The organism is Pseudomonas sp. Irchel s3b5 (genome assembly GCF_900187435.1).
In the GTDB taxonomy this organism is placed as follows: Bacteria; Pseudomonadota; Gammaproteobacteria; order Pseudomonadales; family Pseudomonadaceae; genus Aquipseudomonas.
Genome location: NZ_FYDY01000013.1, coordinates 57,672 through 113,806 on the forward strand (window position 1 = coordinate 57,672; position 56,135 = coordinate 113,806).

Sequence of the window (56,135 nt, forward strand, 5' to 3'; positions counted from 1 at the left end):
AATCGCTTCCCTGGGTCTACGGATCCGCCACGGTTGTTCCTTTCATGGCCTGGCCCTGAACGTGGACATGAACCTGGAACCGTTTCGACGGATTAATCCCTGCGGCTACGCCGGGCTGGCGATGACCCAGCTGAGCGATCACGCAGGATCGATTGAATTTGCCGAGGTAAGTGCCCGGCTGCGTGCGCAGCTCGTCAAACACCTCGACTATGCTGAGCAGACGACCCTGACGGGCGGAATCGACTGATATGACTACTGATGCAGTGCAAACCATGATCCCGACGCTCGATGTCACCGAGCGCCCGGCCCCGCGTCCCAAGGTTGAAGCCGGCGTCAAGCTGCGCGGCGCCGAGAAGGTTGCACGCATCCCGGTAAAGATCATTCCTACCACCGAACTGCCGAAGAAGCCTGACTGGATTCGCGTACGCATTCCGATTTCGCCGGAAGTCGACCGTATCAAAGCGCTGCTGCGCAAACACAAGTTGCACAGTGTCTGCGAAGAGGCTTCCTGCCCGAACCTGGGCGAATGCTTCTCCGGCGGCACCGCGACCTTCATGATCATGGGTGACATCTGCACCCGTCGCTGCCCGTTCTGTGACGTTGGCCACGGCCGTCCGAAGCCACTGGACGTCAACGAGCCGGAAAGCCTGGCCATCGCCATTGCCGACCTGAAACTGAAATACGTGGTGATCACCTCGGTAGACCGCGACGACCTGCGTGACGGCGGTGCCCAGCACTTCGCCGACTGCATCCGCGAAATCCGCAAATTGTCGCCAAACGTGCAGCTCGAGACCCTGGTCCCGGACTACCGTGGCCGCATGGACATCGCCCTGGAAATCACCGCAGCCGAGCCGCCGGATGTGTTCAACCACAACCTGGAAACCGTGCCGCGCCTGTACAAGGCTGCGCGTCCGGGTTCGGACTACCAGTGGTCGCTGACCCTGCTGCAACGCTTCAAGCAGATGATGCCGCACATTCCGACCAAGTCCGGCCTGATGCTGGGTCTGGGCGAAACCGACGAAGAAGTCATCGAAGTCATGAAGCGCATGCGCGAGCACGACATCGACATGCTGACCCTGGGCCAGTACCTGCAGCCATCCCGCAGCCACTTGCCGGTGCAGCGTTTCGTGCACCCGGACACCTTTGCCTGGTTCGCCGAAGAAGGCTACAAGATGGGCTTCAAGAACGTCGCTTCCGGCCCGTTGGTACGTTCTTCGTACCACGCCGACGAGCAGGCGAAGCTGGTCAAGGCTGAGCTGATGTCGTCCTGATCGACTGTGAAACATAAACGCCCGCAAGGTTTCCAAACCTTGCGGGCGTTTTTTTGCCTTGCCTACGGCGATAGCCGCTTTTTCCTGCAACCTGCGGTGTGACTCAGCCTCTTCTGTTTGTCCCCGTTCCTGACTACTGTGTGCTGAAGATTACGCAGGGAGATTCACGGATGACCGTACGACCGACCCATACCCTTTGTCCTCACGTTCCCGTACCGGCGTTGCCTCCGGAAGGTACGATTGGCGTGATTGCGCCCGCCGGTCCCGCGGCGCTGGACACCGATAAAGCCGTGCAATGGATGCGCGCCCGGGGTTACTCGCTGAAAGTGTTTCCCGGTGTCTACGAGAAAGACGGCTACCTGGCTGGTAGCGATGATGTACGACTCAATGACTTGCATGGCGCATTCGCCGACGATGACGTCAATGCGATCATCTGCCTGCGCGGTGGTTATGGCACGCCCCGGCTGCTCGATCGCGTCGATTTCCGGTTGTTGCGTGACAACGCCAAACCGTTCATTGGCTACAGCGACATCACCGCGCTGCATCTGGCGATCAGCCGCTACGCGGGTTTCGTGACGTTTCATGGGCCATTGCTTAATGCGGATCTGTTGGGCAACAAGCAAAAGCCCACCGAGTCCTCCTTCTTCAACATGCTCAGAGGGCAGGTGAAGGCGGGCAGTGTGCTGACGCACCCGGTGGCCTGCCCATTGAGCACAATCGAGCCAGGCATTGCCCATGGGCGCTTGCTGGGCGGAAACCTGTCGATGATTGCCGCGACCATGGGCACGCCCTACGAGATCGATGCCGAGGGCGTCATCCTGTTCATCGAAGACATCAACGAGCCGCTGTATCGCATCGACCGGTTACTGACCCATTTGCGACTGGCGGGCACGTTACACAAGTTGCGCGGTGTTTTGGTCGGGGATATCGCCGGTGTTGATGTGCCGGCGCTGGAGCGGTTGCTCAAGCAGACCTTCGCGCCGTTGCGGATACCGGTGCTGTCCGGCTGGCGCAGCGGGCATTGCGACCCGAACGTGACGTTGCCGATGGGGGCGTTGGTTCGGTTGGATGCGGGGAAGCAGGAATTGGTGTTGGAGCAGGAAGTGGTGATCAGGTAAGAACTTGAGACCGTAAAAAGATCGCAGCCTTCGGCAGCTCCTACAGGGGATTTTAACGCTCGTAGGAGCTGCCGAAGGCTGCGATCTTTTGCTTTTAGCGGTTGCGTAACCCTTCGAGCAACTTGTGCGTCGGGTATCCATCCGCCGGCCAGCCAAACGACTGTTGGGCGCTGCGGATGGCCTTGCGCGTGTTGGCGCCAATGATGCCGTCGGCGGTGCCTGCGTCGTAGTTCTGGGCACTCAACAGGTTTTGCAGTTCGATCCGTTCGGTGCGGCTCAGTGGCAAGTCATCTTTAGGCCATGTACCGCTGATCAAGCCTGCACCATTGAACCGTTCGGACAACAGGCTCACCCCCAGGGCATAGGACGACGAGTTGTTGTACTTGAGAATCGCACGGAAGTTGTCGAGCACCAGGAAGGCCGGGCCGCGATAGCCGGCCGGCAGCAACAGGGCCGCGGACAATTGCTCTGTGCCGGCCGGGACCTGGCCGCCATTGGGCATCATGACGCCCAGTTGGCGCCATTCGGCGACAGTCTTGCGAATCGTGCCATCGGCCAGCACGTAGTTGAAACCGTTCGGCAGTTGGACTTCAAAGCCCCATGGCTGGCCTCTCTGCCAGCCGGAGCTTTGCAGGTAATGCGCGGTCGAGGCCAAGGCATCAGCCGAACTGCCCCAGATATCGCGGCGACCATCGCCATCGAAATCCACGGCGTGGGTGTTGTAGGTGGTCGGGATAAATTGGGTCTGGCCCATCGCACCGGCCCAGGAGCCCAGCATCTTCTCGGGTTCGATGTCGCCTTGCTGCAGGATTTGCAGGGCGGCGATCAATTGCGCATGGGCGAAGCCAGGGCGGCGGCCTTCATAGGCCAGGGTTGCCAGTGAGTTGATCACCGATTTGTTGCCCTGGAACTGGCCGAAGTTGCTCTCCATGCCCCATACCGCCACCAGTGCCTGGCGATCGACGCCATAGCGCTGCTCGATGCTTTGCAGGACGTCGGCGTATTGGTTGACCAGCGCCTGACCTTTGCGCACACGCAAGGGCGACAGGGCGCCGTCGAGGTATTCCCACACCGGTTTTGCGAATTCCGGTTGGCTGCGATCGGCACGGATCACACTGGGGTCGATGCTGACATTGGCGAAAGCGCGATCAAACAGATCGGCGCGGATACCCGCGGCCAGGGCATCCTTGCGGAAACCCGCCTGCCATTCGGCGAAGGTCTGGGTCGGCTGGATGTCGATGTTCTCACCGGTCGGAACCACTGGCGGAACAACCGCCGGGGCCGTGGCAACGGGCGACGTCTGGAGGGGTTGAGCGTCGGCGGCGGTCGGTTTTTCCGCGCAGGCGACAAGCAAAACAAGGCTGGAGGCAGCAATCAATTGGCGCAGGTGCCAGCGATGGGGAAGACAAAAGGGCATGCACAGGTCCAGGGAAAACGATTCAGGTACAGACCTTAACATGTAGAGGGGGTGTTCTGCTTTAAGCAGCCAGAAAGTAAGAAGCCTCCCAGCTATTAGACTGGAAGGCTTCGCGGCGGTAGCTGCCTTTGCCCTTGCCGGCGCGTTCCTGACGGCTGCGGAACAGTGGCTGGGCGACGATGGATTTGGCCTTGTTGGGGCCATGCGTTGATGGCTTTTTGCTCATGATGATTTCTCGCAAGTGAGTGGTTTTTGCGGGGCAAATCATCGGCTGAAGCAGAGGATCTGTCTATAGGGGCGATGGATGTGGATTTTGTAAGAAATAAGATCAAAAAATCGCAGCCTTCGGCAGCTCCTACGCAGGATCGCGTGTCAATCTGTAGGAGCTGCAGAAGGCGGCGATCCCTTGATCTTACTCGGCAGGCAACGCCAATTTTTGCCCAGCCATCAACAACGTCAAACGGCTCAAGCTCATCCATGGCGAACCGGCGGCCTGACCTTTGATCTGGGCGTCAATGCGTTGCGCTTCCAGCAACAACTGCGCCCAGCGTTGCGCCGAGTAGCGTTGCAGGGCTTTGCTCATCAGTGGTTTGCGCTTGTCCCAGACAGGTGGTTTGGCCTGGCTGAAGGCTTTGTCCAGCGGCGTGCCCTGACTGTATTGCAGCGAAATGTTGGCCAGCTGGCGCAGTTCGCGGGCCAGGGCCCAGAGAATCACCGGTGGCTCGACACCCTCACCGCGCAACCCTTCAAGCATGCGCAAGGCATGGGCCGCTTCGCCGTTGAGGATCGCATCGGTCAAGCCGAACACGTCGAAGCGCGCACTGTCGGCCACGGCGGCCTGCACGGTTTCAACGGTGATCTGGCCACCTTCGGCCATCAGCTTGAGTTTCTCGATTTCCTGGGCAGCGGCCAGCAGGTTGCCTTCTACCCGCGCAGCAATCAGCTCAACGGCATCCTGGTTCGCAGAAAGCCCGGCCTGGGACAGGCGCTGACGGATCCAACTCGGTAGCTGGCTGACATCCACCGGCCAGATCTGCACGAACTGGGTTTGCTGGCCTTCGACCAGTGCCTTGCCCCACTTGGTTTTCTGCGCGCTGCCGTCAAGCTTCGGCAAGCTGATCAGCAACAGGGTGTCTTCGGCCGGCCGCGAGCAGTACTCGATAAGTGCTGCTGCACCTTTGTCACCGGGCTTGCCGGAAGGCAGACGCAGTTCCAGCAAACGCTTTTCGGCGAACAGCGACATGCTGGCACCGGCTTGCAGCAACGTACCCCAGTCGAAACTGGCATCGGCGGCAAACACCTGGCGCTCATCAAAGCCTTGTTGGCGAGCGGCCGAGCGAATGGCGTCGGCGGCCTCCTGACACAGCAACGGGTCATCGCCGCTGATGATGTAGACCGGCGCAAGGGCACCTTGCAAGTGTTTGGCGAGTTGGGCGGGGGCGAGTTTCATAATAGAGGGCGAACGGGGCGCCTGAGCGCCCCGTAAGTCTTACTGCTGCGGCAGTTCGATGGGCGACTGACGCGGTGTTTGCGCTTCAGCCTTTTGCGCCGCTTCCAGTGCAGCGGCTTCTGCCTTGGCCTTGGCTTCGGCAGTCTGCTCCAATTGGTCCAGCTGGGCTGGCGTCAATTGTTGCAGGCGCAACATCATGCGCTGAACCAGCTCACGACGGGTTTCCGTTTTGGCGGTTACGGCTTCCTGGTCGGAGCCCGCCAGGTTGTTACCGTCGTGGAGGAAGATTTTTTGCACTTCAAGCTTGTCGCTGATCAACGGCAGGTTGCCCTGACCACGGATGTCGTATTTCAACACCGTGGTGATCTGGTACTCGCCCGTACGGCCAGCCCCGGCGTAGCTGAGGATGCGCTGGCTTTCCTGCTCATCGGTCAACACCAGTTTGTAGGGGGCGCCGGTGTAGACCTTGACGCCGCTGTTTGTCAGCACCTGACGCAGTTGCGTCACGGTCTCGCCGTAGGCGTTACGGGCGCTCAGGTCGAGTTCCTTGATTGCCAGTTCGTTGGTGCCGGTGCCGCGCAGTTGGAAACCGCAGGCGCTCAACAGGACCGCGAGGCCCATCACCAGCAAATTGCGTTTGATCATCTTGTTGCTCCCCTTGAAACCATGTGGGCCGATCGAGCGGCCCGAAAGGTTTTACTCGGCGCCAGGCGTACCTGGCGCCTGCTCCAATTAGCTGGCGACGATATTGACCAGTTTCCCGGGCACTACGATCACTTTACGAATGGTCAGGCCGTCGACAAAACGCAGTACGTTTTCGTTGGCGCGAGCGGCCGCTTCGACCTCTTCGCGGCTGGCGCTGGCCGGCATTTCGATGTGACCACGCAGTTTGCCGTTGACCTGGATCACCAGCTGCAAGCTGTCTTGCACCAGAGCGGTTTCGTCCACCACCGGCCAGCTCGCGTCGATCACCGGCTCAGCGTGACCCAGCTGATGCCACAGCTCATGGCTGATGTGCGGGGTGATCGGAGCCAGCAGCAGCGTGACGGCTTCCAGACCTTCGTGAACCAGCGCTCGATCCTGTTCGGTGCCTTGCGCGGCTTTTTCCAGCACGTTCATCAGCGTCATCACCTGAGCGATGGCGGTGTTGAATTTGTGGTTCTGGCCGACGTCGTGGCTGGCTTGCTTGATGGCCAGGTGGATCGAGCGGCGAACGGCTTTCTGCTCGTCGTTCAGGCCGGCAACGTCCAGTTTGCCCGGCAGGCCCTGAGTGACGTGTGCTTGAGCCAGACGCCAGACGCGCTTGAGGAAACGGTGCGAACCCTCTACGCCGGAGTCGGACCATTCCGCGCTCATGTCAGGCGGCGAGGCGAACATCATGAACAGACGGCAGGTGTCTGCGCCGAACTGATCGATCATCGACTGTGGGTCGACGCCGTTGTTCTTCGACTTGGCCATCTTCTCGGTGCCGCCGATTTCCACCGGCAAGCCATCGGCGATCAGCTTGGCGCTGATGACCTTGGCCTTGCTGTCGCGCTCAAGTTCGACGTCCGCCGGGTTGAACCAGGTGAAGGCGCCGTTGGCTTCACGACGATAGTAAGTCTCGGCGATCACCATGCCCTGGGTCAGCAGGTTCTTGAACGGCTCGTTGGAGCTCACCAGGCCTTCGTCGCGCATCAGCTTGTGGAAGAAGCGCGCGTAGAGCAGGTGCAGGATCGCGTGTTCGATACCGCCGATGTACTGATCCACCGGCAACCAGTGGTCGGCCGCCGATTTTTCTACCAGGCCGCCTTCGAAGTGCGGGGAGGCGTAGCGGGCGTAGTACCACGAGGACTCGACGAAAGTGTCCATGGTGTCGGTTTCACGCTTGGCAGGCTGGCCGCATTTCGGGCAGCTGCACTCGTAGAACTCGGGCATGCGTGCCAGTGGCGAACCGGCGCCATCGGGTACGACGTCTTCCGGCAGCACGACAGGCAGTTGATCTTCCGGTACCGGTACGTCACCGCAGGTTTGGCAGTGGATGATCGGGATCGGGCAGCCCCAGTAGCGCTGGCGGCTGATGCCCCAGTCGCGCAGACGGAATTGGGTGCGCGAGGCGCCCAGTTCTTTCTTGATCAGCGCGACTTCAATGGCGTCGAACGCGCCGGCGAAGTCCAGGCCGTCGAACTCGCCGGAATTGATCAGCGTGCCGTGCTCGCCGTAGGCGTCTTGCCATGGCGTCGGGTTGGTGTCACCGGAACTGGTGCGCACCACCGATTTGACCGGCAGGTTGTACTTGTGGGCGAATTCGAAATCGCGCTCGTCGTGAGCCGGTACAGCCATGACCGCGCCGTCGCCGTAGTGGATCAATACGTAGTTGGCGACCCACACCGGCAACTTTTCACCGGTCAGCGGGTGTTCGACGAACAGGCCGGTCGGCAGGCCTTTTTTCTCCTGGGTAGCGACGTCGGCTTCAGCCACGCTGCCGCTCTTGCATTCAGCGATGAACGCTTGCAGCTCAGGATTGTTCTGCGCAGCCAGGGTGGCCAGGTGGTGCTCGGCGGCCACGGCAACGTAGGTTGCGCCCATCAGGGTGTCCGGACGGGTGGTGAAGACTTTGAGCGCGCCGGTTTCGCCGATGGAATCGACGTTGTACGGGAACTGCACTTCCATGCCGCGGGACTTGCCGATCCAGTTGCGCTGCATGGTCTTGACCTGTTCAGGCCAGCCAGTCAGTTCGTCGAGGCTCTCCAGCAGCTCATCCGCGTACGCGGTGATCTTGAAGTAGTACATCGGGATTTCGCGCTTTTCGATCAGCGCGCCGGAACGCCAGCCGCGACCGTCGATCACCTGTTCGTTGGCCAGAACGGTCTGGTCGACCGGGTCCCAGTTCACGGTGCCGCTTTTTTTGTAGATCACGCCTTTTTCGAACAGGCGGGTGAACAGCCATTGTTCCCAGCGATAGTAATCAGGCTTGCAGGTGGTCACTTCGCGCGACCAGTCCACCGCCAGGCCCAGGCTGCGCAGCTGGGACTTCATGTAGGCGATGTTTTCGTAGGTCCACTTGGCGGGCGCTACGTTGTTCTTCATCGCGGCGTTTTCCGCCGGCATGCCGAACGCGTCCCAACCCATCGGTTGCAGAACGTTTTTGCCTTGCATGCGCTGGTAGCGGGAGATCACGTCGCCGATGGTGTAGTTGCGCACGTGCCCCATGTGTAGCTTGCCGCTGGGGTAAGGGAACATCGACAGGCAGTAGTAGGTCTCCTTGCCTGGCTGTTCACTGACTTCAAAGGACTTTTGCTCGTCCCAGAATGACTGGGCGGCGGCTTCGATTTCACGGGGCTGATATTGTTCGTGCATGGCTACTTTTGAACTGAATAGGGGTGGCCTAATCCTCTTCAATGCAACGTTGGACGGTGAACACGCCTTATTGGCGTTTTCGATGCCCAGCCGAGCTGGAAGTGGAGTTACAGGAAGCGCCGTAGCATACATGACCGCGCTCTACCGAGGGAAACCCTGATTGCTGCCGCGCGTCTCGCAAAAACCGCCGCGAGGGCCGTTGGTCGCGGCGCTCAGCCGGTTTGTTCATGGAAGCTAAGCTCTAACTGGGGAGTAGGTCTTATCTTCCAATGAGGTGAGGGATGGTTGAGTCACAGCAAAAAGCTACGAAACCGGAGCTGTACGAAAGACTGATCGATCGTCTGGGCCTGGCCCTGGAAGCGGCGAAAACCGCAGGTCGGCTGCGCGACGAACGCCCACTTGAACTGGAACTGCGTGGCCTGAGCCCCGCAGAGTTTGCTTTGGTCAAGGCGTATCTGGATCGCAGTGAACGTGAGACACACGGATGCTTGTCAGAAGCGGTAAAGCAACTCGACGCACCACGTTCGGCCAAAATCATCTGGCTCAAGGACAAGGTACCTGGCAGAGACGCGGTAAAGGTCCGGTCTTTGCAGTACAAATAGACACAGAGCCATGCTCCAGCACTTTTTGAAGCATAGTCCTTCCGTATTTATTGTCGCATTGCGCTAACCCACTTAGGCTTCGGGCATCTCAAGGAGATGCTCGATGCCTTTTCGTTATTTCGTGAAACAACTTCTCTTGCCGCCCGGCCTTCTGATGCTGCTGCTTTTGCTTGGCTGGTGGTTACGCCGCTCAAGGCCGAGGCTGGCCGGTGCGTGCTTTGCGCTGGGGCTGGGTGGTTTCTGGCTGATGAGCCTGCCGGTGGTGGTGGAATGGAGTGCCGACCTTCTTGAGCGTGAGCCGCCGCTGGCCCGCGAGGAATGGAGCACGCTGGGGCAGCGCGCCGACGCCATCGTGGTGCTGGGCTCGGGCCGCGAACACGGTGACGTGGCCTGGGGCGCTGATCAGCCAACAGGTATTGGCCTGGAACGTCAACGTTATGCGGCGCGGCTGGCCAAGGCTTCGGGCTTGCCGGTGCTGGCCAGTGGTGGATTGCATTACGGCATACCACCGACTGAAGCGCAGATGATGGCGGAGTCCTTGCGCGACGATTTTGGCGTGACGGTGCGCTGGCAGGAGGGCAAGAGCCGTACCACCTGGGAAAACGCGCAATTCACGGCGCAATTATTGTTGCCGCAAGGCGTCAAGCGTGTGGTGATCGTCACTCACGCTGCGCACATGCCGCGTGCCGTCTGGAGTTTCCGCAAGGCTGGATTCGACGTGGTGGCCGCCCCGATGGGGTTCTTAGGCGGAGACAACGCCCGACCGCTGGGCGGCTGGCTGCCGGAGTCGAAATCGATCTGGCAGAGTGGGCAATTGATGAATGAGGCGGTGGGGCAGGTCGGGTATTCGTTGTTTTACCGCTGAAGATCAAAAGATCGCAGCCTGCGGCAGCTCCTACACTGGGATTGTCTACACCCTGTAGGAGCTGTCGAGTAAAACGAGGCTGCGATCTTTTAACTATCGCCTCAAGTCTTCAGACAGTCTTGGCCATCCGGCTCGCCACCAACGCCCAGCCAAACAGCAGCATGCAGACGATGAGCAACGGCCATGAACGCCATTGCAGATAAGGCGTCAGGTTGTGCATCGGCACCACTTCGCCGTACAGGATGCCGCGTTCGAACTGCGGAATCTGCTCAGTGATCTGGCCGAACGGGTTGATCAGGCCGGTCACGCCGTTGTTGGTGGCGCGAATCATCCAGCGGCCCGCCTCAAGGGCGCGCATCTGCGCCATCTGCAAGTGTTGCAGCGGGCCGATGGACGTGCCGAACCAGGTGTCATTGCTGATGGTCAGCAGCAGGTCGCTGCGAGCGGCGAGGCTGGCGGCGAATTCCGGGTAGACCACTTCGTAGCAGATGAACGGCGCAATCTGATAGCCCTTGGCTTGCAGCAGCGGCTGGTCGGCCGGGCCGCGGGCAAAGTCCGACATCGGCAGGTCAAAGAAGGCGATCAGCCCGCGCAAAACGTCTTGCAGCGGCACATATTCGCCAAACGGCACCAATTTCTGTTTGAGGTAAGTGCCGTCGCCTTCACCGGTCACGGTGATGCCATTGTAGAAGCGCTTCTCTTGATGAACGATCTGCCGGATCGGCACGCCGGTAATCAGTGCCGAATTCCGCTCGGCAGCGAATTTACCCATCACGTCCAGATAGCCCTGGGCAGATTCCTTGAGCACCGGCACCGCGGTTTCCGGCCAGATCAGCAGGTCGACGCGCTTGGAGCTCAAGCTCATGTCACGGTACAGCGCGAGCTGTGCATTGAGCTGCGCCGGGTCCCATTTCATGCTCTGTTCTATGTTGCCCTGGATTGCCGCGACACTCAGTGGTGCGCCTGAAGGGCTGGTCCAGGCGTGATGCTTGAGCGCCATGCCGGCTACCCATGGGCCGACCAACAAGACGATTCCCACGGCGATGAAGCCTTTGCGTCCCGTGCGAGCCAGGCGCAAGCCGTTGTAGATCAGTGCGGCGGTCAAGGCCAGGGTGAAGGAAATCAGCCACATTCCGCCAACTGGTGCGAGCCCGGACAGCGGGCCGTCGAGCTGGCTGTAGCCAGAGTAGAGCCATGGGAAACCGGTCAGGAACCAGCCGCGGAACGCTTCCTGGGCGACCCACAGCGCTGCGAAAGCCAGCGCGTCGGCCAGCGGCGCCTCGTTGCGGCGCAGCCAGCGTGCCCAGAGCCAGGCGGGCAGGGCGAAAAACCAGGCAATCGCCGCCGTGAAAATCAGCATCAGGAAGCCGGCCAGCAGCACCGAAGCGCCGCCGAAATGGTGAATGCTGTAGTAGATCCAACTGGTTCCGGCACCGAACAGGCCGAAGCCGAAGTACCAGCCACGCCCCAGCGCCTGGCGCGGGCTCAGTTCACGTAAGCCGGCATAGAACAGGCCGACGGCGAGCAGTGCCAACGGCCAGATATCGAACGGCGCCAGTGCCAGGGTGGTGATTGCACCGGCCGCCACGGCCAGCAGGTTACCGGGCCAGCCGGGGCGGGTTGTCCAGCGCATTTCAATCCTTAGCGAGCAATGGGCGTCAGGCGAAGCAAGTGAATCCGACGACTGTCGGCGTTCAGGATGCGGAAGCGGTAGGGGCCGATCTCGGTGATTTCGTTGCGCTTGGGCAAGTGCCCGAACGCGCTCATCACCAGGCCGCCGACGGTGTCGAATTCGTCGTCGGAGAATTCGCTGTCGAAGAACTCGTTGAAGTTCTCGATCGGCGTCAAGGCCTTGATCAGGAAGTCACCGCTGGGCAGCGGCTTGATGTAGCTGTCTTCTTCGACGTCGTGTTCATCTTCGATGTCGCCGACGATCTGTTCCAGCACGTCTTCAATCGTTACCAGGCCAGCCACGCCACCGTATTCGTCGATGACGATGGCCATGTGGTTGTGATTGGCGCGGAACTCACGCAGCAACACGTTCAGGCGCTTGGACTCCGGCACGAACGTGGCGGGGCGCAGCAGATCCTTGATGTTGAAGCTGTCGCCGTTCTCCTTGAGGATCAACGGCAGCAAGTCCTTGGCCAGCAACACGCCCATCACGTCATCGTGGCTTTCGCCGATGACCGGGTAGCGGGAGTGGGCCGAGTCGACCACGGCGGGCAGGAACTCGCGAGGTGTCTGGGTCGCCTTGATGCTGACCATCTGCGAGCGCGGGACCATGATGTCCCGGACTTGCAGGTCGGCCACCTGAATGGCGCCTTCGACGATGGCCAGCGCTTCGCTGTCCAGCAACTTGTTCTGGTGTGCATCGCGCAGCAGCTCAAGCAGCTCCTGGCGGTTTTTCGGCTCGTGGGCAAAAGCCTGGGTGAGCTTACCCAACCATGACTTCTGCCCGTTGCTCGATCGATCTTCGCTCATAGCGATTACTCTGAATCCTTTGTTGTTTCGGTAGGGAATGCGTCGGTTTCGTCGTCCGCGTACGGATCGGGAAAGCCCAGTTCTGCAAGCAACGTTCGTTCCAGTGCTTCCATTTCTTCGGCTTCCTCATCCTCTATATGGTCGTAACCAAGCAGATGCAAGCAGCCGTGAATCACCAGATGCGCCCAGTGGGCCTTGAGTGTCTTGCCTTGCTCGGCCGCTTCGCGTTCAACCACGGCGACGCAGATCACCAGGTCGCCTAGCAGCGGGATGTCGAGAAACTCGTCCGGCACATCGGCCGGGAACGACAAGACGTTAGTGGCGTAGTCTTTTTGCCGCCAGGTGTGGTTCAGCTCGCGACCTTCGGCCTCGTCGACCAGACGAATGGTCATTTCCGAGTCGGCGGTGCGCTGGCGCAGGGCCAGTTCGCACCATTGACGGAACTTGGCCTCGCTGGGGGCGGACGCTTCGGTGGCGATTTGCAGGTCAAGCTCAAGCATCGCGGCGGCTATCCTTGGCGGCTGCATCATCGGCCGCTTTGGTTTCGAAGCGCTCATAGGCTTCGACAATGCGCTGTACCAGCGGATGGCGCACGACGTCCTTGGGCTGGAAGTGGGTAAAGGTGATACCCGGTACATCCTTGAGCACTTCGATCACATGGTGCAGGCCGGACTTGGTGCCGCGCGGCAGGTCGACCTGGGTGATGTCGCCGGTGATGACCGCGGTAGAGCCGAAACCGATCCGGGTCAGGAACATCTTCATTTGTTCGACCGTGGTGTTCTGGCTTTCGTCGAGAATAATGAAGCTGTTGTTCAATGTACGGCCACGCATGTAGGCCAGTGGCGCGACTTCGATGACTTGGCGTTCGATCAGCTTGGCGACGTATTCGAAGCCCAGCATTTCGTAAAGCGCGTCATAGAGCGGGCGCAGGTACGGGTCGATTTTTTGCGACAGGTCGCCGGGCAGGAAGCCGAGTTTTTCACCCGCTTCGACCGCCGGACGCACCAGCAGGATGCGGCGAATCTGCTCGCGTTCCAGCGCATCCACCGCGCAGGCAACCGCCAGGTAGGTCTTGCCGGTACCGGCCGGGCCGATGCCGAAATTGATATCGTTACCGAGGATTTCCTTCACGTACCGCACTTGATTCAAGCCGCGGGGGCGAATCATGCCTTTTTTGGTGCGCAGGGCAACGGAGGCTTCGGCGGGCGAGTGGTTGTCCAGCGCTTCGACGGCAGATTCCTGCAGGAACAGGTGAACCATGTCCGGCGACAGCTCGGTACCCTTGGTTTCCCGATACAGGCGGCGCAGGAGGTTTTCCGCGGAGGTGGTGTGTTTGGGCTCGCCGATCAGTTCGAATTGGTTTCCGCGGTTGCGGATCTCGATGGTCAGGCGCTGTTCGATCAAGCGCAGGTGCTCGTCGAATTGCCCGCACAGATTGGCGAAGCGGCGAGCTTCAAAGGGCTCGAGGATGAAACGATGTGGTTCGATGGGTGCGTTCAAGGTCGTATTTAGCCGCCCTGGGGCAATAGTGATGAATGAAGGATAGCGCCAGTGGGCTGGGTGCGAAAGCTTAAATAATTAAGCATCGCACACTGCACTGTAGGAGCCGGCTTGCTGGCGATGGGGGCCCCGCGGTGTATCAGATACACTGGGTTATCGTTCATCGCCAGCAAGCCGGCTCCTACAGGGTTACTGGATCAAAGAGCCCCGCAACGAGTGCGGCTGCGCGGCATCGATATGCACATCGGCGAACTGGCCGATCAAGGTTGGATTATCGCAGCGGAAGTTGACGATACGGTTATTCTCGGTCCGGCCTTGCAACTCGCCGGGGTCCTTTTTCGAATAGTCGGTGACCAAAATACGCTGGATCGAGCCCACCATTTGTCGGCTGATCTCGAAACCTTGCTGGTTCAAGCGATGTTGCAGTGCGTTGAGGCGTTCTTTTTTCAGCTCTTCCGGCGTCTCGTCGGCGAGGTCAGCAGCGGGTGTGCCCGGACGCTGGCTGTAGACGAACGAGTAGGAAAAGTCGAAACCGACGTCCTGAATCAGCTTCATGGTTTGTTCGAAATCTTTCTCGGTCTCGCCCGGGAAGCCGACGATGAAGTCCGAACTGATGCAGATGCCCGGCACGGCAGCCCGCAGCTTGCGCAGTTTGGATTTGTACTCCAGCGCCGTGTGGTTACGTTTCATCGCGGCGAGGATGCGGTCCGAGCCCGATTGCACCGGCAAATGCAGGTGTTTGACCAGTTCCGGCACGTCCGCGTGGGCCTGGATCAGGCTGTCGGAGAATTCCAGCGGGTGCGAAGTGGTGTAGCGGATGCGGTCGATGCCATCGACGGCGGCAACCACGCGGATCAGCTCGGCCAGGTCGGCCAGGCGCCCGTCATGAGTGGTCCCGCGATAGCCGTTGACGTTTTGCCCCAGCAGCGTCACTTCGCGCACGCCGTTTTCGGCCAGGTGAATGATCTCGGCAAGTACGTCGTCGAACGGCCGGCTGACTTCTTCGCCACGGGTGTAGGGCACTACACAGAAGGTGCAGTACTTGCTGCAGCCTTCCATCACCGACACGTACGCACTCGGACCGTCGATACGTGGCTCGGGCAAATGGTCGAATTTTTCGATTTCCGGGAACGAGACGTCCACTTGCGGCAGCTTGGTGATGCGCGCGGCGTCGATCATTTCCGGCAACCGATGCAGGGTCTGCGGACCGAAAACCACGTCCACATAGGGGGCGCGATCGCGGATGGCGGCGCCTTCCTGACTGGCCACGCAACCGCCGACGGCGATCACCATGTCCGGGTTGGCCAGTTTCAGCTCACGCCAGCGACCGAGCTGGGAATACACGCGATCTTGTGCGCGCTCGCGGATCGAGCAGGTGTTGAGCAGGATCACGTCGGCGTCTTCAGCGCGGGCGGTGACTTCCAGGGCCTGATGTTCGCCCAGCAGATCGACCATGCGCGAGCTGTCGTACTCGTTCATCTGGCAACCGTGGGTTTCGATGTAAAGCTTCTTGGCCATGGAATAGAGTCATCACGTGATTCAAAGAACCGCGCATTATAGGGAACATGTCCCCAGGTTCCTACCGCTGCGCGTCCAATGGCTATGCTATAGTTCGCGCCCTCATTTTTATCCCCCGATGTGTTGCCCGCCGCCCATGACCAAACGTGAAGCCCCAATCTACAAGGTGATTTTCCTCAACCAGGGCCAGGTGTTCGAAATGTACGCCAAGCAGATCTATCAAAGTGATCTGTGGGGCTTTCTGGAAGTGGAAGAGTTCGTCTTTGGCGAGCGCACGCAAGTGGTCGTCGACCCGAGCGAAGAAAAGCTCAAGGCTCAGTTCGAAGGCGTGGTGCGCAGTTTTGTGCCGATGCATTCGATCGTGCGCATCGACGAAGTCGAGCGCATGGGCACACCGAAAATCAGCGAAGCGCGCGGTGCGGTCGGCAACGTAATGCCGTTTCCGATGCCGATGCCTGAGAAGTAAGGCATTGCCTGATGGCTGAAGGCGCTTGTTGTGGCGAGGGGGCTTGCTCCCGTTGGGCTGCGTAGCGGCCCTGAAACCTGTCACCGCTTTTTTCAGATAAACCGCATTGCTGAATTTACGACTGCTTCGCAGCCGATCGGGAGCAAGCTCCCTCGCCACAACAAGCCACCTCGCAGTCAGCAGTGCTCAGGGCAGTGGCGAAAACGGCGAGCGCCCGTCAGCGCTCTGCAATTCCATCAAATATTTACGGAATATTTGCCCGAGCACCTGGGTGGCGACTTCGAGTTCTTCGCGGGGCATCTTTTCAGTGACTTCGTCGGCAGTATCCAATGCTTCTTCGGCGCCATTGACGGCCGCCATTTTCAGCAGGATGTACGCCTGGATGTTATTGGCCGGTACGCCTTCGCCATGGAAGAACATGCTGCCGAGTTTGAATTGCGCCTGGGCATGGCCTTGCAGCGAGGCTTTTTCGAAATAGCTCAGGGCTTGATCGAGGTCGCGTGGCGTGTTTTTGCCATCGTAGTAGAACTCACCCAACTCGTATTGCGCTTGGGCATCCCCATCTTCCGACGCTTTCTGGCAGGCGGCGAGGGCCTGTGCCAGGTCTTGCGGCTGAGTATTGAGGGTGCAGCGACCCATCGCTGGGATTAACAACGAGTTGCCGCCTGCTTGTGCGAGCGCGAGCAGGGGCTGAAGGAGCAACAGGCAGCCCAGTGAAAGGGCGCGGCCGGTGCGGTTCATGGGAATCGACTTACCTCTGAAGGGCGCGCGGACCCATCGAGGGATCCAATAAGCGCGCATTATGAAATAAGCAGGACCAACCTTACAAAGTCTTTACTCGTTTTTCTGCTACGCGGGAATTATTTCACCCGCTTTGCGGCAGATTATTAGCAGATGAGCAGGACAAAGTGCAGGAATGTCGGTGAAAGCTGACGCTGGTAATGACCAGCGTCAGTGATTCAGCCTTACTTCAGTGCAGCAAACGCGCGTTCGGCGGCATCCAGGGTCAGTTTCAATTCGGCTTCGCCATGGGCGATCGAGGTGAAACCGGCTTCGAATGCGCTCGGTGCCAGGTACACGCCACCTTCCAGCATCAGGTGGAAGAAGCGCCCGAACAGAGCGGCGTCGCTGGCCATCACGTCTTCGAAGGTGACGATATCGTCAGCGCCGCTGAAATACAGACCGAACATGCCGCCGGCCTGGGTCGTCACGAACGGAATGCCGGCCGCATCGGCACGCTGTTGCAGGCCGTCGAGCAGGCGGGTGGTGTAGTCGGTCAGCTCGGCGTGGAAGCCCGGGCGGCTGATCAGGCGCAGGGTGGTGAGGCCGGCGGCCATCGCCAGCGGGTTACCCGACAACGTACCGGCCTGGTAGACCGGGCCCAGCGGGGCGATACGCTGCATGATTTCGCGCTTGCCACCGAAGCAGCCGACCGGCATGCCGCCACCGATGATCTTGCCGAAGGTGGTCAGGTCCGGCGTTACGCCGTAGTGAGCCTGAGCACCGCCGAGGGCAACACGGAAACCGGTCATCACTTCGTCGAAAATCAATACCACACCGTGCTTGTCGCACAGGGTCCGCAGGCCTTCGAGGAAGCCCGGTGCAGGTGGTACGCAGTTCATATTGCCGGCCACGGGCTCGACAATGATGCAGGCTACTTCCTGGCCCACTTCGGCGAGCATGGCTTCAACGGCATCGATGTCGTTGAACGGCAGGGTCAGGGTGTGTTTGGCAAACGCCGCCGGCACACCGGCAGAGCTCGGCACGCCTTGGGTCAGGGCGCCGGAACCGGCCTTGACCAGCAGGCTGTCGGAATGACCGTGGTAGCAGCCTTCAAACTTGATGATGCTGTCGCGACCGGTGAAACCACGGGCCAGGCGAATGGCACTCATGGTCGCTTCGGTGCCGGAGCTGACCATGCGCACCATTTCCATCGACGGCACGAGGGAGCAAACCAGATCGGCCATCTGGGTTTCCATCTCGGTCGGGGCGCCGTAGGACAGGCCGTGTTCCAGTTGTTTGCGCACCGCGTCCAGCACGTCCGGATGGCTGTGGCCGAGGATCATCGGGCCCCATGAACCGACGTAATCCACATAGCGCTTGTCGTCTTCGTCGGTGACGTAGGCGCCTTCGGCGTGCTTGAAGAACAGCGGCGTGCCGCCGACGCTCTTGAACGCGCGAACCGGCGAGTTCACGCCACCGGGAATGTGTTTCTGGGCATTGGCAAACAGGGTTTCGGAACGAGACATGATCGGGCTCTCAAATCAGATTTAAAGCTTAAATAGAAAACAATTCGTTGAAGGCGCGGGCGCGGCGGGTCACTTCAGCCGTGCTCTCGGCGCCGAACAGGCCATGCACCACCGCCAGCAGATCGACGCCATGGGCCACCAGTGGGGCGGCGTTATCCAGGGTGATGCCGCCGATCGCGCAGATCGGCAGGTGCAGCTGCTTGCGGGCCTGGTCGAGCAGGTCGAGGCTGCAGGTCGGTGCACCGGGCTTGGTGTTCGAATTGAAGAAGCGGCCGAAGGCGACATAGCTGGCGCCTTCCTTGGCAGCTTGTTCGGCCAGTTCAAGTTGCGCGTGGCAGGTCGAGCCAATGATGGCCCTGGAGCCGAGCAATGCCCGGGCCGGGGTCAGCGGGCCGTCGGTCTGGCCCAGGTGCACGCCCACGTTCAGGCGCGCCGCCAACTCGGCGTCGTCGTTGATGATCAACTGCGTCTTGTACCGTTCGCACAGCTCGCGCAATGCTTCGGCCTCACGCAGACGGCGGGCCTCGTCGCTGCTCTTGTCGCGGTATTGCAGCAAGGTGACGCCGCCTTCCAGCGCCGCCTCCACGTACTTGAGCAACTTACCGTCCAGCAGATTGCTGTCGGTAATGGCGTACAGGCCACGTAGTTTCATCGGACAAGCCTCACCGCATACAAATAGAAGTTACGAACAGAAATCCAGTGGCAAGCGACGCGGCACGAACTGGCCTTTGCCCAACTGCTCGGCGTCACGCAGGGTGCGCCACGTGTAGTTAAGCGCGGTCTGTACGGCACTGGCGAGGTTTTCGCCTTGCGCCAGACGACCGGCCAGTGCGCTGGCCAGGGTGCAACCGGAACCGTGATAGCTGCCGGGCAGACGCTGGCAGGTAAAGGTTTCGCGTAGGCCATCGCGGCTGTACAGGCGATTGTGGATTTCGGTTTCATCGCCATGACCGCCGGTGATCAGCAGGTGTTTGACGAACGGCAGGAGTTTTTCAGCGCACTCGTCCGCGGTGCCTTCGGGCAGCTCGGCGAGGATGCGGGCTTCAGGAAGGTTAGGCGTCGCAATGATCGACAGGGGCAGCAGGCGTTCGCGCATGGCGTAGCCGACTTCGTCCTTGCCCAGGCGCCCGCCGCCACCGGCGCGCAGCACCGGGTCGCAGACCACCGGCAGATGCGGGTGCGCTGAAAGCAGTTCGACGACAGTGTCGACCATCTCCAGCGAACCGAGCATGCCCAGTTTGACGGCGGCGACTTCGGAGTCGTTGAGTACGGCATTGGCCTGGGCCAGTACCCACTCACGGTCGAGGACGCGGAAGTCAGTGACATTGACGGTGTCTTGCACGGTCAGGGCGGTGACGGCCGGAGCCGCATGGCAACCCTGAGCGAGCAGGGCTTCGATATCTGCCTGCAAGCCGGCGCCACCACTTGGGTCGTGGCCGGAGAGACAGAGGACAACGGGGCGAGAGCTGTAGATATTCATGGTGCGCGAGCTTACCACCAAACATTCTTTTTCGGGTGCAGCGACATCCCATTGTGGCGAGGGAGCTTGCTCCCGTTGGGCAGGGAAGTGGCCCCTGTTCTTTTTAAAGCCATACCGCGTAACCGGCCTCTACGACTGCTTCGCCGCCGAGCGAGAGCAAGCTCCATCGCCACAGAGGTCGTCGTGTCACTGCTGGCACTGCTGTAAAGCCCGTTCTAGAGCCTTTTCTTTAAATATTTCAATGGTGTTTAAAGGCCACCAACGGCTATGCTAGAGTGGATCCAAACCAATAACAGGTGATACCGGTTTTACGTCTGCTCAAAAGGAATGGGGGGGCTTCCTGACAGGACCGGACAGGCCACGCTGGGGCTTAAATGCGCTATTTGCTGATGTTGCTTTTTTGTTTGCCCCTTTTGGCAAACGCCGTCGAGTTCGACGAGTTCACCCAGAGCCTTCCCTTGGGCCGAACCCTGCAAGTGTTTGAAGACGCGGCAGGTCAGGCGTCCATCGCGGATATTCGCGCGCAAGCGGCGGCGGGCAACTTCAAACCGCACAATAAAGACACGCTCAATGCCGGGTATTCACGTTCGGTGTTCTGGCTGAAAATCGACCTGCATTACCGTCCGTCCAACCCGACGGCACAGCGCACCTGGCTGCTGGAACTGGCCTATCCGCCCCTCGATCACCTTGATCTCTATTTGCCTGATGCCGACGGCAACTACCAATTGGCCCGGCAGACCGGCGACGCCTTGCCGTTCGCCAGCCGCGAAATTCGCCAGAACAACTATCTGTTCGATCTGACGTTCAAGCCTGAACAGGCGCAAACCCTTTACCTGCGCTTGCAGAGTGAAGGTTCGATCCAGGCGCCGGTGACGTTGTGGTCGAGCACGACCTACCTCGAAGAGCAACCTGTTCGGCTGTACGTGCTGGGGCTGATTTACGGCGTGTTGCTGGGGATGCTGGTCTACAACCTGTTCATCTACCTCAGCGTTCGCGACACCAGTTACCTTTATTACATTTTCTACATCGCTTCGTTCGGCTTGTATCAGCTGTCGGTGAACGGGGCTGCGGTGCAATATTTCTGGCCAGACAATCCTTGGTGGGCCAACGCCGCGACACCATTTTTCATTGGCTGCGCAGGGCTGTTCGGCAGTCAGTTTGCCCGCAGCTTTTTGCAGATGGCCACGCACAGCCGCTGGTTCGACCGTTCGCTGTTGGCGTTGGTGGCTTTCAGTGCATTGGTGGTCGGGCTGTCATTGATGACCAGTTACGCCTTGGCCTTGCGTCTGGCGACGGCGCTGGCGCTGACCTTCACCGTGGTGATTTTTGCCGCCGGGATATTTGCCTGGCTGCGCGGCTTGCGGGTGGCGCGGTACTTCATCATTGCCTGGTCGGCGTTTCTGCTGGGCGGCATCGTTAACACGCTGATGGTGCTGGGTTACCTGCCGAATGTGTTCCTGACCATGTATTCCAGCCAGATCGGTTCGGCGATCGAAGTGGCGTTGCTGTCGCTGGCGCTGGCTGACCGAATCAACGCCATGCGTGAGCAACAGGCGCAAACCCTGTTCGATGCCAGTCAAAAACTCGAAGTGCTGAACCAGCAACTGGCGCACAGCAACAAGCTCAAGGACGAATTCCTCGCCACCCTGACCCATGAATTGCGTACGCCGATGAACGGCGTGATCGGTTCGCTGGAACTGATGCAAACCGTCGAGATGGACCCGGAGCTGGAGCAGTATCAGCAAACGGCCGCAGGCTCGGCGCGGGACATGATGCGCATGGTCAACGGCATCCTCACCCTGACCGAATTGCAGGCCGGCAAGCTCAAGGCCTCGGCGGGTACCTTCAGTTTGCGCGCAATGGTCGAAGCGTTGCGTGTGCAGTTCGAAGGCAATGCGTCGGCCAAGTCTCTGGACTTCAAGGTCGACGTTGCGACGGGTTTGCCGGATCGTATGCAGGGGGACAGCGTCAAGATTGCGCAATGCCTGGAATGCCTGTTGGACAACGCCATCAAGTTCACCCGTGTCGGTGGCCTGGCGTTGCGGGTGACCGGCAAGGCGGCCGAGTTCGATCGTCTGGCGCTGAGCTTTGCCGTGATTGATACGGGCATCGGCTTCACCGATCTGGGAGAGGCGACGATGTACCAACGGTTCTTCCAGCTCGACGGCTCGATGACCCGTGAATACGGTGGCCTGGGGGTTGGCCTGGCGATCTGCCGACAACTGGTGGAATTGCTCGGCGGGCGCCTGACTCACCGCTCCGAGCCCGGTCACGGCAGCCGTTTCCAGCTCGATATTGTGGTTGAACTGCCGATGGCGGAACGGCCGGCGATGCCTTTGATGCCTCGGGATTTGCCACCGTTGCGCCTGCCCCAGGATTGCACCGTGCTGCTGGTGGACGACAACAGCATCACTCAACTGGTGATGCGCGGCATGTTGCTCAAGCTTGGTTTTCGTGTGCGAACGGCTGACAGCGACGCCATGGCGCTCGAGCATTTGCAGCAGGAACGTTTCGATGCGGTGTTGATCGATTACCTGCAGCGCTCGCAGGAAGAGGTGTCACTCTGCTGCCAGATTCGCGACATGTCGGGTTATGCCGAAGTGCCGCTGTTCATGATCGCCCTCGGCATGGACCGGGAACGTTGCCCGACCGGTGCTTTGATCGATTACCTGAGCAAACCGGTGAAATTCGAAGACTTGCAGGCAGCGCTCTATCGCCGGGTCCTCTGTATTCAACAGGGTGAAAGTGCCGACAGTTAGGCGGATATGACACTTTTTTCGGTCATGGGGCGGTGCTTAACTGAAGTCCCTTGGCCGACCAAAGGAGCCCTGTCATGAACCTGCATCAGTTCGCCGAAACCCACGAAGTCACCAACCAGCCGCCGTCACTGGACGGCGCCAACCTGTACCGCATCGACTTGCCATTGCAGGAATGGTCGCGGCGGTTCGGTGCCGGCTGGGCCGAATCGCGGATCGACGCCTACGGCGCACTGGCCGGCGGGCCGCTGATGGAAGCGGGGTTCCTGGCCAATCAGAACAAGCCGGTGTTCAGCAGTCATGACCGGTTTGGTCATCGCATCGACCTGGTGGAATTTCATCCGGCCTATCACGAACTGATGCGCACGGCGGTCGAGCACGGCTTGACCTCGCTGCCCTGGGCGCACCCGCAGGACGGCGCCCATGTCGCCCGCGCCGCCATGACGTATCTGCACAGCCAGGCCGAAGCTGGCAGTGGCTGCCCGCTGACCATGACCTTTGCCAGTGTCCCGGCGCTGCGTCTGCAACCGAATCTGGCGAAACAATGGCTGCCGAAAATCCTCGCCACTGAATATGACCCGCGCAACGTTGGTATGGCCCACAAGGCTGGCGTCACCATCGGCATGGCGATGACCGAGAAGCAGGGCGGCACCGATGTGCGTGCCAACACCACCAAGGCGTATCCGGTTGGCGCCAGCGGTCCCGGTCAGGCTTACGAGCTGCTAGGGCACAAATGGTTCTGTTCGGCGCCGATGTGCGATGCCTTCCTGACCCTGGCGCAGACAGACAAAGGCCTGACCTGCTTCCTGCTGCCGCGCCATCGCCCGGACGACACGCGCAATCAGTTCTACATTCAGCGCCTCAAAAACAAACTCGGCAATTGCTCCAACGCTTCCAGCGAAGTGGAGTTCCGGGGGGCGCTGGCATGGATGGTCGGTGAAGAAGGGCGCGGCGTTCCGACGATCATCGAGATGGTCGCCATGACCCGCTTCGATTGCATGGTCGGTTCCAGTTCACTGATGCGCCAGGCGCTGACCCAGGCCAGCCACCACTGCGCTCATCGTTCGGTGGGCGGCAAGTTGCTCAGCGAACAACCCTTGATGCAAAACGTGCTGGCGGATCTGGCGCTGGAAAGTGAAGCGGCTCTGGCGTTGAGCCTGCGCATGGGCAAGGCGCTGGATCATCTGGATGACAGCCATGAAGCCAAATTTGCGCGACTGGTCACGGCAGTGGGCAAGTATTGGATCTGCAAACGCGCACCGGCGATGATCAACGAGGCTGCCGAATGCATGGGGGGCGCCGGTTACGTCGAAGACAGCATCCTGCCGCGTCTTTATCGCGAGGCGCCGGTGAACTCGACGTGGGAAGGCTCCGGCAACGTGCAGTGCCTTGATGTGCTGCGTGCTCTGTCCAAAGAACCGGGCGTTCTCGATGTGCTGTTCAGCGAATTGGGCGATGGCCATGGCGATAAACGGCTGGCGGCGCACATTCATCAATTGCAGGCGGCGTTCAAAGACACCGGTGACATTCAGTACCGGGCGCGACAACTGACCGAAGACATTGCGTTGGGGTTGCAGGCCAAGCTGTTGCTGGAGGCGGGGAATGCGGTGGTCAGTGATGCGTTTATTGCCAGTCGCCTTGGTTCGAACGGTCGGGTTTACGGCGCCTTGCCACGCGGCCTGGATGTGGAGGCGATTGTCGCCCGCTCGACCCCGCAAGGATTCTGAACACTTTAAAAACCTGTGGGAGCCAGCCTGCTGGCGATAACGGTGCCACAGCCAACAGACAGGGTGAATGTAATTGCGCTATCGCCAGCAGGCTGGCTCCCACAGGGGTTTTGCATTCACCGCAATTCTTCTGCATTGCCAATACGCCACTGTTCCCGTGAAGCGACGATGCAGGCAAGATGAAGGTCTGCAAGTCAGAACACAGGATGCTGATCGTGACCGAAGCTTTTATTGTCGTTCAAACCGCCGAGCAAGCCGTGGACCGGCTTGCTCACTTGCACAATCGTGCAACCGTTGCGCTGAGCCAGGCGCTCAAGCGTTACCTCAAGGATCGTGTCGAGCCCGATGCCGAGCAGCGCTCGATGTTCCGCTATCCCGAATTACGCCTGACCTACCTCTGCCAGGGGGAAGTCCCGCAGACCACCCGCGCTTACGCCAAGGTGCAGTTGCCGGGCACTTACAGCGTCACCGTCACCCATCCCGCCGCATTCCGTAAATACCTGTTGGAACAACTCGTGCCGTTGATGCACGACTTCACCGTGACGGTCGAAGTCGGCGTCAGCCAGCAGAACATTCCTTACCCGTACGTGGTTGAGCAGGGCGATGAGCTGGCTGGCTCCGGTGTGACTGCTGCGGTGCTGGCGCGGGTGTTCCCGAGCACGGACCTGTCGGCAGCGACCGACGGTATTGCCGACGGCTTGTACGATTGGGAAAACACCGATCCGCTGCCGCTGGCCTTGTTCGATGCAGCACGGGTGGATTTCTCACTGCGCCGACTGGTGCATTACACCGGCAGCGACTGGCGTCATGTGCAGCCGTGGATTTTGCTGACCAACTATCACCGCTACGTCGACCAGTTCATCGTCCATGGCCTGGAACAATTGCGCAGCGACCCGCGTTTTGTGCGCATGGTCCTGCCGGGCAACGTGATCATCGAAAAGAGCATGGATCACGGCGAAGCGTCGGCGATTGCCGCGGGCGTGGTCTGGCACCGCTACCAGATGCCGGCCTATCACCTGATCGCGAGCGACGGTCATGGCGTCACCCTGGTCAACATCGGCGTTGGCCCGTCCAACGCCAAGAACATCACCGATCACCTGGCCGTGCTGCGTCCGCACTGCTGGCTGATGATCGGCCACTGTGGTGGCTTGCGTCAGTCGCAGACCATTGGCGACTACGTGCTGGCGCACGCTTACATGCGTCGTGACGGGATTCTCGACCGGGTCGTGCCGCCGAACATTCCGATTCCGGCCCTGGCCGAAGTGCAGATGGCGCTTCAGCAGGCGGCAGCCAATGTCACCGGGGAGAAGGGTGATGAACTGAAGAAACGCCTGCGCACCGGCACCGTGCTGACTTACGACGACCGCAACTGGGAGCTGCGCTGGGCCCAGGAACGTCCGCTGATCAACTTGTCTCGCGCCGTGGCGGTGGACATGGAAAGCGGGACCATTGCTGCTCAGGGATATCGTTTGCGGGTGCCGTACGGCACGTTGCTGTGCGTGTCGGACAAGCCTTTGCACAGCGAGATCAAGCTGCCGGGCTCGGCCAACGCGTTCTATGAGCGTGCGGTCAGCCAGCACCTGAAGATCGGCATCGCCGCCGTGGATTTGCTGCGCACCGAGCTCAACTCGTTGCACTCGCGCAAACTGCGCAGCTTCGACGAGCCGCCGTTCCGCTGATTCGCGATGGTCATTTAGCGGTCGGGGCACTAGCATTGTCAGCCCTGATCGCTAGATGTTCTCTTCGCCATGTCCCGTCCTCAACGCCCCGTTTCCCGCCGCCCTGGCGCGAAGCCTTCTGCTGCAGCCCCGCGCCGTGTCGCCAAGGCTCCGCCAGCCGAGCCGAAACTGATCCTGTTCAACAAACCGTTCGATGTGCTGACGCAATTCAGCGACGGCGAAGGGCGGGCGACGCTCAAGGACTTTATCGACATTCCCGGGATCTACCCGGCAGGGCGTCTGGACCGCGACAGCGAAGGCTTGTTGTTGCTGACCAACGACGGCCAGCTTCAGGCGCGCATCGCTGATCCGAAACACAAGCTCGCCAAGACCTATTGGGTTCAGGTCGAAGGCGAGCCGAGCACTGAGCAATTGCAGCGCTTGCGTGACGGGGTCGAATTGAATGACGGCATGACGTTACCTGCCGAAGCGCGACAACTGGATGAGCCTGAATTGTGGCCCCGCAACCCGCCGGTACGGTTCCGCAAAAGCGTGCCAACCAGTTGGCTGGAACTGGTGATTCGCGAAGGGCGTAACCGGCAGGTGCGGCGCATGACGGCGGCGGTCGGGTTGCCGACGTTGCGCCTGGTGCGGGTCAGGATCGGCGACTGGACGATCGAAGGGCTCGATCAGGGCCAGTGGAAGGAAGTACCGGCGCGCTTATAACGTGCCGGATTCGATCAGGCCGATCACCACGCTCTTGATGATGAACGCTGCCACGCCCAGGCCCAGCACGAAGAACAGAATGAACGAGCCAAAGCGCCCGGCCTTGGACTTCTTCGCCAGATCCCAGACGATGAAACCCATGAAAATGATCAGGATGCTGACCAGTCCGGTCATCATCCACTCTTCGAATACTGCAGGATCCATCGAACATCTCCAGCGCGCACGCGGCTAAAAAGGGCGCGGGGAGTATACGCCCGGCAGGCAGCGTGCAGTATTGACCTGCGTCGGTGTGTCGCAGTCATTCGTCGCCTGTGCCGGCCCCATCGCCGGCAAGCCAGCTCCTACAAGGTCTAGCGCCGGTCACAACATTGTGACCGACTCAAAACCTGTAGGAGCTGGCTTGCCAGCGATAGCGTCCTCAACTGCGCAGATGAGTCAACGGCAGTTCGGTGCTGTTCAATACCTGATTGAGCACAAAACTCGAGCGCACACTGGTCACGCCTTCAATCCGGGTCAGGTGTCCCAGCAGCAGCTTCTGATAGTGATCCATGTCCGGCACCACAACCTTGAGCTGGTAGTCGGCGTCCATCCCGGTCACCAGGCTGCATTCGAGCACTTGCGGCAAGGTGCGAATGGCCGCTTCGAAGTTCTCGAAACGCTCCGGCGTGTGACGGTCCATGCCGATCAGCACGTAGGCGGTCAGGCTCAGACCAAGCATTTTGCGGTCGAGCAGGGCGACCTGGCGGGAAATGTAGCCGTCGTCCTCCAGTTGCTTGACCCGTCGCGAGCACGGCGAAGGCGACAGGCCGATGCGCTCGGCCAGCTCCTGGTTGGAGATGCGCGCGTCACGCTGCAATTCCGCCAAAATACTCAGGTCATAACGGTCGAGCTTGCTCATCAATCAGTCCTTTGTCGTAACTATTGCGGTGGATTATCTATCCAGGGTTAAAAATTGCGCAAGTGATGTTTAAATCAGCAATCTTCGCAATCCTCTGCCGGCGCTCCAGGCCTATTCTTATCACCAGAATCACTGCTCGGACAAACAGTCCACTGCAACTCGCCGAATCAGGCCAGCTGCGGCCGCCACCCCCCACCGGGGATGTGCTGGCCCCCGAGCTACACACTGTCCAGAAGACGGCGTGAGGTGAGCCAACGTCAAAAGCGTTGAGCCAGGACGAAGTTCTCAAGGGGAGGCCGACGGGTCTCCCCTTTTTCTTTGCGCAAATAAGCCACCCCGTCCACCGCTGGCCGGTAAGGCTTGGCTTGCCAGCGATTTTTTGATTTTCACTTCCTCGGTCAGTACGACATTCATCAAGGTTTTCACTCATGGAATTGCATCTAGAAATCGTCGCCCTCTTTTCCCTCGAATCGGCTTATTAGTCGAAAGTTCAGAGCCTGATTTTGCGGGATGATCTGGTCATGGGGGGGGGCTGCGGGATGTGTTTGAGTTGTTGGTGCGTCGGGGAGATGTCGAAACGCCCCAGTAAATGAGTGCATGGGTTTGGCGCGGACGCCGTCGGTGGTGTGGACAAGCCGTTGGGGCGGGAGCCGGTGGGATTGGCTGCTGAGTCCAGCAATCAAAAAATGGAGCAGCTTGATGCCCCGCTAATCTCGCTCACCTCGGTAGAAAACGGGTACCCCCTCCCCGGCCATGACGGGGGAGGGTGGATGCGGTCACCCTTTACGTTTGGACGGCTTGAGGGATCACAATGGCAGTTTTTCACCCGAGGCAAATCGATCAGCGCGCACCTCACCAGACTGCTCGGTGTAGATGTAAGCGTATGCGCGAGGGAGAGAAGTGAAGACTCGAGCGACACCATTCTCCCAGAAGATCGCAGCGCCATTGTCACAAGCAACGGCCCTTTCTCCGGAGGAGCCAACAAGATTCAGCAGAGGTTCATGTCTCTGCTCTTTATCGAGGTGAGGGCAGAAAACGCCCGGCAGAAAACCCAGCCCTTCAAGCCGCTTCAGGCTCCAGCTTGAACCTTCAACGGCTGAGAACCGATCCGAGTCGCTAAGCCCTGCTTCATACCAGCAGATCGCTCCAGCACTCAGGCCAGACAGGACTGTGCCATTTTGTCCTGCTTGGCGAAGGGCCAGATCGATTCCGTAGTCTCGCCAGATTTTGAGCATCTTTTGCGTATTTCCGCCGCCCACATACACAAGGTCAGCAGTTAGAATTTTTTGTATCGCATCTTGTTGAGAGAAGTTTGATTTTGTAGTCAGGAGAAAATCAACTTTGCACCCAAGCTGCTTGCCATAGATATGCTGAAAAGTTTTACAGTATCCCTCTGCGTCGCCACTTGCGGTTGGGATAAAGAGGGCTTTCGGCTCGCGTTTGTCTGTCTGACTGCAGATAAAAGAATCCAGTTCTAAAGTTTCGAGCTGTGAAATTTCACCGCCCCCAATTGTTATGATTTTCACGCTCGCCCCTAGTTCAAAGGAGAGACCGGCGATTGCCGGTCTCGAGTGGAGTAAACTTAGTTGCAAGCAAGCGGGTGCGGCTTCATGAACAGCTTGCAAGTAGTCACAGCAACCATATGCCCTGCTTGTTGCTGGGCTAAGGGAGCTGTTTTGGAGGTAGGGTTGGTAACCAAGACTTGCGACAGATCCTTTACAAGATCTTTGTCAAACGAAGCCTGATTTTCTGCCATGGCAGCAGCGTGGGCTGAAAGAAGGAGGGTTGCAGCGAATGTTACCGATTTAACATGCATCTTCTATCTCCTGATAGCGCGTATTTCGTGTCAATGACACGTCATCAGCGAGGCAACCTTGCCTAATTGCGAATGATATCGAGATTCGTTCCCGCATACAGCGGTTTGTCACTAACGTGCGACGTGATGGCGTATCCGGCCAACGGCCAGTCGCCGGAGCAGGTCAATCGGGACGGTTACGAGTGCTACCTATACGCGGTGCAGCAGAGCGGATTTGCCCGCAGACGGCGACCTATCGGCCAGACCCTTGCGTGGTGCAAGGCTACCAGCAGGCCCAAGGCAACTGCCTGAGCAGTCGCGGTTATCAGGTGAACTAGCCAGCCCTGGCGGCGTTAACCACTTCCTTCGGATCGGCGTGCACCAGCACTTCGGCTCGCGGGTAGGCGTTGTGAATGGCTGCCGCGGCCTGGTCGCTGATACCGTGGGCGACTGACAACGTCAGCTCTCCCGGCAACTCCAGATGCAATTGCACAAACCACTGGTTGCCGGAGATTCGGGTGCGCAGATCATGCGCACCCAATACGCCCGGCACGCTGCACGCCAGTTCCAGCATGTGCTGGCTGACATCCGGCGGCAGTTCTTCATCCATCAATACTGCAAAACTCTCCCGGGCGATCTGCACCGCGCTCCAGAGAATGTAGGCGGCGATTCCCAGACCGAACCAGGGGTCGACCTGATGCAGGCCAAACCCGGCCAGCACCAACGCGATCAGAATGCTGCCGTTGAGCAGCAGGTCCGAGCGGTAGTGCAGGGAGTCGGCGCGCACCGCGTTGGAGCCGGTGGCCTTGACCACCCGATGTTGAAACATCAACAACACCACAGTCAGCGCGAGCGAGAACACAATCACCGCGATGCTGATCCACGGCGCGCCCACGGGTTCGGGGTGTTTCAACCGCTCGTAGGCCTGCAATGCAATCAGCACCGCACTGCCACCAATGAACAGCGCCTGGGCCATGCCCGCCAACGACTCGGCCTTGCCGTGCCCGTAGCGATGATCATTGTCGGCGGGGCGCAAGGCGTAATGCACCGCCAGCAGGTTGAGCAAGGACGTGACGCCGTCGAGCGTCGAGTCGGTGAGGCCGGCGAGCATGCTCACCGAACCGCTCAGCCACCAGGCGATGGCTTTGGCGACGATCAGGGTGCACGCCACCGCCACCGAGGCGCGGGTGGCCAGCCGCAGCAGGCGGGCGTGTTCGGCGCTGGAGGTCATAGGGGGAGCATTTCCTTAAAGTGATCCTTCACACGTACGGGTTACGCGGACGGTTGCAGGCCGAGCATCGCCAGCTGCTGGGCGCTGCCCTTGCTCTGGATCAGACGCGGATCGTCCAGCGGGAAGCTGCGGCCCAGTTCACGTTCCAGAATAGTCTGCAATTTGTGGTTATCGACTTTGCCGTCGGCGCCGATGGCTTCCTTGAGTTTTTCCGGTGCAACTTGCGCAGTCTCTCCCGGCGCGTAGTAAATCGCCCCGGTGGCGAAGTCCACGGCAAATGCGATCAAACCGGGAATGATATAGAACAGCAGGCCCACGGCATCGAGCGCGGCAATGGCCGGGTCGATCTTGCCGTCGATCTGGCCACGTCGGTCCGGGTAGAAGATCGAACCGCAAGCGGTCACTTGAGTCAGCAAGGTTGCGACCAGAACACCGCCGATCAGGCGAAAGGGAGCACGCATATGAAATCTCCTGGGTAATCTCAAAACGAAACGTCGTCTGTAAGAGTTAAGACCCTGACGAACGCCTTGCAGTTCGCCGTTATACTCGCGCCTCTGTTTGGGAGCCAGCATGATTTCTTTGCCGATTGATGAAGTTTTACCCGCCCTGCGTGAAGCCCTCGCTGCACGCCACGAAGCCGTGCTCGAAGCACCGCCCGGCGCTGGTAAAACCACCCGCGTGCCGCTGGCCTTGCTGAACGAGCCTTGGCTGGCCGGGCAGACCATCCTGATGCTCGAACCGCGTCGCCTGGCTGCGCGCGCCGCGGCCGAACGGCTGGCCAGCGAGTTGGGCGAGAGGGTCGGCGAAACCGTGGGTTATCGCATTCGACTCGACAGCAAGGTCGGCCCGAACACGCGCATCGAAGTGGTCACCGAAGGCATCCTTACCCGGCGCCTGCAGGATGACCCGGCGCTGGATGGCGTGGGCTTGCTGATCTTCGATGAATTCCACGAGCGCAGCCTCGACGCTGATCTGGCGCTGGCCCTGAGCCTCAATGGCCGGGAATTGTTCCGTGATGACCAGCCGCTGAAAATCCTCTTGATGTCGGCCACGCTCGAAGGCGAGCGCCTCGCCGGGTTGCTCGACGACGCGCCGATCCTGCGCAGCGAAGGGCGCATGTACCCGGTGGCGATGCGTTGGGGGCGGCCGTTCCAGTCCGGTGAATTCATCGAGCCGCGTCTGGTGCAGACCATCCTCGAAGCCTTGAACGACGAGACCGGCAGCGTGCTGGTGTTCCTGCCGGGGCAGGCTGAAATCCGGCGCGTGCATCAACAACTGGCCGATGCGTTGGGCGAAAACACTCAGGTCTTACTTTGCCCGTTGCACGGTGAACTGGACCTGGCCGCGCAGCGTGCGGCGATCGATCCGGCACCCGCGGGCAAGCGCAAAGTGGTGCTGGCCACCAACATCGCCGAAACCAGTTTGACCATCAACGGCGTGCGCGTGGTGATCGATGCCGGGCTGGCGCGGGTGCCGCGTTTCGATCCGGGCAGCGGCATGACCCGCCTCGACACGCAGCGCATTTCCAAGGCCAGTGCCACCCAGCGCGCGGGTCGTGCCGGGCGACTGGAGCCGGGTGTGTGTTATCGCTTGTGGTCGCAGGATCAGCACGAGCAACTGGCCGCTTACGGCAGTGCAGAGATTCTTTCGGCGGACCTCGCGGGGCTGGCCTTGCAACTGGGACGTTGGGGCGTGACACCGGGGCAATTGGTGTGGCTCGACGTGCCGCCTGCGGCCGCTTATGCACAGGCTCAGGATTTGCTGCAGCGCCTCGGTGCGCTGGAGGGGGAAACGCTGACCCGTCACGGTCAGTCCATGGCCGAGCTGCCGGCGCATCCGCGCATCGCCCATTTGCTGTTGCGTGGTCAGGCGCTGGGGTTGGCGGACATGGCTTGCGATGTCGCGGCGCTGCTTGGCGAACGCGATATTTTGCGTGGCGCCGGGGCGGATCTGCACAGTCGGTTGACGCTGTTGTCTGGCGAAGAACGTGCCGCTCGCGGTGCGCAGGGCGGGGTACAACGAGCCCGGCAACTGGCGCGACAATATCGCGGTTATCTGCGCGGTAAAGCCTCGGAGCCGGTCAGCGATCCGGATCATCCGCGCTGGCTCGGCGCATTGCTGGCGCTGGCCTATCCAGACCGCGTGGCCCAACAGCGCCGGGCCGGTGGCGCGGAGTATCGCCTGGCCAACGGTCGCGCCGCGTTGTTCGCCGAAGCCGACAGTTTGATGAAACAACCGTGGCTGGTGATTGCCGATCTGGGCAGTCGTCAGGGGCAGCGTGAAGAACGGATTTATCTGGCGACGGATTTCGATCCGGCGCTGTTCGATTCAGTGCTGGCCGAACAGGTTCGCTGCGTCGATCAACTGGATTGGGACGAACGCGAGGGCGTGCTGCGCGCCGAACGTCAGCGCAAGGTTGGCGAACTGATCCTCAGCCGCGAACCGCTGACCGGCCTCGACGAAAGCGCCCGCAACCAGGCGCTGGTCAATCTGGTGCGACGCAAAGGTCTGGAGCTTTTGCCGTGGACGCCGGAGCTGCGTCAGTGGCAGGCGCGGGTCGCGATGTTGCGGCAACTGGATCTGGCCGCCAAGGGCGAAAGCGAATGGCCGGATGTCAGTGATGCCGCGTTGCTGAAGAGTCTCGAAAACTGGTTGATGCCGTATCTGGGCAAAGTCTCGCGGCTCAGTCATTTTGCCAATCTCGACCTGTCGAGCATCGTGCGCAACCTGCTGCCGTGGCCGCTGCCGCAACACCTCGACGAATTGGCGCCGCACCATTTAAACGTGCCGTCGGGCTCGTCGATCCGGCTGGACTACAGCGAGCAACCGCCGATTCTGGCAGTGCGGTTGCAGGAGTTGTTCGGCCTGGCCGAAACCCCGCGCATCGCCGGTGGCCGGCAAGTGGTGAAACTGCACCTGTTGTCCCCGGCACGGCGACCGGTGCAGGTGACGCAGGATCTGGCGAACTTCTGGCGCAGCACCTACTCCGAGGTGAAGAAGGATTTGAAGGGGCGTTATCCGAAGCATTATTGGCCGGACGATCCACTGGTGGCTGAGGCCACTGCGCGGATCAAACCGCGTAAATAATTCAAACGCCGATAGCACGCTGCGCGCATACCTTGTAGGAGCCGGCTTGCCGGCGAAGAGGCCCTTGAGACTTGCTTCGGCCTGGATGACGCCATCGCTGGCAAGCCAGCTCCTACAGGGGAGGGTGTGAGCTTTCGGATTTGGCGGTGAGTTGTTCGCGGCAATAATCGGCAAACAACTGCGCCGGTTTGGTCAGTTGCCCGCGCTTGAGCCATGCCGCCACCAGCCCTGAACCGGTGACCTCTTCTGCAATGTTCACGCACACCACTTTCTTCCCGTCGTAGGTGCACTCCGAGTGTGGCTTGGTGACCAGGATCGAGAAGCCGAATCCCTGGCCGACCATGCCGCGCACCATCTCAATGGAAGGCGAGCTAAAGGCGATGCGTGGGGTCAGGCCCAGCTCATCGAACAGGCTGACGAAGTAGGTCCGGCTCGGTTGCACGTCCAGCAGAATCATCGGTTCCAGGCACAAATCCCGCAGCGACACCTGCGCCTGCTGGGCAAAGCGGTGATCGGCCGGTAGCAGCGCGTAAGGCCGTTGTGCCGGCATCAATGGTTCGGTCTCGATGGTGCCGTCGAGATCGTGCTCATACAGGATCGCCAGATCGAACGCGCCGGACGTCAGGCCTTGCACCAGCTCTTGCTGCTCGCCGTCGCGGATGCGGATTTCCACCCCCGGGTACAACGCCGAAAACCCGGCAATCAATTGCGGCAGGTACAGCGGCGCGACCGTTTCGAAGCAGCCGATATCGATTTGTCCGGACACCACATCGTTGTCGGCCAAAGCGTTCTGTTCGAACTCCTTGGCCATGCGCAGCAGTTCCTGGGCCTTGCGGTAGAAGCGTGCACCACTGGGGGTCAATGACACGCCCTGTGCATGGTGACGAATCAGCAGTTGCACGCCGAAGCTGTCTTCCAGCCCTTTAATGGCGGTGGAGATCGATGGCTGGGCGATGTACAGCTTGCGCGAGGCCTCGGCGACGCTGCCGCACTCGACGGTGGTGATGAAGTATTTCAGTTGACGCAGATTGTAGGCAGCCACAGCAAACCTCGGGGAAGAGCGGATCAGTCATCCTGGCAATTTGCGCGCCACCCCGATCCGCTCGGGTGGCGATTTGTTGTGTTTGAACAATAACCACATGCTGCGCCAGTGGGGAGATTGGCTAAGCAGTTTTTTGTTGGCCTGCGAACACATATTTACTGGTTTTCCACCGCTTGGGCCTGAGCGACTATCCAATACACAAGAATGTCCACCGGAGCATCTGAACGTGTTCGAGCTTGAGTATTGGCAACGCAAGGCCGCTACGCTGCGGTTTCCCGACCTGGCGGTGATCGACGGTCAGCACCTCCCGGCGCAGTCGGGGCAGACGTTTGCCGCGATCAATCCTGCCACCGGGCAATGCCTGGCCAACGTTGCCGCGTGCGGCGAAGAAGATGTGCATGTGGCAGTGCGCAATGCGCGGCAAGTCTTCGAGGCCGGCACCTGGGCTGCGCGGTCACCGAGCGAACGCAAGCAAGTGCTGTTGCGCCTGGCCGACTTGATCCTGGAAAACCGTGAAGAACTGGCGCTGCTCGATTCGCTGAACATGGGCAAACCGGTCACGGACGCCTACAACATCGACGTGCCGGGTGCCGCCGGGGTGTTCCGCTGGTACGCCGAAAGCCTCGACAAACTCTACGATCAGGTCGCACCCAGTGCGCACAACGTGCTGGCAACCATCACCCGCGAAGCCCTTGGCGTAGTGGCTGCCGTGGTGCCGTGGAATTTTCCGCTGGACATGGCCGCCTGGAAACTTGCCCCGGCCCTGGCCGCTGGCAACTCCGTCATTCTCAAACCTGCCGAGCAGTCGCCGTTTTCCGCTCTGCGCCTGGCTGAGCTGGCGCTAGAGGCGGGGATTCCAGCAGGAGTGCTCAACGTGCTGCCGGGTCTCGGCGAACAAACCGGCAAGGCCCTCGGTCTGCACCCGGACGTCGACTGCCTGGTGTTCACCGGCTCCACTGAAGTCGGCAAATATTTCATGCAGTACTCGGCGCAATCGAACCTCAAGCAGGTGTGGCTGGAGTGCGGCGGCAAGAGCGCGAACCTGGTGTTCGCCGATTGCCAGGACCTCGATCTAGCCGCCGAAAAAGCCGCGTTCGGCATCTTCTTCAATCAGGGCGAAGTGTGCTCGGCGAATTCGCGGTTGCTGGTGCAGCGTTCGATTCATGACGAGTTTGTCGAGCGCCTCAAGGCCCAGGCCGAACGCTGGCTGCCGGGCGACCCGCTGGACCCGTCGAGCGCCGCCGGGGCCATCGTCGACAATCGTCAGACCGCGCGCATCATGAAGTTCATCCAGCAGGCCGAACAGCAAGGCGCGACCAAAGTCTGTGGCGGTCGGCAGTCGATTTTCAACGGCTCCGACAACTTCATTCAGCCGACAATTTTTACCGGCGTGACGCCGGACATGCCGTTGTTTCGCGATGAAGTGTTTGGCCCGGTATTGGCGATCACGCCATTCGACGACGAGGCCCACGCGTTGCAACTGGCCAACGACAGCGTCTACGGTCTGGCGGCTTCGCTGTGGACCGACGACCTCAACCGCGCCCACCGGGTGGCGCGACAATTGCGAGCAGGCACGGTGTCGGTCAACAGCGTCGATGCGCTGGACGTGACCGTACCTTTTGGCGGCGGCAAGCAGTCCGGTTTCGGTCGCGACCTGTCGCTGCACTCATTCGATAAATACACCCAGTTGAAGACCACCTGGTTTCAATTGCGCTGATAACAAAACGGAGAACCGGCGATGACCACACCACGTGAAACCCGCGACTACCAGGCCGCCGACGCTGCGCACCACATCCATGCGTTCGTCGATCAGAAAGCCCTCAACGACGAGGGGCCACGGGTGATGGTCCGTGGCGAACGCCTGCACCTGTGGGACAACGACGGTCGGCGTTACCTCGACGGCATGTCCGGGCTGTGGTGCACCAACCTCGGTTACGGGCGCAAGGACCTGGCCCTCGCGGCGAGCCAGCAACTGGAGCAGTTGCCGTACTACAACATGTTTTTCCACACCACCCACCCGCAGGTGATCGAGCTGTCCGAGCTGCTGTTCAGCCTGCTGCCAGCTCACTACAGCCACGCGATCTACACCAACTCCGGCTCCGAAGCCAACGAGGTGTTGATCCGTACGGTGCGTCGTTATTGGCAGGTGCTCGGCAAGCCCGAGAAGAAAATCATGATCGGCCGCTGGAACGGTTACCACGGTTCGACCCTGGCCGCGACGGCGCTGGGCGGCATGAAGTTCATGCACGAAATGGGCGGCATGATTCCGGATATCGAGCACATCGACGAGCCGTACTTCTTCGCCCACGAAGGCAACCTGACGCCGGCCGAATTTGGCCTTCGCGCAGCACAGCAACTGGAAGCGAAGATTCTTGAACTGGGCGCAGACAAGGTCGCTGGCTTCATCGCCGAGCCGTTTCAGGGCGCTGGCGGGATGATCTTCCCGCCGGAAAGCTACTGGCCGGAAATCCAACGCATCTGCCGCAAGTACGACGTGCTGCTGTGTGCCGATGAAGTGATCGGCGGCTTCGGTCGTACCGGCGAATGGTTCGCCCATGAGTATTTCGGTTTCGAGCCGGACACCCTGTCCATCGCCAAGGGTCTGACCTCGGGCTACATCCCCATGGGTGGCTTGATCCTGTCGAAGAAAATGGCCACGGTACTGGTGGAGCAGGGCGGTGTGTTTGCCCACGGCCTGACCTATTCCGGACACCCGGTGGCGGCGGCGGTGGCGATTGCCAACCTCAAGGCCTTGCGTGATGAAGGCGTGGTGACGCGGGTCAAGGACGACATCGGCCCCTACCTGCAACAGTGCCTGCGCGAAGTGTTCGGCAAGCACCCGTTGGTGGGTGATATCCAGGGCACGGGCATGGTCGCGGCACTGCAACTGGCCGAAGACAAAGACAGCCGCAAACGCTTTGCCAACGAGAACGACATTGCGTGGCGCTGCCGCACGATTGGTTTCGAGGAGGGTGTGATCATTCGTTCGACGTTGGGGCGGATGATCATGGCGCCGGCGTTGATTGCCAGCCGTGAAGAGATTGACGAACTGATCAGCAAGACCCTGAAAGCGATGGATCGCACGGCGCAGGAATACGGCCGGCTCTGATATCGCCTGAAGGTCCTTCGGACCTTGATCGCCGGCAAGCCAGCTCCTACAGGTTTTGCGTCGCCCCTGTTTTTTGGGTGCGACAAAGAACCGTAGGAGCTGGCTTGCCGGCGATCGCTATTGCACATTCAACACATTCTCCAGGTTCTGCACCCACCTCGGGCATCCCCGCCCGCAGCGCTCTTTTCCGGTGCGCGCTAAGCAGTTTTTTCATCGTCCACATCCACATATTTCCTCATTTTCCTAAGCCCTCCCATGGGCCAACATCGATCTCGCCAGCCCACCGAATGCTGCCCATCGAAGGGTCCCTTAGAGACCCCAGGTCGCAGCCGATTCAGGGCTCGCCGTACTGCCCATGACAAAACTAAATCAACAGCTTTGGGAGTGCTCCATGACCAAGTCCTTGCTCACACGCATCACTTATCCACTGGCGGTCACCGCCATCGCCGCGACGGTCGCCACCAGCGTCCAGGCCGGCACCTTGTCTATCGGTCATACCACCTGGGTCGGCTACGGCACCTTGTACCTGGCCCGGGACCTGGGCTACTTCAAGGAAAACGGTTTGACCGTCGAGTTGCCGGTGGTCGAGGAAGCGGCGATGTACATGGCCGCACAAGCGTCCGGCGAGTTGTCGGGCTCGGCGTCGACCATCGACGAAGTGCTCAAGTACCGTCCGCAATTCTGCTTCAAGGCCGTGGCCGCGCTGGATGACAGCCATGGTGGCGACGGCGTGCTGGTGGGCAAGGACGTCAAGAGCCTGCAGGAACTCAAGGGCAAGTCCGTTGCGGTGAACGAAGGTTCGACCTCGCAATTCTGGCTGTCCTATCTGCTGAAGAAACACGGCATGAGCATGAGCGACATCACCGTGCAGAACATGACGGCCGACGACGCGGCCACCGCATTCATCGCCGGCCGCGTACCCGCCGCCGTGACCTGGGAACCGCACCTGTCGATGGTGCGCGACAAGCAGCAAGGCAAGGTGCTGATCGACAGCAGCAGTACCCCAGGCGTGATTGTCGACGTGGTGGCACTGAACTGCTCGATCATCGAAAAACAGCCGGAAGACGTCAAGGCCCTGGTGGCCGGTTTGTACAAAGCCGTGCAGTACACCAAGGATCATCCGCAAGAAGCCTACAAAATCATGGCCAAGGGTGTCGGCGGTTACCTGTCCGATCCGAAAGAGCTGGAAGCCGCCGCCCAAGGCGTACGTTTCTACGATCAGGCGATGAGCGAAAAACTGCTGGGCTCGCCGGGCAAGCCGGGTGACAGCGCACCGCTGATCAAATTGGCCAACGAGACCGCCAGCGAGCTGCAAGGCAAACCGTACAACGTCAGCAATGACGACCTGATCGACAACCGTTTCGTCACCCCGCTCTAGGAGGCTGCATGTTCAAGCGCAATTCATGGCTGAGCCGCTGCATCACGCCCAAGACCGGTTTGCCGGTCTCGGTGATCTGGAGCGCGAGCGGCCTGGCCTGGGTGTTGTTGGTCGGCCTGTGGGCCGGGTTGTCCTACGGCGGCGTGGTGCCGGGCATGTTCCTGCCGACACCGGGCGCGGTGGTCGAAGCCGCCGTGCGGTTAGGCCGCGACGGCACCCTTGGCCAGCATGTGTGGGCCAGTGTCGAAGTGGTGATGGTCGGCTTCATTGTGTCGTCTCTGGTGGCGGTGCCGTTGGGCTTGCTGATGGGCAGCTTTCGCATCGTCCAGGCCTTCCTTGAACCGCTGGTGAATTTCATTCGCTACCTGCCGGTGACCTCGTTCGTGCCGCTGTTCATCCTGTGGATCGGCATCGGTCTGGAGCAGCGGGTGTCGGTGATTATTTTCGGTGTGTTCTTCCAGCAACTGGTGATGATCGCGGACGTGTCCAAAGGTATCTCCAAGGACTTGATCAACGCTTCCTACACCCTCGGTTCGAACCGTCGTGACGCGGTGCTGCACGTGATTGCCCCGGCTTCCCTGCCAGGTGTGCTCGACACCCTGCGTGTGACCATGGGCTGGGCCTGGACTTACCTGGTGGTGGCTGAACTGGTCGCCGCTTCCAGTGGCCTGGGTTACCTGAGCCTCAAGGCCATGCGTGGTTTTCAGGTGGATGTGATTTTCCTCGCCATCGCGATCATCGGCCTGCTGGGTCTGTTCACCGATCAACTGTTCCGTTTCCTTCGCCTGAGGATCACCGCATGGGCTCAGTAACCGCCGCCACTCATCGTTTTGTCGCCCCTCAGGCTGCCCCGGTAAATGCCCCGCGGCTGAAGGTGGACAAGGTCAGCCTGCGTTACAAGAAACCCGATGGCGGCACTTTTACCGCGTTGGAGGAAGTGTCGTTCGAAGTACCAGACCAGCAATTTGCGGTACTGGTGGGGCCTTCGGGTTGCGGCAAGTCGAGCTTGCTGTACCTCACCGCTGGCCTGGCCGAACCGACATCAGGCGAGATCTACGTTGGCGGTCAGCAGGTCGAAGGCCCCGGTGCGGATCGCGGGATGGTGTTCCAGAGCTACACGCTGTTCCCATGGTTGACCGTGCGGCAGAACGTCGAGTTCGGCCTAAAACGTCGCGGCATGCCGGCGGCGCAACGCAAGGACATCGTCGATTACTACGTCAATGAGGTGGGTTTGAGCGGCTTTGCCGACAACTACGCCAAGCAGCTTTCCGGCGGCATGATGCAGCGCGTGGCGATAGCCCGGGCGTTGGCGAACGATCCGCAGATCCTGCTGATGGACGAACCCTTCGGCGCCCTCGACAGCCAGACCCGCCTGCAAATGCAGCAGCTGTTGTTGCGGGTCTGGGGCAACAGCAAGAAGACGGTTTTGTTCGTGACCCACGACATCGACGAGGCGATTCTGCTGGGTGACCGGGTCTACGTCATGGGCGCCAGACCTGGGCGGATCAAGCGGATTCTGGACGTGCCGATCGAGCGTCCGCGCAATCTGGACATGGTCATGGAGCGCTCCTTCATCGAGATGAAGCGCGAGATTTTCGGCCTGCTGCATGATGATCTGGAGGAGGTGCATTAAGCCGCCAACGCACATCCCCTGTAGGAGCTGGCTTGCCAGCGATGGCGATTGATCATTCAACGATGATGTCGACTGACACTACGTCATCGCTGGCAAGCCAGCTCATACAGGTTATGCGTTAAGGCGCAGCCGGTAGAAGGAACCGTGCAATCACCGGCAGGTGATCGGAGATGCGCAACGTATCGTCCTGCCGGACCTGTGCTTCGACCCGTTTGATTCGCGGACTGTAGAACAGGTAGTCGGCGGTCCGGTCCGGGCCGTTCAGTCTCGGATCATTCGGGTAGTGGGTCAGCCAGCGTTCGCGGTCGACGCCACCGGCCTCGTTGTTGTTCGGGATCATCGGGTATTTGTCCCACAACACATGCAAGGCGCTGTCGGCGGAGTAGGGCGTGCGTTGCGTGTCGGGCAGGCGTCGGTATTGGCCCAGCGGCAACAGATTGAAGTCGCCGCCGATCAGCCACGGTGTGCCACGGCTTTCGAGCTTGTCGAGCACCTTGGCCACGGCGCTCACCTGGGTTTGCAGCGTATCGTCGGCCTGGGCCGAGCGCTCCAGATGGGTGTTCAGAACCGCTATTTGCCCGCCGTCACTCAACGGCAAGTAAGCCACCAGCAAGGCGTCTTTCGGTTGGAACTGGTGGCTGATTGGGTTGGTCGAGGCGACCGGCAATTGCAGCCGTTCAGCATGTTCGATCTGGAAGCGGCTCAGGGTTGCCAACTGCCGGCCAACGCTGCCGAAGATATGCGTGTTGGGGACGAAATCGGCCTTCCAGTCGAAGGCGCTGGTGCTGCACGGATACAAGTCGGCGACCCGTTCCTGTAACAGTTTCAGCTGGTTCTGGTAACCGCTGGCCTTGGCGCCGTTGTCGAGTTCCTGCAACAGCACTATGTCCGGTTGCTCGTCTCGAATCACCCGCGCCACTTCGTCGAGGCTGAAGGCCATGTCTTCCGGCGTAGGGCTGTCGTCGGTGCCAGCGGCCAAGTCATTCCAGAACACATACCGCTTGCCGGCCAGGTACTGAACGTTCCAGGTCATCACCTTCAGCGCCTGGCCGGGCGCCAACGTCGGTGCCTGGTCGCTGCAATTGACCGCCAGCACTTCCTTGGCCTCGGGGCGCCAGGTCAGGCTGTAGATCGACAGTGCGATCAGACCGATCAACATCGTCAGGCCCAGCAGGGTGTAGCGCAGTAGACGGGTCATGGCTCGGCTTATTAGCGTTACAAAATTGTTCCCGAGCATACTCGAGAGTGATGACTGCGCCCAAGGTCAGAGCGGTGCGTCATTGTTCTCGGGCAGTGGGCTGATCAGCATGAACAGTCGGAACAGCACCACGCTGGTGAACAGCTGCAGGAAACTGTGGGCGCTGTCGATCAGTATGGAAACCACCGGGTTTTGAGGTTCCGGGTACGCCGCCAGCGTCAGGCCTTTGAGCAGCCACAGCGGCCCCATCACACACAGGATGCACAGCAGGATGCGCATGAAGTGACCTTTAGTCATGCGCAGGCTTTCTTTCATCGCCGCCAGTGGCGCCAGGCCCCGCAGGACCAGCAGGTATTCGCCGAATGCCAAGGTCACCATCAGGTAGATGCCCGGCAGGAAATACAGCGACAGGCCCAGCAGAATCAACACGGTGTTGAGGGCCGTCAGCAGGGCAAAGCGTGGCCACAGATAGGCGGACCGCGACAGCAGCTCGCGGTTGCTCGGCGATTCGCCCCGGCTGCGGGCATCGAGAAACAGGATCAGTGCGGCGGTGTACAACGGGTACACCAGCAGGCCGACGATCACGCTGATGCCGGGGAAACTGTCCGGCTCGGTGGAATGATCAACCACCTGTTGCAGCAACGCTTCAAGGATCACCAGCGGCAGGCACAGCTGCACGATCTGACCCAGATTGCGCTTGAAGAAATACAGGGAGTCACGCAGTACATCTAACGGATTCATCAGTCGGTATCGCTGGTTGTAATCAGGTGCACACTGTAACCGATGATGTGCAGGCGTAAGCAAACGTAAACGTTCGGTAAAGGACATTGAAACATCTTGTTTCAGCCTCCATTAAGGTCGAGCAGCTTATCCTCAATGGATGAAGGCAACGATTTTCCCGGCAATCTACGAGGTCGCCATGAACAGCGAAGAACAAACCCTGATCGATGGACTGTTTTCCCGGCTGCAACAGGCCGAAACGGACGCAGCCCCGCGCGACGCCCAGGCCGAGGCGCGGATCAAGGAACACCTGACGCGCCAGCCGGCGGCAGGTTATTTCATGACCCAGGCGATTCTGGTGCAAGAGGCGGCGATCAAGAGTCTCGATGAACAGAACAAGCAACTGACCCAGCAGGTCCAGCAATTGCAGGCTGAGCTGCAACAGGCCAGGACACAGTCGGCCCCGGCTTCAGCACCGAGCAGCGGTGGCTTTTTGTCGAGCATCTTCGGCGGCGCTTCCCGCGATCCACAGCCCGCGCCAACCCAGAGTGCGCCACCTTCGAACGCGGGCTGGCGTGAACCGGGGCGTTCGTCGTTCGGCTCACAGCAGAACTTCGGAGCAGCGCAGCAGAATTACGCCCCTCAGGCGCCAGCAGCGGCCGGGAGCAGTTTTCTCGGCGGGGCACTGAAAACGGCTGCGGGCGTGGCGGGTGGTGTGATGCTGGCACAAGGCATCAGCAGCCTGTTCCAGCACAATCAGCAACCGCAGGAAGTCGTCGAAGTCATCAAGGAAGAGCCGGCCCAGGTCAACGACCAGAGCAACAACACCTGGGGCGATGACCAGCGCATGGCGGGCAACGATCAGGGCGGCTTCGACGACGCCGATTACAGCGATGAATCATTCTTCAGCGGCGACGACGATTCCTTCGTCTGACACACCTGTGGCGAGGGAGCTTGCTCCCGCTGGACTGCGTAGCAGTCCCCTTGGGTTCTAAAGCAAGTGGGCTGCTTCGCACCCCAACGGGAGCAAGCTCCCTCGCCACATAGCCGATTATTCGCGGAATATTCCTCGACGCTGGCATACTGGGCGCCTTTCGGGCCTGGAGCCTGATTTCAGCCTTGAGGAAAGCCGGTGAAAAAAATCGCAGTGTTCGCCGATGTCCAAAACCTCTACTACACCGTGCGTCAGGCCTATGGTTGTCATTTCAACTACGCTGCGCTGTGGGCTGACATCAGCAAACAGGGTGAAATCGTTGAAGCCTATGCCTACGCCATCGATCGTGGCGACAGCAAGCAGCAGCAGTTCCAGCAGATCCTGCGCAACCTCGGTTTCACCGTGAAGCTCAAACCCTATATCCAACGCAGCGACGGCTCGGCCAAGGGCGACTGGGACGTGGGTATCACCCTCGACATCATGGACGCCGCCGACCATGTCGACGAAGTCGTCCTGGCCTCCGGCGACGGTGATTTCGACATGCTGCTCGAGCGCATCATCAACAAGCACGGCGTGCAAGCGGTGGCCTACGGGGTGCCGGGCCTGACCGCCAACTCGCTGATCCGCGCCGCCAGCCGCTACGTGCCGATCGAAGGCGCATTGCTGCTCAAGAATTGATTTTTACGGAGTTGAAACAGGTTTGGAACGCATCGCAGTCATCGACTTTGAAACCACCGGGATCTCCCCAAGCAGCAGCTGCCGGGCCACGGAAATCGCCGTGGTGATCCTTGAACAGGGGCGCATCGTCGAGCGTTACCAGAGCCTGATGAACGCCGGCGTGCGCGTCCCGGCGTTCATCGAGCAACTCACCGGCATCAGCAACGCCATGCTGCGCACGGCGCCATCGGCGGAGCAGGTGATGAACGAGGTCAACGAGTTCGTGGGCACCACGCCGTTGCTGGCGCACAACGCCGCGTTCGACCAGAAGTTCTGGGACTTCGAACTGGGGCGGATCAAGCGCACGCGGTTGCAGAACTTCGCGTGCTCGTTGCTGTTGGCCCGACGCCTGATGCCTGCGGCGCCGAACCACAAACTCGGCACCCTCACCACGTTTGCCAACCTGCCCAATACCGGCAAGGCCCACCGGGCCATGGCCGATGCCGAGATGGCGGCCAACCTGACCACACACCTCGCCGAAGAGTTGTTGCAGAAGCATGGCTTGCGCGAGCTGTCCCATGATTTGCTGTGCAAGTTGCAGAAAGTACCGGCCGCGAAAGTAACCGAGCATCTCCAGCGCTATCGCTGACCCCGAGTACACCGCACATCCCCTGTAGGAGTCGGCTTGCTGGCGAAAGCGGTGAATCAGCCAGCATTGGGTTTGAATTTGAATCCGTCATCGCTGGCAAGCCAGCGCCTACATGTAACTATTTGCCATTGCCTTCGATATGCCCCAACGGCACGCGCTTCTCTATCGCACTCGACAACACAATCGACGTCTTGCTGAACCCGAACGTGGCAATCCGGTTGATCAGCTCTTCCAGCTCCGGCATCGAGCCCACCGCCGCTTGCATGATCACGCACGGATCACCTGTCACCCGATGGCACTCGGTCAATTGCGGGATTTTGATCAGGTCGTCGTAGGCCTTCTGGTTGCCGTGCTGGTTCAGGCGCAGTTCGATCACGCACTGGATCGGCAGGCCTAGCTTGGCCATGTCGACTTTCGCCTGGTACCCGGTGATCACGCCGCTGGCTTCGAGCTTGGCCACGCGTTCGGCCACCGCCGGGGCGCTCAGGTTGACCTTGCGCGCCAGGTCCGCGTAGGACGCGCGACCGTTTTCCAGCAGGGCGCTGAGCAGCATGCGGTCGTATTTGTCCATGGTGGCGACTCCTGAAAATGACTGACTTTCGAAAGCACGGCTTAGCGCAATAATCTCCGTGGTTTGAAAAGTGTACCGGCCCTATAAACACGTTTTGTAACTTATTTTCCGCCGTTGGCCTTTCTAGAATAGCCGTTCACTTGTCTTGCCTGCGAGCTGCTCCCCATGCCTGGCCTCCGTCGTTTTCCCTTACCGTTGATCGCTGCCTTTTTCGCGTTGTACGTGATTTGGGGTTCGACTTATCTGGTGATTCGCATTGGCGTGGAGTACTGGCCGCCGTTGCTGCTGGCGGGCGTTCGTTTCGTGATTGCCGGGACGCTGATGTACGCCTACCTGCGTTGGCGCGGGGTACCGGCACCGACCTGGGCGCAATGGAAAGCCGCGGGCATCATCGGGATCTTGTTGCTGGCGTGTGGCAATGGCGCGGTCACTGTGGCGGAACACACCGGCGTTGCTTCCGGCGTCGCAGCGCTGGCGGTGGCGACGGTGCCGCTGTTTACCTTGCTCTGCGGATATTTCTGGGGCGCACGTAATACCCGTCTCGAATGGGCCGGGATTGTGCTCGGGATCATCGGCATCGCCATGCTCAACCTGGGGTCCAACCTGCAATCGAGTCCATTGGGGGCGGCGTTGCTGATTTTTGCAGCGGCGACCTGGGCCTTTGGCTCTGTTTGGAGCAAACACCTGCCGTTGCCTCAGGGCGCGATGGCCAGCGCGGTGGAAATGCTGGTGGGCGGCGTCGTGTTGTTGATTGCCAGCGCAGTGAGCGGGGAACACCTGGAAAAAATGCCGCCGATTGAAGGCTGGGCCGCGTTGGCGTACCTGACCGTGTTCGGTTCGATCATCGCTTTCAACGCTTACATGTACTTGTTGAAGCACGTGCGCCCGGCGGCAGCGACCAGCTATGCCTACGTCAACCCGGCGGTGGCGGTGTTGCTGGGCATCGTGTTTGTCGGTGAAACCATCGGCATCGAAGAAGCGCTGGCCATGCTGGTGATCATCAGTGCGGTGGTGTTGATCGGCCTGCCGCAGTGGCGTCGTGCACCGCAACGGCCAGTGGTGACGGCAGTGCCGACAGAATCCCGCGTGAATTAGGGTAAACTGCGCGGCATTGCACACCCGCGCTGATTTTTCCTACGGTACTCCCATGACTTTCGCCACCCTTGGCCTGATCGAACCCTTGCTGCGCTCCCTCGAGACGCTCGGCTACCAGACTCCGACGCCGGTTCAGGCGCAAGCCATTCCGGCGGTGCTGGCCGGTCGCGACCTGATGGCCGCCGCCCAGACCGGCACCGGCAAGACGGCCGGTTTCGCCTTGCCGCTGCTGCAACTGCTGGCCATGGAAGGGCCGAAAGTCACGGCCAACTCGGTGCGTGCGCTGATCCTGGTGCCAACCCGCGAACTGGCGGAACAGGTTCACGAAGCCGTGCGCCAGTACGCCGAAAACCTGCCATTGCGCACTTACGCGGTGTACGGCGGCGTCAGCATCAACCCGCAAATGATGAAGCTGCGCAGCGGCGTTGATCTGCTGGTGGCAACCCCGGGGCGTTTGCTCGACCTGTTCCGCCAGAACGCGCTGAAGTTCAACCAGTTGCAAACCCTGGTGCTGGACGAAGCCGATCGCATGCTCGACTTGGGCTTTTCCGAGGAGCTGGCGAACATTTACCGTGCGCTGCCGAAGAAACGTCAGACGCTGTTGTTCTCCGCGACCTTCTCCGACGACATCCGCCTGCTGGCCGGGCAGATGCTCAACGACCCGCTGACCGTTGAAGTGAGCCCGCGCAACGTCGCGGCCAACACCGTCAAGCAATGGATTGTGACGGTGGACAAGAAGCGCAAGCCGGAACTGTTCGTGCACCTGATGCGCAAGGGCAAGTGGAAGCAAGTGCTGGTGTTCGCCAAGACCCGCAACGGCGTGGACGCGCTGGTGGAAAAACTCCAGGGCCTGGGCATCAACGCCGATGGCATCCACGGCGACAAGCCCCAGGCAACCCGTCAGCGCGCACTGGACCGTTTCAAGGCCAGTGAAGTGCAGATCCTGGTCGCTACCGACGTGGCCGCCCGTGGCCTGGATATCGAAGACTTGCCGCTGGTGGTCAACTTCGACCTGCCGATTGTGGCCGAGGACTACATCCATCGCATCGGTCGTACCGGCCGAGCGGGCGCGACCGGCGAGGCGATTTCGCTGGTGTGTGCTGATGAAGTGAATTTGCTGTCGGCCATCGAGATGCTGACGCGCCAGACCTTGAAGCGTCAGGGCGAGCCTGATTTTGAACCCGAACACCGCGTGCCGGACACCGATGCCAGCGGTCAGGTGGTCAAGAAGCCGAAGAAACCGAAGAAGCCCAAGGCATCCGGTGGCGGCGGTGGTAAGCGCAATCTGGGTAAATGGGTCGATAGCGGGGAAGCGGCGCCAGTGGAACCTTCGATCAAGCCTGTGCGCAAAGTGCCGGTGTTCAACACTGGGCCGCGTAAGCGTAAGCCTTAATTTCGCACTGCGTCCGTTAGGTCGTCATCGCCAGCAGGCTGGCGCCCACAGGTTTTTGTGAACGACACAAATCCCCTGTGGGAGCCAGCCTGCTGGCGATGGGCGCTGCGCGGTCTTCAGCCCTTGCGCTGCAACCACTGCAACATTCCCAATCCGGCCGCCCGGCCACTGGCGAAACACGCGGTCAGCAAATAGCCGCCCGTCGGCGCTTCCCAGTCGAGCATCTCCCCGGCGCAAAACACGCCAGGCATTTGCTTGAGCATCAATCGCTCATCCATTGCTTCGAACAAAACTCCACCCGCGCTGCTGATGGCCTCATCGAGTGGACGGGTTTTCACCAGCGTCAGGGGCAATGCCTTGATCGCGTTGGCCAGCAGGGCCGGGTCAGTGAATATTTCGGCAGGGGTCAGTTCCCGCAGTAGCGCCGCTTTCACGCCATCGATGCCCAACTGACTGTGCAAGTGCTTGGCCATGGAGCGTGAGCCCCGGGGTTTGCTCAATGCCGCCGTCACTTTATCCACAGGCCGGCCCGGTAACAGGTCCAGATGAATCGTTGCCGAACCGTGCTGGTTGATTGCTTCACGAATCGGTGCCGACAGGGCGTAGATCAAACTGCCTTCGATGCCGGTGGCGGTGATCACGCATTCACCCAGCCGTGGCACGTCGTCGTTGAGACCGATGGCGATGTTTTTCAGCGGGGCGCCGGCGAATTTGCTGACCATCAAATCGCTCCATGCCTGCACCTCGAAGCCGCAATTACTTGGCTGCAAGGGCGCGAGTCCTACACCGCGTTGCTCCAATGGCAACATCCACGCACCGTCCGAGCCCAGGCGCGACCAGCTGCCGCCGCCGAGGGCGAGGAGGGTGGCGTCGGCTTGCACGGTTTTTTCGCCTTCCGGGCTGTCGATGCGCAAGTCACCTTGGTCATTCCAGCCCAGCCAACGGTGACGGGTGTGGATAACGACGCCGCTGTCCCGCAGGCGCTTGAGCCAGGCGCGCAGCAAGGGCGCGGCTTTCATGTCGGTCGGAAACACCCGGCCGGAACTGCCGACGAAGGTTTCGATGCCCAGATCATGAATCCATTGGCATAACGCATCGGCACTGAAACCTCGCAGCAACGGCGCGATCTGCGGGGCGCGTTCGGCGTAGCGTGAGAGAAATGCCGGATAGGCTTCGGAATGGGTGATGTTCATGCCGCCGACACCGGCCAGCAGGAATTTTCGACCGACTGAAGGCATGCCGTCGTACAGGTCGACCTTGATCCCGGCCTGGCTCAACACTTCAGCCGCCATCAAACCGGCGGGGCCACCGCCGATGATGGCGACCGTAGAAGGGGAGGTATTTGAAGGCTGGGTCATGGAATGCGCTGCGGTTTGGCTGGATAAGTCGCGCATTCTACCAGCCCGATACCCTGTAGGAGCGAGCGTGCTCGCGATAGCGGTCTGTCAGAAGGTTATGCCTTGAATGTGCCTACGCCATCGCGAGCACGCTCGCTCCCACAGGGGGAGCGGTGTTTTCTAATGCTGGTTAAAAAACAACCACTGTTCTGTAGCCTTTAAGTAGCAAGGGCTGTAGGCCCTTTCACTCAGGTTATCCACAGGCAGTTCCACAGGCATTGTGGGTAAAGCATCCACACGTCAGTGACAACCTGATGACGCCCAGACCCGTTGCGCGCTGTGATGGAGGATGCCGTGCCGACGAGCCAGCGCCAGGCGGTCCTTGCTGTAGCCGCCGCCGATCACCCCGACTACCGGGATGTCCCGGCCCAGGCAATGACGCATGACGCTTTCATCCCGGGCGGCGACGCCTTCGTCTGTCAGCTTCAGATAACCCAGGGCGTCGTCTTTGTGCACATCGACGCCTGCGTCGTACAGCACCAGGTCCGGTTGGTAGAGCGGCAACAGATAATTGAGCGCGTCATCCACCACTTTCAGGTAATCCGCATCGCCCATGCCCTTGGGCAGTGGAATGTCCCAGTCACTTTCGGCCTTGCGTGCGGGAAAGTTCTTCTCGCAGTGCAGGGAAACGGTCACCGCTTCCGGGGTGTTGTGCAGAATTCGTGCAGTCCCGTCGCCTTGGTGCACATCGCAATCGAAGATCAGTACCCGGTTCACACGACCGCTTTGCAGCAGGTAATGGCTGATCACCGCCAGGTCATTGAAGATGCAGAACCCGGCCGGGTAGTCGTAGTGAGCATGGTGGGTGCCGCCCGCCAGGTGACAGGCCAGGCCATGTTCCAGCGCCTGTTCGGCCGCCAGTATCGAACCGCCGACCGCCCGCACCGTTCGCCGCGCCAGCGCTTCGCTCCACGGCAGGCCGAGGCGGCGCTGATCTTCGCGGGACAAATCGCCACTCATGTAGCGTTCGATATACGAAGGGTCATGGGCGAGGGCGAGAATCTCTGCCGGGCACAGCGGCGGGCGCAGCAAATCGGCGTCGCGGGTCAGACCACTGTCTATCAGGTGATCGCGCAGCAGGCGAAATTTGTCCATGGGAAAGCGGTGATCCGCCGGGAATTCAGGACTGTACTCTTCGTGATAAATCAGCGGCAGCGGCATGATGATTTCGTGCGGGAATGAGAGACGGATCCTACCAGCGTTGTAGACTTGCAGCATGCAAACGGAGGGGCGGGGAACGATGGAGCCAATACTGGAACTCGAAAGCGCTCGGCTGCTGTTACGCCAGTGGCGAGACGAGGATTTGCCGGAATTTGCGGCGATGTGTGCCGATCCGCAGGTGATGCGTTACTTTCCGGAGCCTCTGAGCCGACTGGAAAGTGCATCATTGATCGGGCGAATCCGTGGTCATTTTGCCGAGCATGGTTTCGGTCTCTGGGCCCTGGAACGCAAGGACACGGGCCAGTTCATCGGTTTTACCGGGCTGGGCGTGGTCGGTTTCGACGCACCGTTTACCCCAGCGACCGAAATCGGCTGGCGCCTGGCCCGCGAACATTGGGGGCTGGGTTATGCCAGTGAAGCGGCATGGACCGCTCTGCGCTGCGGGTTTGATCGCTTGTGCGTGAATGAAGTCGTGTCGTTCACCGCTGACAACAACCTGCCCTCGCAGAAAGTCATGCAGGCGATCGGCATGCATCATGATCCGGCCGATGACTTCAACCACCCGAAACTCTCCGCGGATCATCCCTTGCGTCACCACGTGCTGTACCGCATCAGCCGTGAACAATGGCTGCAAACCTTGCATGGCTAAGCCGGCACGGACGTTTACAATGGCCACCATGGGCCGGTCCGGAAACTGTATCGACCGCCGCAGCCAAGACTGCGCGGCAATGTGTTGTGTGAGGAGAGTCTGAATGAGCCAAGTGTTGGAAGATCTGGTCGACCTGTTGACCCTGGAACCGATCGAAGAAAACCTGTTCCGTGGTCGCAGCCAGGACCTGGGTTTTCGCCAGTTGTTCGGCGGCCAGGTGCTCGGCCAGTCGCTGTCGGCGGCCAGTCAGACCGTTGAAGAGGCGCGCCATGTGCATTCGATGCACGGCTACTTCCTGCGCCCGGGCGACGCCGGTTTGCCGGTGGTGTACCAGGTTGACCGGGTGCGCGATGGCGGCAGTTTCAGCACGCGCCGGGTGACGGCGATCCAGAAAGGCCACCCGATCTTTACGTGCAGCGCGTCGTTCCAGTACGACGAAGAAGGCTTCCAGCACCAGACTGAAATGCCGAAAGTGGTCGGCCCGGAAAACTTGCCATCGGAGCTGGAAATCACTCAGCAGCGCGCCCATCTGATCCCCGAGACGATGCGTGAAAAGCTGCTGTGCCCCAAGCCGATCGAGTTCCGCCCGGTGACCGAAAAAGATCCCTACAACCCGCTGCCGTCCGACCCGGTCAAGTACGTCTGGTTTCGCGCCGACGGCGCCTTGGCCGACTCCGCGGCACTGCACAAATATCTGCTGGCCTATGCCTCGGACTTCGGCCTGCTGGTGACTTCCATGCAACCTCACGGCAAAACGGTCTGGCACAAGGATATGCAGGTCGCCAGCCTCGACCACGCGCTGTGGTTCCACCAGGATTTGCGCGCGGACGACTGGTTGCTCTACGCGATGGACAGCCCTTGGGCCGGCAACTCGCGGGGCTTCAACCGTGGCAGCGTGTTTAACCGTGCCGGGCAACTGGTGGCGTCGGTGACCCAGGAAGGGCTGATCCGTCATCGCAAGGATTGGGCATGAGCCTGGCCGACGTGCGTCATTGGGTGTTCGACATGGACGGCACCCTGACCGTGGCGGTGCATGACTTCGCGGCGATTCGTGTGGCGTTGGCGATTCCGGCCGAGGACGACATCCTGACCCATCTCGCCGCGTTACCGGCGGATGAAGCGGCGGCCAAACACGCTTGGTTGCTGGAGCACGAACGAGACCTGGCGCTGGGTTCGAAACCCGCGCCGGGTGCCGTGGAACTGGTGCGTGAACTGGCGGGTCGCGGTTATCGCCTGGGCATCCTCACGCGCAACGCCCGCGAGCTGGCGCACGTCACGCTGGAAGCTATCGGTCTGGCCGACTGCTTTGCGGTGGACGATGTACTGGGTCGCGATGAAGCGCCACCGAAGCCACATCCCGGCGGTTTGCTGAAACTGGCCGACGCGTGGAACGTGCCGACGAGCGAGATGGTGATGGTCGGTGACTACCGGTTTGACCTGGATTGCGGCCGCGCAGCGGGTACGCGGACGGTACTGGTGAATCTGCCGGACAATCCGTGGCCGGATTTGACCGATTGGCATGCGGCGGATTGTGTGGCGTTGCGGCAGATGCTTTGCGCTTGATTTCTCTGCATCAAAAGATCGCAGCCTTCGGTAGCGCCTACTGAAGGCTGCGATTTTTTAATCAAACAACGCCTTCTGCCCCTGCGGCGATGTAAACATCCCGTCGCCGTCATGCCCGACCCCGGGCACTTCTATCAGTTGCTGATGCAGTCCTTTGGGTTGCAACCGCTTCAGATAATCAAAATAGAACCGCCCCCGCGCCAACCGATACGGCCCTTGAGCCTTGGCCTCATAGCTTTTATCCAGCGCCGGATGATTCGGGTCGGTGTCCTGCTGGCCCAACAGGTAAACGATGTCACGCTTGAGGTACTTTTCCTGCAACTGCGCGGGCGATTGTCCTTCGCCGTACGCGGGTAAATCAGCCAATCCATATTTCCAGCGATTGAACTGCGGGCAACCGGCGTGGCTGAACGCCACCGGCCGACGCTCATCGAAATAGGCGTAAGACGACGGGTTGGCAATCACATATCGCACCTTCACACCCGCCGCTTCGAGGGCTGGCTGAGCGTGGCCAAGCAGTGCATAGCGCTGAACCACCTGCGCGCCGCCGGAATGCCCGGCAACCACAATCTGCTTCACATCCGCAAACTGCTGGCGGTCACCCAGGCGGGCGATGATGTCGTCCAGCGCCTGGTAGGCGCTCATGCGAAACGGCGCCGTGGATTCGCCGCCGGCCATCCACTCGTTGCCTTGCCAGCGTAAAACGGTGTCCGCCACCGGTTGCAGCGCGACGTCGGTTTCGTTGAGAAACTGCGGGGCGATCACCAGGGTCGTTGCGCTTTGCCCGGCCAGCTCGACCGCGCGTTCACCCGTCTGCAGATAGGTTTGCGCGTTGCGCGAGCGACCGTGGAGGATGATCAGCACCCGCTCGATTTTTTCCGGCGCGGGGCTGATGCCCACCGCTATTTCGCCGGATCTCAAGAGCAGGCGTCCGGGACTGACTTCCTTGACCCCATGCTCGGTGGCCTGGGACGTTGTGCAAGTGAACAGCAAAAACAACAACCACTTCTTCATTTACAGATTTTTCGCCGCAAAGGTATCGCACTGGCCCACCTGGCCCTGGGCGAAACCGGTTTTGAACCAGCGCATTCGTTGCGCCGACGTACCGTGGGTGAACGAGTCCGGCACCACACGGCCCTGACCTTGTTGCTGCAAACGATCGTCACCAATGGCGTTCGCTGCATTCAGTGCTTCTTCGATATCGCCCGGTTCCAGCCAGTTCAGGCGTTTTTGTGCGTTGTTGGCCCAGACCCCGGCCAGGCAATCGGCTTGCAGCTCCTGGCGGACCAGCAAGCCGCCGTCACCTTCCATCTGCCGACCCTGTTGACGTGCTGCCTGAATTTTCGCGGAGACGCCGAGCAAGGTCTGCACATGGTGTCCGACTTCGTGAGCGATCACGTAGGCCTGGGCGAAATCGCCAGCGGCAGAAAATCGTCGGGACATCTCCTCAAAGAACGCCATGTCCAGGTAAACCTTCTGGTCCGCAGGGCAGTAGAACGGGCCGGTTGCGGAGGTGGCCAGGCCACAGGCCGAATTGACGCGGTTGCTGAACAGCACCAGCGTCGGCTCCTTATATTGACGACCGGCCTGCTGGAAGATCTGGCCCCAGGTGTCTTCGGTATCGCCGAGGATCGAGCGTACGAACTCAGCCCCTTGATCGTTGGCCGGTGGTGCCTGACGACTCGGGTTGGTCGCCGGTGCCGATTGCTGATCCATTTGTCCGGTCAACTGCCCGAGGATTTGCAGCGGGTCCTGGCCGGTGATCCAGCCGATGCCGACGATCAGGAGGATCGCCGTCAGGCTCAAACCCTTGCCGCCACCAAAACGCATGCCGCCACCGCCACCGCCGACATCATCACCGCGGGCATCGACCACGTTGTCGCTGCGTCGGCCTTTTTTCCATAGCATGTAGAAATCCTCTGGTTGTCCGTGCGATGAGTGTTGCTGTTGAGTAGGACCGGCGCCAGTCCGGTCGTCAGACTGCTCGTTGTGCTTCTGGTTCCAGATTTCGCTTCATTGGTCTTATCTTCTAGAATCAGCAAAATTTCGTTTTGGAACGTCCCATGGCTGGCAGTCAGATCGAGCGTGTCTTCAGCGTGTTGGAAAGTCTCACGGGGGAGCCTCAGGGGCTGCCGATGCAGACGTTGGCCGAGCAACTGGATATCCCCAAAAGTGCGACTCATCGTCTGCTCGCCGAGCTGATCCGTTTGGGCTACGTACGGCAAAATCCGGAAAACCTGCGCTATCACCTGTCGACCAGACTGGTCGCCATGGGGTTTCGTTATTTGTCGGTCAGCGGCGCGGATATCGTTCAGCCGGTGCTCGATCGTTTGGCCCGGGAAACCGGTGAACTGGTTCGACTGGGCGTCATCCAGGGCGAGCGACAAGTCTGGATCGCCAAATCCCAAGGCGCCCGCTCGGGCCTGCGTTACGACCCGGACATGGGACGCGACGCGCCGTTGTTCTACACCGCTTCCGGGCACGCGTGGCTGGCCAGCATGAGTGATGCCGAGGCATTGTCGCGGGTGGAGCAGCAAGCACAAGAATTGCCTTACGACATCGGGCCGAATGCGCCACGCTCGAACATTGAATTGCTGGAACGTTTGCGTCTGGCTCGGGAGCAGGGTTATGCCTGGGTCGAAGAAAGTTCGGCAGTGGGCACATCGGCGATTGCGGCGGTGATACGCCACCCGCTGGATAACCGTGTGATCGGCGTGCTCAGTGTGGCGGGGCCGAGTGCACGATTGCCTGGTGCGCTATTGCATGAACTGGCACCCACGTTGCTGAAATACACTGAGGAGTTGTCGGAGGCGAGCCAGGCGTCTGAGTTGTTTATTTGAGCGCGTGTCATCTGCTTCACTATGAAGCGTGCGGTGTTCGCCCGTTATTTCGCTTTCCCTGTGTGAAAAAGTGGAACCAGGTTCTAGATTGTTCGAATCGCGCATCAACTTTAAAAGGACTTCGTCTTGACGTCGCTTAACAGCACCCCGCTTTCCGGCGTCAATCAGCCCTTCAAAGGGATCCTGTTGATCGTTGTCGCCACCTTCCTGTTTTCCACTCACGACGCTTTTTCCAAATACCTCTCTGGGTTCTATCCAATCGTCATGGTGGTGTGGGCGCGTTACGTGGTGCACACATTGCTGATGGCCGGGATTTTCCTGCCGCAATCCGGGCTGCGGGTGCTGCGCACCAAACGGCCGTGGCTTCAGCTGATTCGCGCATTGTGCCTGTTGGGCACCAGCCTGTTTTTTACCACGGGGTTGATGTACATACCGCTGGCCGAAGCCACCTCGGTCAACTTTCTCGCGCCGGTGCTCGTTACCGCGCTGTCGGTGCCGCTATTGGGCGAACG

The 56,135-nt window shown here is 60.4% G+C and carries 54 protein-coding genes and 2 pseudogenes (2 of these 56 cut by a window edge); 28 read left to right on the forward strand and 28 right to left on the reverse strand.

Going from position 1 to position 56,135, the window contains the following annotated elements; translation table 11 throughout:
• From lipB to CKW15_RS15570, 3 genes are all read left to right on the forward strand, one after another.
• Positions 1–247: the 3' end of a lipoyl(octanoyl) transferase LipB gene (gene lipB, locus CKW15_RS15560; RefSeq protein ID WP_095057252.1), read on the forward strand. The gene continues 401 nt to the left of window position 1, outside the view; only the last 247 of its 648 coding nucleotides appear in the window; its start codon lies beyond the left edge, outside the window; the stop codon is at positions 245–247.
• A gap of 25 nt (positions 248–272) precedes the next feature.
• Complete coding sequence (gene lipA / locus CKW15_RS15565; RefSeq protein WP_177408787.1) at positions 273–1,271, forward strand: lipoyl synthase; 999 nt, start codon at positions 273–275, stop codon at positions 1,269–1,271.
• 170 nt (positions 1,272–1,441) lie between these two features.
• On the forward strand, positions 1,442–2,389 hold the full coding sequence (locus CKW15_RS15570; protein ID WP_095057250.1) for an LD-carboxypeptidase: 948 nt from the start codon (positions 1,442–1,444) through the stop codon (positions 2,387–2,389).
• 94 nt (positions 2,390–2,483) lie between these two features.
• Here the strand turns inward: CKW15_RS15570 and CKW15_RS15575 are convergent, their stop codons facing one another.
• The 5 genes from CKW15_RS15575 to leuS all read right to left on the reverse strand — a co-directional run bounded on the left by CKW15_RS15575 (position 2,484) and on the right by leuS (position 8,595).
• Positions 2,484–3,806 carry a lytic murein transglycosylase gene (locus tag CKW15_RS15575; protein ID WP_095057249.1) on the reverse strand — a complete coding sequence of 441 codons (1,323 nt, stop codon included), beginning with the start codon at positions 3,804–3,806 and terminating at the stop codon, positions 2,484–2,486.
• A 61-nt stretch (positions 3,807–3,867) separates the two neighbouring features.
• Complete coding sequence (gene arfA, locus CKW15_RS15580) at positions 3,868–4,032, reverse strand: alternative ribosome rescue factor ArfA (protein ID WP_095057248.1); 165 nt, start codon at positions 4,030–4,032, stop codon at positions 3,868–3,870.
• Positions 4,033–4,218: 186 nt separating this feature from the next.
• A complete protein-coding gene (gene holA, locus CKW15_RS15585) occupies positions 4,219–5,256 on the reverse strand; it encodes a DNA polymerase III subunit delta (RefSeq protein WP_095057247.1) in 1,038 nt (345 codons plus the stop codon).
• Positions 5,257–5,295: 39 nt separating this feature from the next.
• Complete coding sequence (gene lptE, locus CKW15_RS15590) at positions 5,296–5,901, reverse strand: LPS assembly lipoprotein LptE (RefSeq protein ID WP_095057246.1); 606 nt, start codon at positions 5,899–5,901, stop codon at positions 5,296–5,298.
• 87 nt (positions 5,902–5,988) lie between these two features.
• Positions 5,989–8,595, reverse strand: coding sequence for a leucine--tRNA ligase (gene leuS, locus CKW15_RS15595; protein ID WP_095057245.1), 2,607 nt, complete (start codon positions 8,593–8,595; stop codon positions 5,989–5,991).
• A 281-nt stretch (positions 8,596–8,876) separates the two neighbouring features.
• Here leuS and CKW15_RS15600 point away from each other — a divergent pair, with 281 nt between their 5' ends.
• Together CKW15_RS15600 and CKW15_RS15605 are read left to right on the forward strand one after the other, a co-directional pair.
• Entirely contained in the window at positions 8,877–9,197 is a 321-nt protein-coding gene (locus CKW15_RS15600; protein WP_095057244.1) for a hypothetical protein, read from the forward strand.
• A 103-nt stretch (positions 9,198–9,300) separates the two neighbouring features.
• Entirely contained in the window at positions 9,301–10,062 is a 762-nt protein-coding gene (locus CKW15_RS15605) for a YdcF family protein (RefSeq protein ID WP_095057243.1), read from the forward strand.
• Between the two features lie 109 nt (positions 10,063–10,171).
• Here CKW15_RS15605 and lnt read toward each other — a convergent pair whose 3' ends face one another.
• The 5 genes from lnt to miaB form a co-directional block, all read right to left on the reverse strand.
• Positions 10,172–11,695 carry an apolipoprotein N-acyltransferase gene (gene lnt, locus CKW15_RS15610; protein WP_095057242.1) on the reverse strand — a complete coding sequence of 508 codons (1,524 nt, stop codon included), beginning with the start codon at positions 11,693–11,695 and terminating at the stop codon, positions 10,172–10,174.
• 8 nt (positions 11,696–11,703) lie between these two features.
• A complete protein-coding gene (locus CKW15_RS15615) occupies positions 11,704–12,543 on the reverse strand; it encodes an HlyC/CorC family transporter (RefSeq protein ID WP_027924283.1) in 840 nt (279 codons plus the stop codon).
• A 5-nt stretch (positions 12,544–12,548) separates the two neighbouring features.
• A complete protein-coding gene (gene ybeY / locus CKW15_RS15620) occupies positions 12,549–13,043 on the reverse strand; it encodes an rRNA maturation RNase YbeY (protein WP_095057241.1) in 495 nt (164 codons plus the stop codon).
• Positions 13,036–14,043 (reverse strand): PhoH family protein, encoded by a 1,008-nt coding sequence (locus CKW15_RS15625; protein WP_095057240.1) that lies wholly within the window; start codon positions 14,041–14,043, stop codon positions 13,036–13,038. Before CKW15_RS15625 ends, ybeY begins: the two co-directional genes overlap by 8 nt.
• Positions 14,044–14,232: 189 nt before the next feature.
• Entirely contained in the window at positions 14,233–15,561 is a 1,329-nt protein-coding gene (gene miaB, locus CKW15_RS15630; protein ID WP_095057239.1) for a tRNA (N6-isopentenyl adenosine(37)-C2)-methylthiotransferase MiaB, read from the reverse strand.
• Between the two features lie 136 nt (positions 15,562–15,697).
• Between miaB and CKW15_RS15635 the strand changes: the two genes are divergently transcribed.
• Complete coding sequence (locus CKW15_RS15635; RefSeq protein WP_008052403.1) at positions 15,698–16,027, forward strand: DUF1820 family protein; 330 nt, start codon at positions 15,698–15,700, stop codon at positions 16,025–16,027.
• A gap of 186 nt (positions 16,028–16,213) precedes the next feature.
• On the opposite strand, the gene CKW15_RS15640 is transcribed toward CKW15_RS15635, so the two are convergent.
• The 4 genes from CKW15_RS15640 to CKW15_RS15655 form a co-directional block, all read right to left on the reverse strand.
• Positions 16,214–16,768 (reverse strand): tetratricopeptide repeat protein, encoded by a 555-nt coding sequence (locus CKW15_RS15640; protein WP_095057238.1) that lies wholly within the window; start codon positions 16,766–16,768, stop codon positions 16,214–16,216.
• A gap of 224 nt (positions 16,769–16,992) precedes the next feature.
• Positions 16,993–18,276 (reverse strand): glutamate-1-semialdehyde 2,1-aminomutase, encoded by a 1,284-nt coding sequence (hemL, locus tag CKW15_RS15645; RefSeq protein WP_095057237.1) that lies wholly within the window; start codon positions 18,274–18,276, stop codon positions 16,993–16,995.
• A gap of 28 nt (positions 18,277–18,304) precedes the next feature.
• Positions 18,305–18,928 carry a thiamine phosphate synthase gene (gene thiE / locus CKW15_RS15650; protein ID WP_095057236.1) on the reverse strand — a complete coding sequence of 208 codons (624 nt, stop codon included), beginning with the start codon at positions 18,926–18,928 and terminating at the stop codon, positions 18,305–18,307.
• Between the two features lie 30 nt (positions 18,929–18,958).
• Positions 18,959–19,756 (reverse strand): hydroxymethylpyrimidine/phosphomethylpyrimidine kinase, encoded by a 798-nt coding sequence (locus tag CKW15_RS15655; RefSeq protein WP_057713171.1) that lies wholly within the window; start codon positions 19,754–19,756, stop codon positions 18,959–18,961.
• Between the two features lie 374 nt (positions 19,757–20,130).
• Here CKW15_RS15655 and CKW15_RS15660 point away from each other — a divergent pair, with 374 nt between their 5' ends.
• The 4 genes from CKW15_RS15660 to CKW15_RS15675 all read left to right on the forward strand — a co-directional run bounded on the left by CKW15_RS15660 (position 20,131) and on the right by CKW15_RS15675 (position 26,623).
• Complete coding sequence (locus CKW15_RS15660; protein ID WP_095152364.1) at positions 20,131–22,515, forward strand: hybrid sensor histidine kinase/response regulator; 2,385 nt, start codon at positions 20,131–20,133, stop codon at positions 22,513–22,515.
• Between the two features lie 74 nt (positions 22,516–22,589).
• Positions 22,590–24,239 (forward strand): acyl-CoA dehydrogenase family protein, encoded by a 1,650-nt coding sequence (locus tag CKW15_RS15665; protein WP_095057234.1) that lies wholly within the window; start codon positions 22,590–22,592, stop codon positions 24,237–24,239.
• Between the two features lie 179 nt (positions 24,240–24,418).
• On the forward strand, positions 24,419–25,918 hold the full coding sequence (amn, locus tag CKW15_RS15670) for an AMP nucleosidase (RefSeq protein ID WP_177408784.1): 1,500 nt from the start codon (positions 24,419–24,421) through the stop codon (positions 25,916–25,918).
• Between the two features lie 69 nt (positions 25,919–25,987).
• On the forward strand, positions 25,988–26,623 hold the full coding sequence (locus CKW15_RS15675) for a pseudouridine synthase (RefSeq protein WP_095057233.1): 636 nt from the start codon (positions 25,988–25,990) through the stop codon (positions 26,621–26,623).
• Here CKW15_RS15675 and CKW15_RS15680 read toward each other — a convergent pair.
• Both CKW15_RS15680 and CKW15_RS15685 read right to left on the reverse strand, forming a co-directional pair.
• Entirely contained in the window at positions 26,618–26,827 is a 210-nt protein-coding gene (locus CKW15_RS15680) for a DUF2788 domain-containing protein (protein ID WP_039594082.1), read from the reverse strand. The two genes, CKW15_RS15675 and CKW15_RS15680, sit on opposite strands and share 6 nt — an antisense overlap.
• Before the next feature lie 214 nt (positions 26,828–27,041).
• A complete protein-coding gene (locus CKW15_RS15685; RefSeq protein WP_007937367.1) occupies positions 27,042–27,521 on the reverse strand; it encodes an Lrp/AsnC family transcriptional regulator in 480 nt (159 codons plus the stop codon).
• A 428-nt stretch (positions 27,522–27,949) separates the two neighbouring features.
• On the opposite strand from CKW15_RS15685, the pseudogene CKW15_RS28770 reads away from it, so the two are divergent.
• Positions 27,950–28,240 (forward strand): annotated as a pseudogene (locus tag CKW15_RS28770) (hypothetical protein); the annotation flags it as partial.
• An 87-nt stretch (positions 28,241–28,327) separates the two neighbouring features.
• On the opposite strand, the gene CKW15_RS15695 reads toward CKW15_RS28770, so the two are convergent.
• Both CKW15_RS15695 and CKW15_RS28375 read right to left on the reverse strand, forming a co-directional pair.
• Positions 28,328–29,047, reverse strand: a complete 720-nt coding sequence (locus CKW15_RS15695) for a peptidase E (RefSeq protein WP_159953404.1) — start codon at positions 29,045–29,047, stop codon at positions 28,328–28,330.
• Between the two features lie 56 nt (positions 29,048–29,103).
• Positions 29,104–29,337, reverse strand: coding sequence for a hypothetical protein (locus CKW15_RS28375; RefSeq protein ID WP_060543287.1), 234 nt, complete (start codon positions 29,335–29,337; stop codon positions 29,104–29,106).
• Positions 29,338–29,457: 120 nt separating this feature from the next.
• Between CKW15_RS28375 and CKW15_RS28775 the strand changes: the two are divergent.
• Positions 29,458–29,654, forward strand: a pseudogene (locus tag CKW15_RS28775) (glycine zipper family protein); the annotation flags it as partial.
• On the opposite strand, the gene CKW15_RS15710 reads toward CKW15_RS28775, so the two are convergent.
• Complete coding sequence (locus tag CKW15_RS15710) at positions 29,651–30,547, reverse strand: cation diffusion facilitator family transporter (protein ID WP_095057232.1); 897 nt, start codon at positions 30,545–30,547, stop codon at positions 29,651–29,653. The pseudogene CKW15_RS28775 and the gene CKW15_RS15710 overlap by 4 nt on opposite strands.
• Positions 30,548–30,588: 41 nt before the next feature.
• A complete protein-coding gene (locus tag CKW15_RS15715) occupies positions 30,589–31,008 on the reverse strand; it encodes a polyribonucleotide nucleotidyltransferase (protein WP_095057231.1) in 420 nt (139 codons plus the stop codon).
• 109 nt (positions 31,009–31,117) lie between these two features.
• On the opposite strand from CKW15_RS15715, the gene hrpB reads away from it, so the two are divergent.
• A complete protein-coding gene (gene hrpB / locus CKW15_RS15720; RefSeq protein ID WP_095057230.1) occupies positions 31,118–33,634 on the forward strand; it encodes an ATP-dependent helicase HrpB in 2,517 nt (838 codons plus the stop codon).
• Positions 33,635–33,746: 112 nt separating this feature from the next.
• Here the strand turns inward: hrpB and CKW15_RS15725 are convergent, their stop codons facing one another.
• Complete coding sequence (locus CKW15_RS15725; protein ID WP_095057229.1) at positions 33,747–34,676, reverse strand: LysR family transcriptional regulator; 930 nt, start codon at positions 34,674–34,676, stop codon at positions 33,747–33,749.
• Between the two features lie 226 nt (positions 34,677–34,902).
• On the opposite strand from CKW15_RS15725, the gene CKW15_RS15730 reads away from it, so the two are divergent.
• The 5 genes from CKW15_RS15730 (at position 34,903) to CKW15_RS15750 (ending at position 40,796) form a co-directional block, all read left to right on the forward strand.
• On the forward strand, positions 34,903–36,393 hold the full coding sequence (locus CKW15_RS15730) for an aldehyde dehydrogenase (RefSeq protein WP_095057228.1): 1,491 nt from the start codon (positions 34,903–34,905) through the stop codon (positions 36,391–36,393).
• A gap of 21 nt (positions 36,394–36,414) precedes the next feature.
• A complete protein-coding gene (locus CKW15_RS15735; RefSeq protein ID WP_095057227.1) occupies positions 36,415–37,785 on the forward strand; it encodes an aspartate aminotransferase family protein in 1,371 nt (456 codons plus the stop codon).
• Positions 37,786–38,176: 391 nt separating this feature from the next.
• Positions 38,177–39,163, forward strand: a complete 987-nt coding sequence (locus CKW15_RS15740; RefSeq protein WP_095152365.1) for an ABC transporter substrate-binding protein — start codon at positions 38,177–38,179, stop codon at positions 39,161–39,163.
• Between the two features lie 8 nt (positions 39,164–39,171).
• Positions 39,172–39,975 carry an ABC transporter permease gene (locus tag CKW15_RS15745; RefSeq protein ID WP_053162649.1) on the forward strand — a complete coding sequence of 268 codons (804 nt, stop codon included), beginning with the start codon at positions 39,172–39,174 and terminating at the stop codon, positions 39,973–39,975.
• On the forward strand, positions 39,963–40,796 hold the full coding sequence (locus CKW15_RS15750; protein ID WP_095057225.1) for an ABC transporter ATP-binding protein: 834 nt from the start codon (positions 39,963–39,965) through the stop codon (positions 40,794–40,796). The genes CKW15_RS15745 and CKW15_RS15750 overlap by 13 nt, the downstream gene beginning before the upstream one ends.
• A 118-nt stretch (positions 40,797–40,914) precedes the next feature.
• Here CKW15_RS15750 and CKW15_RS15755 read toward each other — a convergent pair whose 3' ends face one another.
• Together CKW15_RS15755 and CKW15_RS15760 are read right to left on the reverse strand one after the other, a co-directional pair.
• Entirely contained in the window at positions 40,915–41,994 is a 1,080-nt protein-coding gene (locus tag CKW15_RS15755; RefSeq protein WP_095057224.1) for an endonuclease/exonuclease/phosphatase family protein, read from the reverse strand.
• Positions 41,995–42,060: 66 nt separating this feature from the next.
• Entirely contained in the window at positions 42,061–42,735 is a 675-nt protein-coding gene (locus CKW15_RS15760; protein WP_095057223.1) for a YciC family protein, read from the reverse strand.
• Between the two features lie 178 nt (positions 42,736–42,913).
• On the opposite strand from CKW15_RS15760, the gene CKW15_RS15765 reads away from it, so the two are divergent.
• From CKW15_RS15765 to CKW15_RS15775, 3 genes are all read left to right on the forward strand, one after another.
• Positions 42,914–43,648, forward strand: coding sequence for a DUF2076 domain-containing protein (locus CKW15_RS15765; protein ID WP_095057328.1), 735 nt, complete (start codon positions 42,914–42,916; stop codon positions 43,646–43,648).
• A 198-nt stretch (positions 43,649–43,846) separates the two neighbouring features.
• Positions 43,847–44,326 (forward strand): NYN domain-containing protein, encoded by a 480-nt coding sequence (locus tag CKW15_RS15770; RefSeq protein ID WP_095057222.1) that lies wholly within the window; start codon positions 43,847–43,849, stop codon positions 44,324–44,326.
• 22 nt (positions 44,327–44,348) lie between these two features.
• Entirely contained in the window at positions 44,349–44,954 is a 606-nt protein-coding gene (locus CKW15_RS15775) for a PolC-type DNA polymerase III (RefSeq protein ID WP_095057221.1), read from the forward strand.
• A gap of 118 nt (positions 44,955–45,072) precedes the next feature.
• On the opposite strand, the gene CKW15_RS15780 is transcribed toward CKW15_RS15775, so the two are convergent.
• Positions 45,073–45,525 (reverse strand): Lrp/AsnC family transcriptional regulator, encoded by a 453-nt coding sequence (locus CKW15_RS15780; protein WP_007990688.1) that lies wholly within the window; start codon positions 45,523–45,525, stop codon positions 45,073–45,075.
• Between the two features lie 165 nt (positions 45,526–45,690).
• Here CKW15_RS15780 and yedA point away from each other — a divergent pair, with 165 nt between their 5' ends.
• Positions 45,691–46,620, forward strand: a complete 930-nt coding sequence (gene yedA, locus CKW15_RS15785; RefSeq protein WP_095057220.1) for a drug/metabolite exporter YedA — start codon at positions 45,691–45,693, stop codon at positions 46,618–46,620.
• Positions 46,621–46,672: 52 nt separating this feature from the next.
• Positions 46,673–48,013 carry a DEAD/DEAH box helicase gene (locus tag CKW15_RS15790; protein WP_095057219.1) on the forward strand — a complete coding sequence of 447 codons (1,341 nt, stop codon included), beginning with the start codon at positions 46,673–46,675 and terminating at the stop codon, positions 48,011–48,013.
• Positions 48,014–48,129: 116 nt separating this feature from the next.
• Here CKW15_RS15790 and CKW15_RS15795 read toward each other — a convergent pair whose 3' ends face one another.
• Positions 48,130–49,371, reverse strand: a complete 1,242-nt coding sequence (locus CKW15_RS15795; protein ID WP_095057327.1) for a TIGR03862 family flavoprotein — start codon at positions 49,369–49,371, stop codon at positions 48,130–48,132.
• 279 nt (positions 49,372–49,650) lie between these two features.
• Entirely contained in the window at positions 49,651–50,571 is a 921-nt protein-coding gene (locus tag CKW15_RS15800) for a histone deacetylase (protein WP_095057218.1), read from the reverse strand.
• A gap of 79 nt (positions 50,572–50,650) precedes the next feature.
• Between CKW15_RS15800 and CKW15_RS15805 the strand changes: the two genes are divergently transcribed.
• The 3 genes from CKW15_RS15805 (at position 50,651) to CKW15_RS15815 (ending at position 52,783) form a co-directional block, all read left to right on the forward strand.
• On the forward strand, positions 50,651–51,220 hold the full coding sequence (locus CKW15_RS15805) for a GNAT family N-acetyltransferase (RefSeq protein ID WP_095057217.1): 570 nt from the start codon (positions 50,651–50,653) through the stop codon (positions 51,218–51,220).
• 103 nt (positions 51,221–51,323) lie between these two features.
• A complete protein-coding gene (gene tesB, locus CKW15_RS15810; RefSeq protein WP_095057216.1) occupies positions 51,324–52,193 on the forward strand; it encodes an acyl-CoA thioesterase II in 870 nt (289 codons plus the stop codon).
• Positions 52,190–52,783: an HAD family hydrolase gene (locus CKW15_RS15815; RefSeq protein ID WP_095057215.1), complete on the forward strand. Its 594-nt coding sequence runs from the start codon at positions 52,190–52,192 to the stop codon at positions 52,781–52,783. Before tesB ends, CKW15_RS15815 begins: the two co-directional genes overlap by 4 nt.
• Before the next feature lie 57 nt (positions 52,784–52,840).
• Here CKW15_RS15815 and CKW15_RS15820 read toward each other — a convergent pair whose 3' ends face one another.
• Positions 52,841–53,797: an alpha/beta fold hydrolase gene (locus CKW15_RS15820; protein ID WP_095152366.1), complete on the reverse strand. Its 957-nt coding sequence runs from the start codon at positions 53,795–53,797 to the stop codon at positions 52,841–52,843.
• Positions 53,798–54,691 (reverse strand): neutral zinc metallopeptidase, encoded by an 894-nt coding sequence (locus CKW15_RS15825; RefSeq protein WP_095057213.1) that lies wholly within the window; start codon positions 54,689–54,691, stop codon positions 53,798–53,800. It lies immediately after the preceding gene.
• A 155-nt stretch (positions 54,692–54,846) separates the two neighbouring features.
• On the opposite strand from CKW15_RS15825, the gene CKW15_RS15830 reads away from it, so the two are divergent.
• The gene (locus CKW15_RS15830) at positions 54,847–55,623 is read left to right on the forward strand and encodes an IclR family transcriptional regulator (protein WP_095057212.1); all 777 of its coding nucleotides are present in this window, start codon (positions 54,847–54,849) and stop codon (positions 55,621–55,623) included.
• Positions 55,624–55,749: 126 nt separating this feature from the next.
• On the forward strand, positions 55,750–56,135 hold the start of the coding sequence (locus CKW15_RS15835) for a DMT family transporter (protein ID WP_095057211.1). 499 nt of this gene lie beyond the right edge of the window; only the first 386 of its 885 coding nucleotides appear in the window; the start codon lies at positions 55,750–55,752; the stop codon falls past the right edge of the window.

What these genes read in the sequence shown, in the direction of transcription:
- CKW15_RS15570 (WP_095057250.1), top strand. Translation starts at nt 1,442, where the DNA reads ATGACCGTACGACCGACCCATACCCTTTGTCCTCACGTTCCCGTACCG.
- CKW15_RS15665 (WP_095057234.1), top strand. Translation starts at nt 22,590, where the DNA reads ATGAACCTGCATCAGTTCGCCGAAACCCACGAAGTCACCAACCAGCCG.
- amn (WP_177408784.1), top strand. Translation starts at nt 24,419, where the DNA reads ATGAAGGTCTGCAAGTCAGAACACAGGATGCTGATCGTGACCGAAGCT.
- arfA (WP_095057248.1), bottom strand. Translation starts at nt 4,032, where the DNA reads ATGAGCAAAAAGCCATCAACGCATGGCCCCAACAAGGCCAAATCCATC.
- CKW15_RS15605 (WP_095057243.1), top strand. Translation starts at nt 9,301, where the DNA reads ATGCCTTTTCGTTATTTCGTGAAACAACTTCTCTTGCCGCCCGGCCTT.
- lnt (WP_095057242.1), bottom strand. Translation starts at nt 11,695, where the DNA reads ATGCGCTGGACAACCCGCCCCGGCTGGCCCGGTAACCTGCTGGCCGTG.
- yedA (WP_095057220.1), top strand. Translation starts at nt 45,691, where the DNA reads ATGCCTGGCCTCCGTCGTTTTCCCTTACCGTTGATCGCTGCCTTTTTC.
- CKW15_RS15575 (WP_095057249.1), bottom strand. Translation starts at nt 3,806, where the DNA reads ATGCCCTTTTGTCTTCCCCATCGCTGGCACCTGCGCCAATTGATTGCT.
- CKW15_RS15760 (WP_095057223.1), bottom strand. Translation starts at nt 42,735, where the DNA reads ATGAATCCGTTAGATGTACTGCGTGACTCCCTGTATTTCTTCAAGCGC.
- CKW15_RS15660 (WP_095152364.1), top strand. Translation starts at nt 20,131, where the DNA reads ATGCGCTATTTGCTGATGTTGCTTTTTTGTTTGCCCCTTTTGGCAAAC.
- leuS (WP_095057245.1), bottom strand. Translation starts at nt 8,595, where the DNA reads ATGCACGAACAATATCAGCCCCGTGAAATCGAAGCCGCCGCCCAGTCA.
- CKW15_RS15675 (WP_095057233.1), top strand. Translation starts at nt 25,988, where the DNA reads ATGTCCCGTCCTCAACGCCCCGTTTCCCGCCGCCCTGGCGCGAAGCCT.
- CKW15_RS15680 (WP_039594082.1), bottom strand. Translation starts at nt 26,827, where the DNA reads ATGGATCCTGCAGTATTCGAAGAGTGGATGATGACCGGACTGGTCAGC.
- CKW15_RS15800 (WP_095057218.1), bottom strand. Translation starts at nt 50,571, where the DNA reads ATGCCGCTGCCGCTGATTTATCACGAAGAGTACAGTCCTGAATTCCCG.
- hrpB (WP_095057230.1), top strand. Translation starts at nt 31,118, where the DNA reads ATGATTTCTTTGCCGATTGATGAAGTTTTACCCGCCCTGCGTGAAGCC.
- CKW15_RS15755 (WP_095057224.1), bottom strand. Translation starts at nt 41,994, where the DNA reads ATGACCCGTCTACTGCGCTACACCCTGCTGGGCCTGACGATGTTGATC.
- CKW15_RS15815 (WP_095057215.1), top strand. Translation starts at nt 52,190, where the DNA reads ATGAGCCTGGCCGACGTGCGTCATTGGGTGTTCGACATGGACGGCACC.
- CKW15_RS15790 (WP_095057219.1), top strand. Translation starts at nt 46,673, where the DNA reads ATGACTTTCGCCACCCTTGGCCTGATCGAACCCTTGCTGCGCTCCCTC.
- CKW15_RS15615 (WP_027924283.1), bottom strand. Translation starts at nt 12,543, where the DNA reads ATGAGCGAAGATCGATCGAGCAACGGGCAGAAGTCATGGTTGGGTAAG.
- miaB (WP_095057239.1), bottom strand. Translation starts at nt 15,561, where the DNA reads ATGGCCAAGAAGCTTTACATCGAAACCCACGGTTGCCAGATGAACGAG.
- CKW15_RS15805 (WP_095057217.1), top strand. Translation starts at nt 50,651, where the DNA reads ATGGAGCCAATACTGGAACTCGAAAGCGCTCGGCTGCTGTTACGCCAG.
- CKW15_RS15640 (WP_095057238.1), bottom strand. Translation starts at nt 16,768, where the DNA reads ATGAACCGCACCGGCCGCGCCCTTTCACTGGGCTGCCTGTTGCTCCTT.
- CKW15_RS15740 (WP_095152365.1), top strand. Translation starts at nt 38,177, where the DNA reads ATGACCAAGTCCTTGCTCACACGCATCACTTATCCACTGGCGGTCACC.
- CKW15_RS15710 (WP_095057232.1), bottom strand. Translation starts at nt 30,547, where the DNA reads ATGACCTCCAGCGCCGAACACGCCCGCCTGCTGCGGCTGGCCACCCGC.
- CKW15_RS15830 (WP_095057212.1), top strand. Translation starts at nt 54,847, where the DNA reads ATGGCTGGCAGTCAGATCGAGCGTGTCTTCAGCGTGTTGGAAAGTCTC.
- CKW15_RS15825 (WP_095057213.1), bottom strand. Translation starts at nt 54,691, where the DNA reads ATGCTATGGAAAAAAGGCCGACGCAGCGACAACGTGGTCGATGCCCGC.
- CKW15_RS15750 (WP_095057225.1), top strand. Translation starts at nt 39,963, where the DNA reads ATGGGCTCAGTAACCGCCGCCACTCATCGTTTTGTCGCCCCTCAGGCT.
- CKW15_RS15685 (WP_007937367.1), bottom strand. Translation starts at nt 27,521, where the DNA reads ATGAGCAAGCTCGACCGTTATGACCTGAGTATTTTGGCGGAATTGCAG.
- CKW15_RS15715 (WP_095057231.1), bottom strand. Translation starts at nt 31,008, where the DNA reads ATGCGTGCTCCCTTTCGCCTGATCGGCGGTGTTCTGGTCGCAACCTTG.
- CKW15_RS15795 (WP_095057327.1), bottom strand. Translation starts at nt 49,371, where the DNA reads ATGACCCAGCCTTCAAATACCTCCCCTTCTACGGTCGCCATCATCGGC.
- lptE (WP_095057246.1), bottom strand. Translation starts at nt 5,901, where the DNA reads ATGATCAAACGCAATTTGCTGGTGATGGGCCTCGCGGTCCTGTTGAGC.
- CKW15_RS15600 (WP_095057244.1), top strand. Translation starts at nt 8,877, where the DNA reads ATGGTTGAGTCACAGCAAAAAGCTACGAAACCGGAGCTGTACGAAAGA.
- thiE (WP_095057236.1), bottom strand. Translation starts at nt 18,928, where the DNA reads ATGAAACTACGTGGCCTGTACGCCATTACCGACAGCAATCTGCTGGAC.
- ybeY (WP_095057241.1), bottom strand. Translation starts at nt 13,043, where the DNA reads ATGCTTGAGCTTGACCTGCAAATCGCCACCGAAGCGTCCGCCCCCAGC.
- holA (WP_095057247.1), bottom strand. Translation starts at nt 5,256, where the DNA reads ATGAAACTCGCCCCCGCCCAACTCGCCAAACACTTGCAAGGTGCCCTT.
- CKW15_RS15780 (WP_007990688.1), bottom strand. Translation starts at nt 45,525, where the DNA reads ATGGACAAATACGACCGCATGCTGCTCAGCGCCCTGCTGGAAAACGGT.
- CKW15_RS15735 (WP_095057227.1), top strand. Translation starts at nt 36,415, where the DNA reads ATGACCACACCACGTGAAACCCGCGACTACCAGGCCGCCGACGCTGCG.
- lipA (WP_177408787.1), top strand. Translation starts at nt 273, where the DNA reads ATGATCCCGACGCTCGATGTCACCGAGCGCCCGGCCCCGCGTCCCAAG.
- CKW15_RS15820 (WP_095152366.1), bottom strand. Translation starts at nt 53,797, where the DNA reads ATGAAGAAGTGGTTGTTGTTTTTGCTGTTCACTTGCACAACGTCCCAG.
- CKW15_RS15655 (WP_057713171.1), bottom strand. Translation starts at nt 19,756, where the DNA reads ATGAATATCTACAGCTCTCGCCCCGTTGTCCTCTGTCTCTCCGGCCAC.
- CKW15_RS28375 (WP_060543287.1), bottom strand. Translation starts at nt 29,337, where the DNA reads ATGCATGTTAAATCGGTAACATTCGCTGCAACCCTCCTTCTTTCAGCC.
- CKW15_RS15765 (WP_095057328.1), top strand. Translation starts at nt 42,914, where the DNA reads ATGAACAGCGAAGAACAAACCCTGATCGATGGACTGTTTTCCCGGCTG.
- tesB (WP_095057216.1), top strand. Translation starts at nt 51,324, where the DNA reads ATGAGCCAAGTGTTGGAAGATCTGGTCGACCTGTTGACCCTGGAACCG.
- CKW15_RS15635 (WP_008052403.1), top strand. Translation starts at nt 15,698, where the DNA reads ATGACCAAACGTGAAGCCCCAATCTACAAGGTGATTTTCCTCAACCAG.
- hemL (WP_095057237.1), bottom strand. Translation starts at nt 18,276, where the DNA reads ATGTCTCGTTCCGAAACCCTGTTTGCCAATGCCCAGAAACACATTCCC.
- CKW15_RS15745 (WP_053162649.1), top strand. Translation starts at nt 39,172, where the DNA reads ATGTTCAAGCGCAATTCATGGCTGAGCCGCTGCATCACGCCCAAGACC.